This is a genomic window from Thermoplasmata archaeon, from assembly GCA_015063285.1.
GTDB lineage: Archaea > Thermoplasmatota > Thermoplasmata > Methanomassiliicoccales > Methanomethylophilaceae > Methanoprimaticola.
Window position 1 is genome coordinate 1 of the sequence record SUST01000011.1, and the last position, 42,760, is coordinate 42,760.

Annotated in this window: 39 protein-coding genes, 1 tRNA gene and 2 pseudogenes (1 of these 42 cut by a window edge); 29 read left to right on the forward strand and 13 right to left on the reverse strand. The window is 50.0% G+C overall.

What is annotated here, in order from left to right; all coding sequences use genetic code 11:
- Positions 1–156 precede the first annotated feature (156 nt).
- Complete coding sequence (locus E7Z62_06625) at positions 157–840, forward strand: sel1 repeat family protein (protein MBE6522781.1); 684 nt, start codon at positions 157–159, stop codon at positions 838–840.
- Between the two features lie 46 nt (positions 841–886).
- Here E7Z62_06625 and E7Z62_06630 read toward each other — a convergent pair whose 3' ends face one another.
- Positions 887–2,563 carry a formate--tetrahydrofolate ligase gene (locus tag E7Z62_06630; protein ID MBE6522782.1) on the reverse strand — a complete coding sequence of 559 codons (1,677 nt, stop codon included), beginning with the start codon at positions 2,561–2,563 and terminating at the stop codon, positions 887–889.
- Between the two features lie 435 nt (positions 2,564–2,998).
- Between E7Z62_06630 and E7Z62_06635 the strand changes: the two genes are divergently transcribed.
- The 9 genes from E7Z62_06635 (at position 2,999) to E7Z62_06675 (ending at position 10,300) form a co-directional block, all read left to right on the forward strand.
- A complete protein-coding gene (locus E7Z62_06635) occupies positions 2,999–3,280 on the forward strand; it encodes a ferrous iron transport protein A (protein ID MBE6522783.1) in 282 nt (93 codons plus the stop codon).
- 9 nt (positions 3,281–3,289) lie between these two features.
- On the forward strand, positions 3,290–3,511 hold the full coding sequence (locus tag E7Z62_06640; protein ID MBE6522784.1) for a ferrous iron transport protein A: 222 nt from the start codon (positions 3,290–3,292) through the stop codon (positions 3,509–3,511).
- Between the two features lie 19 nt (positions 3,512–3,530).
- Positions 3,531–5,672 (forward strand): ferrous iron transport protein B, encoded by a 2,142-nt coding sequence (gene feoB / locus E7Z62_06645; protein MBE6522785.1) that lies wholly within the window; start codon positions 3,531–3,533, stop codon positions 5,670–5,672.
- Complete coding sequence (locus tag E7Z62_06650; protein ID MBE6522786.1) at positions 5,669–5,851, forward strand: FeoB-associated Cys-rich membrane protein; 183 nt, start codon at positions 5,669–5,671, stop codon at positions 5,849–5,851. The genes feoB (E7Z62_06645) and E7Z62_06650 overlap by 4 nt, the downstream gene beginning before the upstream one ends.
- Positions 5,852–6,062: 211 nt before the next feature.
- Positions 6,063–7,160, forward strand: coding sequence for a transposase (locus E7Z62_06655; GenBank protein ID MBE6522787.1), 1,098 nt, complete (start codon positions 6,063–6,065; stop codon positions 7,158–7,160).
- A gap of 320 nt (positions 7,161–7,480) precedes the next feature.
- The gene (locus E7Z62_06660; protein MBE6522788.1) at positions 7,481–7,702 is read left to right on the forward strand and encodes a ferrous iron transport protein A; all 222 of its coding nucleotides are present in this window, start codon (positions 7,481–7,483) and stop codon (positions 7,700–7,702) included.
- Positions 7,703–7,731: 29 nt separating this feature from the next.
- A complete protein-coding gene (feoB, locus tag E7Z62_06665; GenBank protein ID MBE6522789.1) occupies positions 7,732–9,873 on the forward strand; it encodes a ferrous iron transport protein B in 2,142 nt (713 codons plus the stop codon).
- Positions 9,870–10,070, forward strand: a complete 201-nt coding sequence (locus tag E7Z62_06670; protein MBE6522790.1) for a FeoB-associated Cys-rich membrane protein — start codon at positions 9,870–9,872, stop codon at positions 10,068–10,070. Before feoB (E7Z62_06665) ends, E7Z62_06670 begins: the two co-directional genes overlap by 4 nt.
- A gap of 92 nt (positions 10,071–10,162) precedes the next feature.
- Positions 10,163–10,300: a rubredoxin gene (locus tag E7Z62_06675; GenBank protein MBE6522791.1), complete on the forward strand. Its 138-nt coding sequence runs from the start codon at positions 10,163–10,165 to the stop codon at positions 10,298–10,300.
- Here the strand turns inward: E7Z62_06675 and E7Z62_06680 are convergent, their stop codons facing one another.
- Entirely contained in the window at positions 10,301–11,230 is a 930-nt protein-coding gene (locus E7Z62_06680) for a sel1 repeat family protein (GenBank protein MBE6522792.1), read from the reverse strand.
- 68 nt (positions 11,231–11,298) lie between these two features.
- Here E7Z62_06680 and E7Z62_06685 point away from each other — a divergent pair, with 68 nt between their 5' ends.
- From E7Z62_06685 to E7Z62_06710, 6 genes are all read left to right on the forward strand, one after another.
- The gene (locus E7Z62_06685; protein MBE6522793.1) at positions 11,299–11,496 is read left to right on the forward strand and encodes a hypothetical protein; all 198 of its coding nucleotides are present in this window, start codon (positions 11,299–11,301) and stop codon (positions 11,494–11,496) included.
- A 157-nt stretch (positions 11,497–11,653) separates the two neighbouring features.
- Positions 11,654–13,708, forward strand: a complete 2,055-nt coding sequence (locus E7Z62_06690; GenBank protein ID MBE6522794.1) for a VWA domain-containing protein — start codon at positions 11,654–11,656, stop codon at positions 13,706–13,708.
- Positions 13,709–13,718: 10 nt separating this feature from the next.
- Positions 13,719–16,715 carry a hypothetical protein gene (locus E7Z62_06695; GenBank protein ID MBE6522795.1) on the forward strand — a complete coding sequence of 999 codons (2,997 nt, stop codon included), beginning with the start codon at positions 13,719–13,721 and terminating at the stop codon, positions 16,713–16,715.
- A 1-nt stretch (position 16,716) separates the two neighbouring features.
- Positions 16,717–17,973, forward strand: coding sequence for a zinc ribbon domain-containing protein (locus E7Z62_06700; GenBank protein MBE6522796.1), 1,257 nt, complete (start codon positions 16,717–16,719; stop codon positions 17,971–17,973).
- Positions 17,877–18,833: a nucleotide exchange factor GrpE gene (gene grpE / locus E7Z62_06705; GenBank protein MBE6522797.1), complete on the forward strand. Its 957-nt coding sequence runs from the start codon at positions 17,877–17,879 to the stop codon at positions 18,831–18,833. Before E7Z62_06700 ends, grpE begins: the two co-directional genes overlap by 97 nt.
- A complete protein-coding gene (locus E7Z62_06710) occupies positions 18,830–20,401 on the forward strand; it encodes an Hsp70 family protein (protein MBE6522798.1) in 1,572 nt (523 codons plus the stop codon). Before grpE ends, E7Z62_06710 begins: the two co-directional genes overlap by 4 nt.
- Positions 20,402–20,488: 87 nt before the next feature.
- Here E7Z62_06710 and E7Z62_06715 read toward each other — a convergent pair whose 3' ends face one another.
- Positions 20,489–20,896, reverse strand: coding sequence for a universal stress protein (locus E7Z62_06715; protein ID MBE6522799.1), 408 nt, complete (start codon positions 20,894–20,896; stop codon positions 20,489–20,491).
- Positions 20,897–21,076: 180 nt separating this feature from the next.
- Between E7Z62_06715 and E7Z62_06720 the strand changes: the two genes are divergently transcribed.
- From E7Z62_06720 to E7Z62_06740, 5 genes are all read left to right on the forward strand, one after another.
- Positions 21,077–21,664: a GTPase gene (locus E7Z62_06720; protein MBE6522800.1), complete on the forward strand. Its 588-nt coding sequence runs from the start codon at positions 21,077–21,079 to the stop codon at positions 21,662–21,664.
- Positions 21,661–22,599: a hypothetical protein gene (locus tag E7Z62_06725; protein ID MBE6522801.1), complete on the forward strand. Its 939-nt coding sequence runs from the start codon at positions 21,661–21,663 to the stop codon at positions 22,597–22,599. The genes E7Z62_06720 and E7Z62_06725 overlap by 4 nt, the downstream gene beginning before the upstream one ends.
- A 176-nt stretch (positions 22,600–22,775) precedes the next feature.
- Positions 22,776–25,049 carry a hypothetical protein gene (locus E7Z62_06730; GenBank protein ID MBE6522802.1) on the forward strand — a complete coding sequence of 758 codons (2,274 nt, stop codon included), beginning with the start codon at positions 22,776–22,778 and terminating at the stop codon, positions 25,047–25,049.
- Entirely contained in the window at positions 25,046–25,843 is a 798-nt protein-coding gene (locus E7Z62_06735) for an ABC transporter permease (protein MBE6522803.1), read from the forward strand. Before E7Z62_06730 ends, E7Z62_06735 begins: the two co-directional genes overlap by 4 nt.
- On the forward strand, positions 25,840–26,637 hold the full coding sequence (locus E7Z62_06740) for an ABC transporter ATP-binding protein (protein ID MBE6522804.1): 798 nt from the start codon (positions 25,840–25,842) through the stop codon (positions 26,635–26,637). Before E7Z62_06735 ends, E7Z62_06740 begins: the two co-directional genes overlap by 4 nt.
- A gap of 29 nt (positions 26,638–26,666) precedes the next feature.
- Here E7Z62_06740 and E7Z62_06745 read toward each other — a convergent pair whose 3' ends face one another.
- Positions 26,667–27,140: an aminoacyl-tRNA deacylase gene (locus tag E7Z62_06745; GenBank protein ID MBE6522805.1), complete on the reverse strand. Its 474-nt coding sequence runs from the start codon at positions 27,138–27,140 to the stop codon at positions 26,667–26,669.
- A gap of 103 nt (positions 27,141–27,243) precedes the next feature.
- Here E7Z62_06745 and hypF point away from each other — a divergent pair.
- The 3 genes and pseudogenes from hypF to E7Z62_06760 all read left to right on the forward strand — a co-directional run bounded on the left by hypF (position 27,244) and on the right by E7Z62_06760 (position 31,607).
- A pseudogene (gene hypF, locus E7Z62_06750) lies at positions 27,244–29,400 on the forward strand (carbamoyltransferase HypF).
- Positions 29,401–29,478: 78 nt separating this feature from the next.
- Positions 29,479–30,489, forward strand: a complete 1,011-nt coding sequence (locus E7Z62_06755) for a phosphoglycerate mutase (GenBank protein MBE6522806.1) — start codon at positions 29,479–29,481, stop codon at positions 30,487–30,489.
- 5 nt (positions 30,490–30,494) lie between these two features.
- Positions 30,495–31,607 carry a TIGR00303 family protein gene (locus tag E7Z62_06760; GenBank protein MBE6522807.1) on the forward strand — a complete coding sequence of 371 codons (1,113 nt, stop codon included), beginning with the start codon at positions 30,495–30,497 and terminating at the stop codon, positions 31,605–31,607.
- On the opposite strand, the gene E7Z62_06765 is transcribed toward E7Z62_06760, so the two are convergent.
- The 4 genes from E7Z62_06765 to E7Z62_06780 form a co-directional block, all read right to left on the reverse strand.
- Positions 31,608–32,213, reverse strand: a complete 606-nt coding sequence (locus E7Z62_06765; protein ID MBE6522808.1) for a GTP--adenosylcobinamide-phosphate guanylyltransferase — start codon at positions 32,211–32,213, stop codon at positions 31,608–31,610.
- A gap of 1 nt (position 32,214) precedes the next feature.
- On the reverse strand, positions 32,215–33,048 hold the full coding sequence (locus tag E7Z62_06770; protein MBE6522809.1) for a hypothetical protein: 834 nt from the start codon (positions 33,046–33,048) through the stop codon (positions 32,215–32,217).
- A gap of 62 nt (positions 33,049–33,110) precedes the next feature.
- Positions 33,111–34,121 (reverse strand): cobalamin biosynthesis protein CobD, encoded by a 1,011-nt coding sequence (cobD, locus tag E7Z62_06775; GenBank protein ID MBE6522810.1) that lies wholly within the window; start codon positions 34,119–34,121, stop codon positions 33,111–33,113.
- Positions 34,122–34,125: 4 nt separating this feature from the next.
- Positions 34,126–35,238 carry a histidinol-phosphate aminotransferase family protein gene (locus tag E7Z62_06780; protein MBE6522811.1) on the reverse strand — a complete coding sequence of 371 codons (1,113 nt, stop codon included), beginning with the start codon at positions 35,236–35,238 and terminating at the stop codon, positions 34,126–34,128.
- A 234-nt stretch (positions 35,239–35,472) separates the two neighbouring features.
- Between E7Z62_06780 and E7Z62_06785 the strand changes: the two genes are divergently transcribed.
- A complete protein-coding gene (locus E7Z62_06785; GenBank protein ID MBE6522812.1) occupies positions 35,473–35,601 on the forward strand; it encodes a hypothetical protein in 129 nt (42 codons plus the stop codon).
- A gap of 108 nt (positions 35,602–35,709) precedes the next feature.
- Here the strand turns inward: E7Z62_06785 and E7Z62_06790 are convergent, their stop codons facing one another.
- A complete protein-coding gene (locus E7Z62_06790) occupies positions 35,710–36,906 on the reverse strand; it encodes a tyrosine-protein phosphatase (protein MBE6522813.1) in 1,197 nt (398 codons plus the stop codon).
- Between the two features lie 110 nt (positions 36,907–37,016).
- Here E7Z62_06790 and E7Z62_06795 point away from each other — a divergent pair, with 110 nt between their 5' ends.
- Complete coding sequence (locus E7Z62_06795) at positions 37,017–37,616, forward strand: hypothetical protein (GenBank protein MBE6522814.1); 600 nt, start codon at positions 37,017–37,019, stop codon at positions 37,614–37,616.
- A gap of 145 nt (positions 37,617–37,761) precedes the next feature.
- On the opposite strand, the gene E7Z62_06800 is transcribed toward E7Z62_06795, so the two are convergent.
- Positions 37,762–39,147, reverse strand: coding sequence for an aminotransferase class I/II-fold pyridoxal phosphate-dependent enzyme (locus E7Z62_06800; GenBank protein MBE6522815.1), 1,386 nt, complete (start codon positions 39,145–39,147; stop codon positions 37,762–37,764).
- Positions 39,148–39,307: 160 nt separating this feature from the next.
- On the opposite strand from E7Z62_06800, the gene E7Z62_06805 reads away from it, so the two are divergent.
- Genes E7Z62_06805 through E7Z62_06815 form a run of 3 tightly spaced genes read left to right on the forward strand, consistent with a single transcriptional unit; the run spans position 39,308 to position 41,904 of the window.
- Positions 39,308–40,480, forward strand: a complete 1,173-nt coding sequence (locus E7Z62_06805; GenBank protein MBE6522816.1) for a PLP-dependent transferase — start codon at positions 39,308–39,310, stop codon at positions 40,478–40,480.
- Positions 40,477–41,388, forward strand: coding sequence for a cysteine synthase family protein (locus E7Z62_06810; GenBank protein ID MBE6522817.1), 912 nt, complete (start codon positions 40,477–40,479; stop codon positions 41,386–41,388). Before E7Z62_06805 ends, E7Z62_06810 begins: the two co-directional genes overlap by 4 nt.
- Before the next feature lie 57 nt (positions 41,389–41,445).
- Entirely contained in the window at positions 41,446–41,904 is a 459-nt protein-coding gene (locus E7Z62_06815; protein ID MBE6522818.1) for an Rrf2 family transcriptional regulator, read from the forward strand.
- Between the two features lie 332 nt (positions 41,905–42,236).
- Here the strand turns inward: E7Z62_06815 and E7Z62_06820 are convergent.
- The 3 genes and pseudogenes from E7Z62_06820 to E7Z62_06830 all read right to left on the reverse strand — a co-directional run.
- Positions 42,237–42,310, reverse strand: a tRNA-Arg gene (locus E7Z62_06820).
- Between the two features lie 97 nt (positions 42,311–42,407).
- A complete protein-coding gene (locus E7Z62_06825) occupies positions 42,408–42,593 on the reverse strand; it encodes a 30S ribosomal protein S27ae (protein ID MBE6522819.1) in 186 nt (61 codons plus the stop codon).
- A 5-nt stretch (positions 42,594–42,598) separates the two neighbouring features.
- Positions 42,599–42,760 (reverse strand): annotated as a pseudogene (locus E7Z62_06830) (hypothetical protein); it runs 336 nt beyond the window's last position.

A 42,760-nucleotide genomic window follows, 5' to 3' on the forward strand; every position in this document is an offset into this window, starting at 1 on the left:
ATAAGAAAGGTTGCGATACCATATAGCTGACCGTCTTCCTGTTATTCACGAGCGATATATGACGGTTTTTATCGATGCCACGGATAAGCGATTGTTTCAATAAGGGCTACATGAAAATAGTATGTTATCGGACAAAAGTCTAGAACGCTTTTATCCATGATGCGATATTTCTACAATATGTACTCCGGTTCGGATATGATGGAGCCTCTCGAGAAGGCAAAATTCATCATACGTAACAATACCGAATCGGGCTATTTGGACGCTTATAACATCCTGATGCGCGAGTCCAAGAAGGACAGTGCAGAAGCGGATTACTACCTCGGACTCATGTATGCTCGCGGACAGGGAGTCCCGAAGAATTATGAATCTGCCTGCGCTTGGTTCGAGAAGGGCTTCGAAGGCGGACATCCTGGATGCGCATACTATCTTGGTATGATTTATCTCAAAGGCCTAAGTGTGGATCGCGATTCGCAGAAGGCAAAGGAATACTTCCTTATGGCTGCCGGAAGAGGCGATGTGCGCGCAGAGTATGAACTTGGGCTTCTTCATTTCAAGAATGATGAGATCCCTCGCGACTTGGAAGTATCGGCAAGCTGGATGAAACAGGCCGCGGAACACGGCCATGTGGAAGCACAGTTCGTTCTTGGACAATACTACAAGACCGGAGCCGGGGTCAAAGAGGACATACCTATGGCCGTAAGATGGCTGATGACGGCTGCTCTCAACGGGCATCAAGGGGCTCAGGTGCTTCTCGGTAACATGTACAGGACCGGTGACGGGGTACCTCAGAATAATGACGAGGCTGACCGCTGGTACGACATGGCCGACAGCAACAGATGATTATTACCAAGAAAAGAAGAGGAGGGCCGTACCCTCCTGAATTGTTTCACTTCAGTCCGACGATCTTTCCGTCGTCCTTCAGATCCATTCTCATGGCTGCAGGTACCTTGGGAAGACCGGGCATCAGGGTCAGCGTACCGCATTCGGGAACTATGAATCCTGCTCCAGCGGAGATGTTGATCTCTCTGACATGCAGCTTCCATCCCTTAGGCACACCCTTCAGAGTCGAGACATCAGACAGAGAGGCCTGTGTCTTGGCGATACAGATAGGGAGCTTTCCGAATCCATCCTTCTCGTAGCCTTCTATTCTCTTGTCCACGAGCGGATCGTATGTGACTCCGTCGGCTCCGTAGATGCTCTTCGCAATGATCTCGATCTTGTTTTTGATAGGCTGATCCAGGTCATAGAGGAACTTGAAGTCAGTCTTCGCACTGTCGATGGTATCAACGACAGTCTGGGCGAGAGCCTTGGAGCCCTCTCCTCCCTTCATGAAACCGTCATTGAATGCTACGGGAACACCCAACTTCATGCAGTGATCGCGGATGTAATCCATCTGCTCCTGCGTATCCTGAGCGAAGTGGTTGATTCCTACGACAACAGGCACTCCGTATGAACTCATGTTCTGGATGTGCTTGTCAAGGTTGCACATACCTTTCTCGAGGGCTTCGATGGTGAGTGTCGACTCATCCTCCAAAACTCCTCCTCCGTGAGTCATGAGCGCTTTGACTGTGGCGACTATGACAACGCATGAAGGCCTGAGACCAGATTCCCTGCATACGATGTCCATAAACTTCTCTCCTCCCAGATCGGAAGCGAAACCGGATTCCGTTACAACGTAGTCTGCGAGTTTCAGTGCAGTCTTGGTCGCAATTATGGAGTTATTTCCGTGGGCGATGTTTGCGAACGGGAATCCGTGAACGAAGACGGGTTGTCCTTCCAGTGTCTGAACAAGGTTGGGGTTGATGGCGTCCTTCAAAAGGACCATCATGGCTCCGACGCATTTGAGGTCCTTGACGGTGACAGGTTTGTTGTCATAAGTGTATGCAACGACGATTCTCTCGAGCCTTGCCCTGAGGTCTGCACGATCCTTAGCGAGACAGAGGATGGCAGCTATCTCGGAAGCGGATGTGATGATGAATCCAGATTCATGAGGCACACCTCCTTTGATCTTGTCTTTTCCGAGTCCGGTCACGATGTTCCTCAGTTCACGGACGTTCATGTCGACGGTCTTTCTCCAGACGACGCGGGCGGGATCGATGTTGTATGGGTTGTCCCTGACGAGTTCGTTGTCAACGATAGCGGACAGCAGATTGTGTGCGGCGGCGACGGCATGGATGTCGCCTGTGAAATGGAGATCGATATCCCACATGGGATAGACCTGGGCATATCCTCCTCCGGTCGCTCCTCCCTTGATACCGAAAGTTGGTCCGAGAGAGGGTTCCCTCAACGCACCGACGACATTCTTTCCCAGTGCTCCGAGACCTTCCATGAGTCCGATAGACGTGACGGTCTTTCCCTCACCAGCAGGTGTAGGTGTGATGGCAGTGACCATGATGAGCTTACCGTCCTGTTTGTCCTTGAGCCTCTCAAGGTTCTCGATAGGTACCTTCGCGATGTACTTTCCGTAGGGACTGATGTCATCCTCTGTAAGCCCGAGTTTGGCAGCAATCTCTTTGATAGGTTTCGGATTTGCCTCGTACGCAATCTCGATGTCAGTCAACATGAGTGGTGCCAATCATTGTGCGTAGATAATATTAGTCACTGTTAGGACCCTAATTGATAAAATTCTTAGGAGTGCCTAAATGTTTAAATATAATTTAGTCATTCCTAAATCTGTGAACGAATGATGCAATACATCATCGGTCAGAAACGGAATCGGCGTCAATGCTGATTCCGATAAACTGTTTAGTACCACTATCCGGGGATCGGGGGATCTCCGGACCTTCAAACGTCTTAGGGCATTAGGAAACAAAAGAACCGCCAACCTCTGTAGGATGTAGCCGATAATCAATTGGTTCTGTTGGTTCCTAGTACAAAATTAGTAACCTCGGCCGGAGGCGGTAGGGCGCCTCCGGCAATATTTCCCATACATCTGTTATAAACAACTGCTAACAATTATTAGGCAACCTTAAATACATAGTTTAGGATAGCCTTAAACATGAACATGGAGGTCACACAATCCGCAGGTTTCAACTCTGTTAGTGAAAACACCAGCGGACCTTTGGTTCCTATTTCATTTCTTAAGAGTGGGGAATCGGGGAAGGTTGTGAAGATCTCGGGTAAAAAGGAAGTCAAAAGCTTCCTTGAGGGTCTGGGATTCATTCCTGGAACGCCTGTTAAGATAGTTAATCGTGACAACTCTGGCCGCATACTTGAAATAAGAGGTTCGAGAATAGCTATCGATGACGGTATGGCCATGAAGATCATGGTCACCCAATGAGAGATCGCCATGAAGACCCTCAGTGACATCCCTATAGGCGGAACTGCCAAAGTAAAGAAGCTTTACGGGGAAGGAGCTGTAAGAAGACATATTATGGATATGGGCATCACCAAGGGCGTAAGTATCGAAATAAGAAAAGTTGCCCCTTTGGGAGATCCCATCGAAATAACTGTGCGCGGGTACCAACTCACGCTCAGGAAAGCCGATGCCGAGCTCATCGAAGTCGAGTGACTTTGAATGAGGGCTCTGAATGACACTGACTATCGCACTGGCGGGTAATCCAAACTGCGGAAAAACCACACTTTTCAATGCATTGACAGGGTCATCTCAGCGCGTAGGAAACTGGCCTGGCGTAACGATTGACAGAAAAGTCGGAAAGATCAGAGGGACCGATGCTGAGTTGGTTGACCTTCCCGGGATATACTCTCTATCGCCATATTCACCCGAGGAAATTGTTTCCAGGGATTATATCGTCCATGAAAAACCGGATGCCATCATAAACATCGTCGATGCAACAAACCTTGAGAGGAACCTGTACCTGACCATGCAGATCATAGACATGGGCATACCGATGGTATTGGCCATGAACATGATGGATGAAGTTGAGAAACGGGGCGACCACATCGACGTCAGCTTCATCTCAGATTCGATCGGCATTCCAGTCATCCCTATCTCCGCAGCAAAGAAAGATAACATCGACAAACTTGTTGAGAAGATTATCGAAGTTGCTGAAAAGAGAGAGTGTCCCCCGGAAATCGTATATGACGTTTCTGTGGAAAAAACAGTGAAGGCTGCTGAAAAAGCACTCGAAGGCAAGGTCCCGACAGAGAACATCAGATTCTATGCGTTCAAATTGATCGACGGGGACCCTCTTGTCAATAAGGAATTCCCAGGCGCCAGAGACGAGATCAAAGAGGAAATATGTGCTCTGGAGAAAGAGCATGATGACCTAGCGGATTCCATAATTGCAGACTGCAGATACACCAAAATCGTAGAGATCGTCCACAAGGCGATTACCAAAGCTCCGCGCGACGAACGCGGAACCCTATCCGACCGTATCGACAGAATAGTCACTCATAAAATCGTCGGCATCCCAATTTTCATTGTCATTATCGCTATCGTTTATTTCGTAGCACTCTACGACGGTCCGCTGATGACATCACCAGGTGCTTGGGCCACCGGGGCGTTGAATGACTGGTTCGACTCTTTCAGGGAGGATGTCGCCGACTGGTGTCTGAGCAATGACGTGAGTGAGATTACCACAGGCATACTGACGGACGGAATAATGGCCGGAGTAGGTGCTGTCCTTGGATTCTTGCCACAAATCGCTATCATGTTCACGTGCCTGATCATCTTGGAAGAAATCGGGTATATGGCCCGTGTCGCTTTCGTCATGGACCGTATCTTCAGATACTTCAACCTCTCAGGAAAATCCTTCATCCCTCTTCTTGTTGGTACCGGCTGCGGAGTACCCGGCGTTATGTCCTCTAGGACCATAGAGAGCGAATCGGACCGCCGCATCACCGCTATGACGGTGACATTTATGCCCTGCAGCGCTAAACTCCCCATCATCTCAGCAATCGCAGGAGCCATGGCCGGGAACATGTGGGTGGCAGTCTACGCATACTTCATGGGGATCATGCTTGTGATCCTGTCCGGTATCGTCCTGAAGAAATTCCAAAAACTGTCCGGCAATCCAGCACCGTTCATAATGGAACTCCCGCCATATCATGTACCTAAGCTGTACGGTGTCCTCAAAGGAATCTTTGACAGATGCTGGTCATTCGTGAAGAAGGCATTCACTGTTGTCCTCCTTGCATCCGTTATCGTCTGGTTCCTCTGCCACTTCAACTTCACATTCGATTATCTGGATTCGGACGAATTGATGAATGAATCCATCCTCGCCACCATTGGAAACTACCTTGCATACATCTTCGTTCCGCTAGGATGGGGTGACAACTGGGAGCTCGCAGCATCCACCGTAACCGGACTGATGGCAAAGGAGAACATTGTCGCCACATTAGGAGTGCTTCTTGTAGGCGATTCTGAGGCTTCAGTAACATCCGTGTCAGAGGCGCTTGCGGCCATGCTCGGAAACCAAGCGGCAATCCTCTCATTCTTCAGCTTCAACATATTCTGCGCACCGTGCGTTGCCGCGATAGGCGCCATACACAGAGAACTCGGTACATGGAAGGCCACCGGACTTGGAGTGCTCTATCAATGCACGGTTTCTTATCTTATCGCATTGATTGTCTTTGTGGTATACGGAACGATTCTCGGGGTGGACATCGACTGGTTCTCATACGTATTGGCCGTATTGAGTGTTGTCGCCCTGGTCTACGTTTTGTTGTCCAAGGATCCGTTCAGACAGAGAAGGGAGGTCGATGCATGAACGTATATGAATTGATCATAATCGCAGTGGTAGCGTTATTGGTCATCAACGCCATAGTTTTCTTGATCAGAAGCAGACGCAGGGGAAAGAACGGTTGCAGTTGTGAAAGGTCATGCAGCAACTGCACTGGATGTTCCGGACCCAATGTGACTATAGAGGATGATTCCAAGAAGGAATGATCGATTCTTTATCTTTGCCAGTTTCCTGCATTGAGGAAACCCTCGGTTTAGTGTCAGAATTGATGACTCAACAGAATTATCTAGGAACCTTAGACACAGAACCGAAAGTGGAAGGGAGATGTCTGGGTAGGGGTGTTTTGGATTGCACTTTCGGGGACCCCTGTCTTAACTTAATATAGTAACCATACGGTGTGTTCCATGGAGGCATTCCATGGACAGGACGATGAGGACCTTGGTCGTAAGATTATATCCCAACAGAGAGCAGGAGCGCCAGCTTAACGATTGTCTGGATGTCTGCCATGATCTGTACAACAACCTCCTTGAACACTGCATACAGATTCATAAGGACGGCGGGAAGCATCCGTCCGCCTATGATTTGGAGAAACTTCTGCCTGACATGAAGAAGGCAGATCCGAAGCTGAAGATGGTGTACTCCCAGGTATTATACGATGTCTGTGTCCGTTTGAGCAGGGCGTTCGACGGATTCTTCAGGCGTGTGAAGGAGGATCCCGAGCATGCGGGCTTCCCGAGATTCAAGTCATGGAAGAGGTACGATTCGTTCACCTATCCGCAATTTGGATTCAAGCTGTCTTCGAATCATATCAGGCTGAGTCCATGGAAGACGGATGTGAGGATCAGGGGATACCGCAAGATCGGCGGCACCGTGAAGACGTGCACTGTCATCAGAAAAGGTGCGGGGCCCAAATACCGCTGGGAGGCTGCGCTGACGTTCGAGATGGATTCCAAGGGTGGCGGAACGGCCGTACAGACCCTCATCGAACCGACCAGGCCCATAGGCATAGACCTCGGTCTGAAGAACATGGTGGTGACATCGGATGGTGCAACCTATCCCAACAGGAAGAACTACATACAAGCGGAAAGACAGGTATCGAAGATCCTCAGGAAGATGTCCAAATACGAGAAAGGATCCAAAGAGAGGGAGAGATACCGCCAGAGGCTGTTCCATGCCTTCGAGAGACTGAACAACGTCAACAAGGGATATATCCACGAGGTCGTGAACGGCCTTCTGGAGAATCATGATATGATAGTGACGGAGGACATCCGCATCAAGGACCTTACCGACAAGAGCAGATCCAAAGGGATGAGGAAGTCCTTCAGGGATGCGAACTGGGGGAAGTTCATCTTCACACTTGGATACAAAGCGGCAGAGGCTGGTATCCAGATGGTGAAGGTGGATCCGGCGTACACGTCCCAACAGTGTTCCAAGTGCGGATTGCTTGTGCCCAAGGACCTCTCGGTCCGCAGGCATGTCTGTCCGCATTGCGGTCTGGATGTCGACCGCGACTAGAACGCTGCCTGCAACATCCTCACCTTGGGCATGCAAGGTGTTCAGTCTCCGAGCTGATGGATGGAGAGCAGAGGGATCTGCGATCACATAGAGGAAACCGAGGGTTTCCTCAAAGCCCAGTTACCGATAGTCAATTTTTGTAAATTCTTAGTCTTCCCTAAATTTATAAATATAATTTAGATATACCTAAATATTAAGAATCTGAGCATCTGCGGCTCCCCCCACCTTATTGGCGGCAGATAATGCGCCAGATTGTCTGGCGCGACCTCAGGACATATAGATTGCGGCGTTAAGCGTCTCGATCTAACGGATATGATAGAATGAGCACATTGAAAGATACTGCCGTTGGTTCCACTGTCAAAGTGAAGAAACTTAACGGCGATGGCGTCCTGAAGAGGCACATCATGGATATGGGCATCACCAAAGGTGTCGAGATCTATGTTCGCAAAGTGGCCCCGCTCGGAGATCCCGTTGAGATCACTGTTCGCGGTTATGAACTCAGCCTCAGGAAGGAATATGCGGAGCTGATAGAGCTCGAATGAGCATCTATCGCAACTTTTGGAGGAATGAAATGAGTTTTACAATAGCATTAGCCGGAAACCCGAATTGCGGTAAGACCACCCTGTTCAACGCTTTGACGGGTGCTTCTCAGCGTGTCGGTAACTGGCCTGGTGTAACCATAGACAAGAAAGTGGGAAAGATCAAAGGGACCGATGCGCACTTGGTCGACCTTCCCGGAATCTACTCGCTCTCCCCCTATTCGCCCGAGGAGATCGTGTCAAGGAACTTCATAGTCAATGAGAACCCTGATGCGATCATCAACATCGTGGATGCCACCAACCTTGAGAGGAACCTGTTCCTGACACTACAGCTGATCGACATGGACAGACCTCTGGTCATCGCACTGAACATGATGGACGAGATCGAGAAGCAGAATGACAGTATCGATGTGGAAAAACTATCAGAAGGGTTGGGGGTACCCGTCGTTCCTATTTCCGCCAAGGAGAAGAGGAACATAGACGAGCTCATAAACAAAGTCGAAGAAGCGGCATCACAAAAGAAAGAGCCGAAGATTATCAGATATGATGACAGGATAGAACATGCCGTATCTGAGGCCACAAAGGCCCTCCAATCCAAGATTCCAGTAGATTGCTCGAGATTCTACGCTTTCAAGCTGATCGAAGGGGATTCTGCGATCGAGGAACTCGCTCCAGGATCGAGGCAGTCCATATCATCTGTGATAGAGGACCTTGAAAAGTCGTTTGACGACGATGCCGATTCAATCATTGCAGACAGCAGATATACCAAGATCTCGGAGATCGTAGGTAGTGCCTATACGAAAGCTCCGAGGGACGAGAGGGGAACACTGTCCGACCGTATCGACAGGATAGTTACCAACAGGATCCTCGGTCTGCCAATCTTCATAGGAGTCATCACTTTAGTGTATTTCATCGCCATGTACGACGGTGACCTTGGAACATCACCTGGTGCCTGGGCTACAGGTTGGTTGAATGACTTCATTGGTGAAACAGTCATACCTGCAGTAGAGGAATGGTGCGTAGACAACGGAGTGAGCGATGCCCTTACTGGATTGCTATGTGACGGTATCCTATCCGGAGTTGGAGCCGTTATCGGTTTCCTCCCCCAGATGATAGTCCTTTTCACATGTCTCGTCATCCTTGAGGAGATTGGTTACATGGCCCGTGTCGCTTTCGTCATGGACCGTATCTTCAGATACTTCAACCTCTCAGGAAAATCCTTCATCCCCCTTATCGTCAGTACCGGATGTGGTGTCCCCGGAGTCATGTCCACAAGGACCATTGAATCCGAGGCTGACCGCCGTATCACGGCAATGACGTGTACTTTCATGCCCTGCGGTGCCAAACTGCCTGTCATCTCCGCTATCGCCGGAGCACTTGCAGGAAGTGTCTGGGTGGCAGTTTTCGCCTATGTCATGGGTATCGTACTGGTCATCATCTCCGGTATCATCCTGAGGAAATTCAAGAAAATGGCAGGAACTCCCGCACCGTTCATCATGGAGCTGCCTCCCTACCACGCACCTGGATTCGTAAGCAGCGTCAAAACAATCTTTGACAGAACCTGGGCATTCGTCAAGAAGGCAGGTACGATCATTCTGTTAGCAATGATTCTCGTCTGGTTCCTCAAATCGTTCGACTGGTCGCTTAATCTGCTCGCTGAGGACGAGATGGACAACTCCATCTTGGCAGGAATCGGAGGGGTGCTGAACTACCTGTTCCTTCCCTTAGGATGGGGTGAAAACTGGGAACTGCCGGCCGCATCCCTTACCGGACTCATTGCCAAGGAAGACCTCATAGGAACACTTGAACAGCTCATCGCAGAACCCTTCGATCTGGAGATCTCAGAAGCACTGGCGGCAATGCTGTCGCCAGCAGCCATCCTGTCATTCTTCACATTCAACATGTTCTGTGCACCTTGCTTCGCAGCCATGGGTGCCATACACAGGGAACTCGGCGATTGGAAATCCACTGGATTCGCATTCCTCTATCAGTGCTTGCTCGCATACTTCGTATCGGTCATCGTCTACGTCGTGTACTCTGCAATCAACGGGGATATCGGTAACATCGAGATGTATTCCATAATCTTCGCTGTCATCGACTTTGTGATCCTTGTCTATTTCTTGGTTGTCAAGGATCCGCTAAAGCCGTTCCGCAAGAAAGAGGTGGCAGAATGAGCTCAGGTGACCTGATCGTATTAGCAATCGTCATCGCCTTGGCGGCCGGTGCCGTATTCGTACTATGGAACAACCACCGCAAAGGGAAGAGCAGCTGCGGTTGCAACTGTTCCGGATGTTCGGGTTCGAAGACGTGCGGGTCACCCATAGTTCCTTCCGACGAGGAGAGAACCTGCGATTGCTGCAAAAAGGAATGAAAACTAAAGGGGGAGCAATCCCCCTTTTCCATTATACATTGATTCTCTAACCCTACACTCGCATTTTATAGATTGAATGTGTAACTCAACCTATGAAATACAGATGCCCAATGTGCGGTTATATCTACGATGAAGAGGAGACTGGAGTCAAATTCGCGGACCTTCCCGATGACTGGGAGTGCCCCGTCTGCGGTGAGCCCAAGTCCGAATTTGTTCCTATGGATGACTGATCACAGACCATCTATCTTGATGAATTGGGTGTTCTGCTTCCTGCGAAGATCATCCAGGAACTGTATCGCCAACTGGTTTCCCAGGTTAGCCGAACGCCCGAACCTTTCCATCGCTTTCTCAACATCCTGCTTGACACCTAACCCTTCGAAAAGCATCCTGGCGGTCATGAACAGTGCATCTGCATCCCCGATCTCCGCAAGCTTATCATACAATTCAAAGGCCTTTACGAAATCCTGCTGGACCGCCCTGCCTTCATAATACATGGTACCGAGATTGAACATTGCTGGTTCGAATCCTTGATCGACAGCTTTTTGATACCATTCCAATGCAGCCTTATCTCCTCCGGGGATCTTTCCCTCCTCTATCAATCTGGCGACCCTGAATTGGGCTTCGGGAATGCCTCCTTCAGCAGATTTCTGGAACCATTTGATTGATTCTCCTTCGTTCTTCTGAGCACCGACACCTTCTGACAGCATGTAGCCCATCATGAACATAGATTGTGCATCTCCGCTATCCGCAGAAAGACGGTAATAATGCATAGCTTTCTCCGGATTGGCATCGGTTCCGTACCCGTAGAGATAGATTGCAGCGATCTCAGGATAGGCAAGTTCTATCCCGCAATCTGCGGCCTTTTCGAACCAGATCCTGCATTGTTCTTTATCTTCAGGATAACCGTAGGATCCCGTATACATACTCCCCAGTCTGAACATGGCCGGAGAATTGCCTGCCTCGGCAGACTTCCTGTACAACTCAACAGCTCCTTCGATATCCACGGGTGTCCCCAGGCCGTTGATCTTCATCTCGGCCAATCCGAACCACCCCTCTGGCGACCCTAGCTCGCCTGCACGGGTAAACAACGCCACTGCCCTCTCGGGATTGGATTGATAACAGTTGACCGCCTGCATACAGTATTCTGAAGGGTCTTCCATAGTTACCGTTATCGTTCTTACGAAATAAAGCCAATCGCTATATCTATTTGAAAATCTATCCACACCTCATGATAAAAGGACCTCTGGTCTATGCGGCGGTGATTCTTGCTGCGATCCTCATGGTCGTATCCGCCATAGTCATTCTTGACAGGGACTTGTTTTTGGAAAACACTGAACTGATCATGGCAGTGTCAGGATTGGTCGCTCTAGGCGTCATTATTGTACTGATAATGATGCTGATTCGTATGAGACAAAAGGTAAACTAAGTCCATAAATTGGCCCATTTTCCGGTTCTACGAAATTCGTTGTTTAGGTGATCTCACATTAACAAATTAAGCAGTCACCTTTTATAAGCTACGAATTTCGTAGAACCGAATACTTTATATTTTATAGGTTGAAAATAATCGGCTTTCCGATGGGATTATGAAGGTAGGTATAGACCTCGGAACAACATACTCTGCAGTAGCTAGATATGATAAAGCGTCGAACAAGCCGATCATGCTTAACAACGCATTCGGTAAGGAGATCACACCGTCCGTCATCTGTTTCTTGGATGACGGCGACATCCTTGTCGGCGAAGACGCAAAGGACATGCAGTCGAACGGAACAGGCGTCAACGCAGCAGCCTTCAAGCGCAACATGGGTGACGGATCTATTGTCGTCAGCTTCAACGGAAAGGACTACACTGCTGAAGACCTCTCAGCGATGCTTCTCAAGCACCTCATAGAGGATGCAGAGAAAGCAGCAGGGGAGAAGATAGAGGAGGCAGTCATCACCGTACCTGCCTACTTCGAAGACGCTCAGAGAATAGCGACCAAGCGTGCGGGAGAATCATGCGGAATCAAGGTTCCCAAGATCATCAACGAACCCACCGCAGCAGCTATCTCCTACGGTTACAAACATTCGGCTGATAAGACCCTCTTAGTTTACGACCTCGGAGGAGGGACCTTCGATGTCACCATCGTCAGAATCACTAAGGGAACCATCGAGGTCATCGGTACCAACGGTAACCACATACTCGGAGGAAAGGATTGGGATGCAGCGATAGTCAAATTCGTCTGTGACAGATTCGCCAACGAGTTCGATGTCGACCCCAGAGACGACCTGCCTACCAAGAACGAACTCATCGTGGCTGCAGAAGGCTACAAGAAGACACTCTCTATCGCAGAGAGCGTCACCATCCCTGTGAACTACGAGGGCTGCAGCGAGAAATACACTCTCACAAGGGACGAGTTCGAGTCGATGACCGAACACCTGATGAACGCCACCAAGGATGTTTGTGAGGAACTGATCGACTCCCTTGGCATGCAGTGGACGGATATCGACGAGATCCTCCTGTGCGGGGGATCGACCAGGATGCCCGGTGTCGCCAAGTTCCTCAAGAGTTTCACCGGACGCGAGGTCGTGACCCACGGGGACACTGACCTGGCAGTTGCAAAGGGAGCGGCCATCACAGCAGAGCTCTACAGCAGCAACGCCACCGGAATGAGGGCCACGATGCAGGTCACGGATGTCACTGCACACAGCCTCGGTGCGCTGTCCGTCAGCCAGGACGGAAAGAAATACGTAAACGAGATAATGATCAAGAGGAACTCCAAGGTCCCCAGCACCTGCAAGAAGCAATTCTCCATCAAACCCGGCAACATGACCGACAAGATCGAAGTCTATACACTGCAGGGAGAATCCAGGGTCCCCTTAGACTGTAACGTCCTTGCAAAGGTCGTCATCTCAGGATTCTACAACGACGGAAAAGGAGTCGTCTTCGATATAGAATATAACTATGATGAGAATGGAATCGTGAACATCAGGGCGTTCCAGGGCGAGGAGCCTTTGGACGTGAAGTCTGAGCCCGTCCCCGACGACATCAGATGGATGGGAGGAAACCCCCGCGACAAGCCCTCAGATGTCAAGATCGCCAAGAACATCGCCATCTGCGTCGACCTGTCAAGGAGTATGGAGGGAGAGCCTATAGAAGCCGCAAAGGATTCGATCCGCAGCTTCGTCCGCACCCTTTCAGAACCCAACACAAGATTCGCTCTGATCGGTTTCGGTGACAAAATCAAGGTCGTCCAGGAGCTCACTGAAGACATGGATGTCCTAATCAACTCCATCGAGGACCTTAAGGTCAAGATGCTCGGAAGAGGAACCGACGCAAGCCCACTGGACACAGCAAGGGCAGTCATCGGAGGTCAGCCCGGAGTAGGAATCATCGTTGTACTGACTGACGGAATCTGGGGTAAGAGGGACAATGCGGTGGACCAGGCGCTCGGATGCAGAGCAGACGGAATCACCATCATCGCAGTCGGACTCGGAGAGGCCGACACATCGTTCCTCAGACAGATCGCCACGGTCGACGACGGAGCCTTGTTCACCACCATAGACAAGCTCGGTGACACCTTCGGTACCATCGCGACCGCGATCTCATCTGGTAACATGGGACTTGCAGCCCGCGACAATATGGGTCTTGCATCTCGCTGAAGGAGTTACCATGGCTAACAAGACAGACAACTACTGTCAGTTACTGGGCCTAGATCCCTTCAATGAGAGCAAGTACACGCTTGACAAGATCAACGAAAAGATCGACAAGATGGAAGTCAAGTGGGCCAACGAGTTCAGAAACAAGCAGAACGATACTGGCCAGCGCTTCAAATATCACAAGTTGGTGGATGAGGTCCCCGAGATCAGACGCTGCATGGCAGACCCTCTCCTCAGGAAGAGGGTGTTCGCCGAAGGCAAGAAGAGCCTCGAGGGAAAGGTCCAGAGACTGAAACTGGACTGTATCATCCTCACCGACGGCAGATACATCATACTCCCCGGAGTCCTCGACAACTTCGTCAAGAGGCTCCACTGGGAGGGCGTCGACAAGAAGCAGGTCCTGAAGCTCGCCAACATCTCCGAAGGAGGCGTCCCCAAGATCGTGAACGAGAAGGTCATAAACGCCTTCACCAACCTCACCACCGTGGATGCTTACACCCCTGTGGAAATGCTGAATGTATTGATCAACAACCCAGATCTGGAGATAAGGTGCGAACCCCTTACGGAGGCCAGCTCCCTCACGCAGATCAGGAACGCATTCGACCTTTGCGAGAAGAGGGTGAACAGCGTCAGGCAGGAGATCCTGCCCGACCAGGATTCCTACATATCCGTACTGAGGAGTCTCAAACTCATCATAGACTCCGACAAAGACATGAAGGATCTCATCAACTACGGAAGATGCAGCAAGGCCCTGGCCCCGGTCATGGAGATGATCGAGAAGGAGTACACGGGCCAGCAGATCACCAGGAATTACATAGACGATCTCCTGAACATCTATGTCAGGGGATTGGATCAGGACATGTGCCTGTACATCCTGCAGACCTTCTGCCATAAGAAGAGGATCGCTGCCAACTTCTCCAAGCTTGACAGCAGCATGATCAGATGCCCCGAGTGTAACAACATGGTTCCCGGGGGCAAGAACACCATGTACTGTCCCTTCTGCGGTAAGAACTTCAAGATAGTATGTCCGCAGTGTAACACCGCTCAGCAGTCGAGCAACTCGATCTGTATCAAGTGCGGGTTCAACTTCAAGGACGGCGAGTCCAAGGCACAGAACCTCGCACTAAGTTTCCGCATGGACCTCCAGAAGGGAAACCTCACCAAAGCGGAAAAAGACCTGGTATCGCTGAAGGCGACCTATGCAACGTTCTCAGGCATCGCCGGTATGGAGGTACAGCTCCGCAAGGAGCAGGGTACGATGAATACCCTGAGGAACATGGTCAGCGACAGCCACAGGAACAACAAGTACTATGCTGCCAAGAGCGCTGGCGACACCATAATGAACAGGTATCCAGGAGAGTTGCAGAACTTCCCCGACATCAAACAGAAGTACGAGGAAGCATCCCAACGCGTCCAGCATGCAGATATCTTCGTACAACAGGCTGAGGCGGCTGAGAATAAGGACGAGATGCTCGCACTCTATGTCAGTGCCGCCGAGGAATGTCCTGACCATCCGTCGGCCAAAGGGGTGCTCAAACAGTATCCTCCAGCAGGACCTGTTGACCCGGTCGCACAGATCAAGGAAGGACGTCTGCTGATCAAATACGAACCTCCTGTGGATAACAAGGGTGTGACTTATGCCATCTATAGGGAGAAGAACTCACTGCCTAACGTGACGGAAGAGACCCGTCCGATGGCAGAGATCCCGGGAACGTTCTACACGGACAAGACCTTAGAGCCCGGTGTCGAATACTACTACTCAGTATACTCCAAACGCTGGGGCATCCTTTCCAGAGAAGCGGCCCATTTCGGACCGGTCATATTCCTGGCAGAGGTCGAGAAGGTAACCATCGATCAGATCGATGGAGGACTTCGTCTCATGTACGAGAAGCCCCGCGGAGCCACACGCGTACGCGTATGGAGGGGCGACAGCGTCACAGGGACCAATGTGGAGATTCCGCTCAACGGCGAGACCGTCTATGACGACATAGGCCTTACCGGTGGTCTGAAGTACCACTACCTGTTCGTCGCAGAATACGAGACCCGCAACAAGGTCGAGAGATCTGAGGGAATCATATTCTCGGAGGCGCCTCTGGATGCACCCAAGCCGATTCGCGACATGGGAATCCAGTGGAACAAGAATGACGGAACCTACACCGCCAGATGGAAGTCTAAGAACCCTGTCAAACTCTTCTGTTCAGAGAAGAAGTACGCCATCGCAGGCAACATGGTCAAGATGGAGGACATCAAAGCATGGATGACCGAGATCAAGACCATACAGGACTACGATGACGGGGCCAAGTTCAGCCTTCCCGACGGTACCGTGCAGTACATCTACCCCATAATCCCGCTGGGCACCATGGGTATCAAGGGAACCGAGGTCATGGTGGCCAACCTAAAGCCGTTCAGGGATGTGGAGAAGACAGTCAACAACAAGGACTGCATCCTGACCATGAACTGGCCGGACAACGCGATCGCAGCAAAGATCGTGGTGTCGACATCCGTGGTCAAGGACTACAACGATCCCACTGCCGAGATCATCACAGTCAGCCGCGACGAGTACAACGATGACAAGCTCATCAGGATACCTATGGGCAAATCCCCCAAGAAGTGCATCAACATCTTTGCTACCTACAACATCAACAACGATATCCTGTACTCCAGGGGAATCGTCATAGACGTCTACTCCGCAGAATGCAAGAAGATCCGCTACACACTGGATGCCAGCAAGAAGGAGGCCGTACTCGATATGTCGACTGATACGACCGTGACCAACATACCTCCGCTGGCCATCGTCCGCGTCGATGAGGGTATACCGCTGAGGAAAGAGGATGGAGAGGTGCTCTGGTCAGCCAAAGCATCCATTCCGTTCACATCAGGCAGAAGCACCCTTAGGATCACGCTCGGAGGCCATACGGATGTGGAGCACATGAGGGCGTTCTTCGTCAACGAGGAAGACTACAACCTATACAGATTCATACACCCGCTGTACAACAGGAGGCGTGATTGAAATGGCAAGGAAAGAGGAACCGGTCAAGAAGAGGGATTACGTCTGTCCGTACTGCTTCACCAAAGTGGACATGAACAACATCCACTACGTATGTACCGGACCGACATGCGCCAAGACGTTCGCATCCAACGCGATTAGCACCAGGAACGAGAAGGCGATGATGTTCGTATCCAAGAACGGAGTCAACGAGATCGACCGCGAGAAGAGCCTGGTATTCGGAAAGGATCCGTTCGGACCGGATGCCATCATCGCCAAGCAGCACATCATCAGGAACCCTTCCGGGTTCTGCGACGTATGCAGAAGGCCGGTCTATCTCCGTGTGTGCCCGACCTGTCACAACATGATCCCGCCAGGAGCCGAGGAGGAAGGGAACAAGATCTTCGTCATCCTGGGCCCCAAAGGAGTCGGTAAGAGCCATTACATAGCAGTACTGATCAATCAGCTGAAGAACGTCATATCGACGGAATTCCACGGTGTGCTCAACGCTGCCAATGACAGTACCACCATCAAGTACAGGGATGTGTACTACCACAGACTGTTCGAGGAGAAGAGGAAGCTGCAGCCCACGCTGTCCTTCGGAAGCTCCCCTGATGCCCACGAGCCCCTCATCTTCTTCCTGAGGATACTGAACGGGGATAAGCCGCAGGTCTTCACCTTTGCCTTCTTCGACACGGCGGGAGAGGATCTGGTGAGCACCAACAGGATGATGCAGGTGAACCTCAACGCGTTCATCTCGCTGGCCTCGGGAATAGTGTATCTGGTGGACCCCATGCAGGTCAAGTACATCAACCAGAGGATCCACGTCGATAACAAGCCCAACGTGGGTCCGAGTGCAACGGATATCCTGAACAACATCTGTCAGATCATCCGTAATAACAAGAAGCTCAAAAGCAAGGACAAGATAGACATCCCGATAGCGGTCAGTCTGACCAAGTCGGATGTCCTGATGAAGATCCCTGAGAATGAGGAGGAGAGCAAGGTCCTGTTCGGATTGGGTTCATCCCTCCACATCCCCCGCGAATACGGAAAGTACGACGCGGAGAACTTTGCCCAGATCGATGCCGAACTGGAAGAGTACATCAGGAGGACCGTCGGGCCCGAGTTCTTACAATTGGTACGCAGCTTCAAGGACTATGCGTTCTTCGCAGTCTCTGCACTGGGATGCAACCCCACAGGCAGTACCCTGCCCAGAGGTGTTTCCCCGCAGAGGGTCGAGGATCCGTTCCTATGGCTGCTCAGCAGGGAGGGATTGAGATGAACGAGAGATTCAGCAATTTCCTGTCCGGGAAATTCCAGCAGACCGACCCCCGCCAAGGGGTCAGTGTGAGGGTACCGGACGATTCGGAGATTGAAACACAAAGGACGGAACAGCCCAAGAACGATGAGGTCTCTGTTGCTGTCCCGAAGGACTTCAGCGAGGAATTGAAGGATGACATCGCCTCACTGAAGGCACAGATCGAGGAACTCAAAGCGGAGATATCCGCGATGAGGGCGACTTCTCCGGAAGTCCCGGACCTTTCGTCATTCGTGACATCCAGGGAGATGATCAAGAGCCTTACCAACGCGATCGACAGACAGAACGTCGAGATCACAAACAAGGCTCTTTTGAGCTCCATGGAACAGATTGCGATAATGAGAGAGGACTTCTTCAAACTCTGTGCAGGAATGGAAAAGAAGATCGACACCATGTCCGCCAAGGACGTACTGGCCTCGTTCCAGGCGTATGAAGTGGATATGGAGAATATCCTAACTGATGGAGGGGTGTACATCGGACACTTCCCGTATGAGACACTGAATACGATCCATCAGCGCATCGTGGAGGTAGTACCGACAAACGACCAGGAGAAGAACGGAAAGATAGCCGAGAGGCTGTCTGACGGTTACAAACTTGGTAATAGGGTCCTTCTGAAAGAGAAGGTCACGGTTTACAAGTACGTCGAGAACATGGTGCAGGAAACGCCTACTGAGGAGCCTAAGCGGCCCGAACCGGTACCTGAGGCCAAACCAGCCGAAGAGACCAAGGCAGAAGAAGCTCCAGCAAAACCCGTTAAGAAAACATCTTCGAGAAAGAGAAACTCTACGAAAAAGAACACCAACGTTAAGGAGGAAAAAGAATGACAGAGTATAGCATCGGTATTGACCTCGGTACGACCTACTCGTGCCTTGCATACATTGATGAGGATGGGGACCCGGTAGTTGAGAAGAACTTCGAGCAGGAAGACACAACACCTTCAGTCATCCTCTTCAACGAGAACGGAGAGATCATCGTAGGATCCCCTGCGAAGGACATGTCCGTCATGTACCCCCCAGAGAGGGTCATCACATCGATCAAGAGACAGATGGGAACTGACTACACCGTCAACATCGACGGCGAGACATACAACCCCATCATGCTCTCCGCAGTGATCCTCAGGAAGATGATCAACGACTTCAACGAGAACCACGGATGCGAGGTCAAGAAGGCCGTCATCACCTGTCCCGCATACTTCGGACAGAACGAGAGGGATGCCACAAAGACCGCAGGAACCATCGCGGGACTCGAGGACGTTACAGTCATCAACGAACCCACCGCAGCAGCCATCTCCTTCGGATTCGGTAACGCTGACGGAGGAAAGAAGAGAGTGCTCGTATACGACCTTGGAGGAGGAACATTTGATGTGACCATCCTCGAGATCGACGGCACATCGTTTACTGCAGTCGCCACCGACGGAGAGAGGTTCCTCGGAGGAAAGGACTGGGATGCAGTCATCTCCAACATCATCAAGCAGAAGATCTCCGAGGAGACCGGAATCGACAAGGACGCTCTCGACGAGAACGAGGATGTCAAGCAGGCCCTGGTCAACGACTCAGAGACCATCAAGAAGAGGCTTTCCACCGCGGAATCCACCAAGGGAACCCTGACAGTCGATGGCCAGAAGGTCGTCTTCACCGTCACCAGGGAGGACTTCGAGACTGCTTCCAAGGGACTCATCCAGACCACCATCGAGATCATCGACCGTGTCCTCGAGTCCAAGAACTACACCATGGCAGACATCGATGAGGTCGTCCTCGTTGGAGGATCATCCAGGATGCCCCAGGTAAAGAACAGCATTGCGGAGAAATACCCTGCAGCGAAGATCAACATCTATGACCCTGACCAGTCCGTTGCTAAGGGAGCAGCCATCTTCTCCAAGTCCAACATGGTCATGCCCGATGCCACCAACACTGCAGCGGCAGGAGAGGCGGCGGCCGTCGAGGGAGCCATCAACGTCCACAACGTCCTGTCCAAGACCTTCGGAATCAAGGCAGTCTACGAGGACGGATCCGAGATGATCTCCAACATCATCTTCAGGAACGAGGTCCTGCCCATCGAAGCAGTCAAGACCTACTACCCCGTCGATGACGGTCAGAACACCATCATGGTCGAGATCTATGAGGACGCAGCTTTCAACGACGACCTCGGAAAGAAGACCGAGATCATCGAGGGATCGCCTGTCGGAAACTTTATGATGGAGCTTCCCATGGACGTTACCAAGAACACTCCGATCACCGTCAAGTTCACAGCGACCAACGAGGGTATCCTCATCGCATCCGTGGACTGCATGGAGCAGCACTCCGATTACCAGATCGAGAATGAGATGACCATGTCCGCTGACGAGATCAACAAGTCCATGGGACTCATGGACAAGGTCACCAACGCAAACTGATTTTATTCCCGGAAAGGGGAGGGCATAGCCCCTCCCCATATCCGAATCTTTTGCTCTTTTCAGAATTTGAAATTGTTCAGAAGAGACTTATTCCTCTTCATCGGGAGTGGGAACGATGACCACTGGACATTCGGAATTCTCCACCAGCTTCTGAGAAACACTTCCCATGACCATCCTGTCCAAACGGGATCTATCGGGCCTTCCCACAACGATGGCATCGCATTGGAACCTCTCAGCAACCTCTAGGATGACATCGTCGGGCCTTCCGACCTCAATGATGGTATGCACATCGCATAACCCGCCCTGCATGGCCTTCTGCTGTGCGGCCTGCATATACTCCTGAATCGTTGGATCGATATCCTCGGGATCCATCTGCTCCTTGGTAGCGACGGTGAGAATGTATAGCGGTTCGTTGAGTCCTACGGATAATTTTGTGGCGTAATCCAAAGCTGCCTCCGTGTCAGCCTTGCCATCATACGCTATCAGGATAGACATATCAGGGTATGAATCAATGACTAAGAGTAAAAACTTTAACCTCAATTGAGGGGTTTTTAACCATTTATCAAACCCAGCAGAGATTATGCCTATACCATGGATTCTTCCCTTAAAAGAAGATTGAATTATATAGAAGAACAAACGAACATTCCTTATATCAGTGTACTCTTCTCAACAATTATGTTCGTATACATATTGGGCGGATTCCTAGGAAGTGGAAAGACCACCCTTCTGATGAAACTAGCTTCCATGTACACAAAGCGTGGACTAAAAACCGCTCTCCTGGTCAACGAATCCGGAGAGATCGGTGTGGATGGCGCCACCCTCAAAGCTGAGGGGTATGATGCGATAGAACTCCCTGACGGATGCATCTGCTGCTCCCTTTCCGGAACCCTGCAGAGTGCACTGACGAATATCGAGGAAGATATTGACCCCGATATCATCATCATAGAGCCTACCGGATTAGCGCTTCCCCATAAGGTGAAGGAACTGGTTCGCAGCTCCGGGATCGATTCTGAAGGGACATACATCATAGGAATCTCAGACGTAGAGAGATTCGAGCTCCTTATAAGCAAGAAGGAGGAATTCATAAAGAGACAGATGATGGGTGCGGATTTCGTGCTCATCAACAAGAAGGATCTGGCCAAACCGGGTCAGGTGGAATCCATCACCGGATGGTTCAAGAAAGAGTTCCCGGACAAAAAAGTCATGGTGATCTCTGCCAAGACCGGAGAGAATCTGGATGAAGTTTACGAGATGATGAAATGAGCGGAGAAAAGACATCTTTGGAAGAAGCCGGCGGAGTTGCCACCGGAGTCACCGGAAGGATCGGATGCTGGAATGCCGATTCGGAAGCCAGGCTCTGCAGTGCGATGCTTGTCGTCGGCAAATGGGTACAGTCCGAAGCAGGACAACTGCTCGGCCATATCAAAGCCGCCGTCACTCTGGATGACGGTTCAGGAGTCACACTCAACCTTACAGACTTGAGCAACGGAGTCGAGAAGCATGGGGAACTCCCCCCTCAGGACAAGGTCAACTTCACATTCATGTCCGCTGTTCTCGATGTTGATGAGCACGAGCTCCATCACAAGATGCATGATGCGATCGATGACAGCGGCCTCCTGTATGAGATCGATGAGCACGAATGCCACTGCCATCACCACCACGACCATGGTGATGAATGCCACTGCCACGATCATGATCATCACCATGAGCATGAGCACGGAAAGACAGTAATCGTCAACAACTACTACGGCGATTACTACGCATGCTGTTGCAAATGCTGCTGCGATTGCTGCGAGGATGATGATGAGTGCTGCTGTGAACACGAGCACCACCATCACCACGACCATGATGAGGAATGCCACTGCCACGAACATGAGCATGAGCACCATCACCATGATCACGACCACGAGCATGACGAGTGCTGCAGCGGCCATGAACACCACCATGATCACTGCTGCAAGAGCGAGCACATCCACACCAAGTCAGGCACCGTGATCGTCAACAACTACTACGGGGACTTCCACGAGTGTAAATGCAAGTGCTGTTGCGATGATGATGAGTGCTGCTGTGAACACGAGCACCACCATCACCACGACCATGATGAGGAATGCCACTGCCACGAACATGAGCATGAGCACCATCACCATGATCACGACCACGAGCATGACGAATGCTGCTGCGGTCACCACCACGACTGATTGTCAATCCCCTGCTTATTAAAGCAGGGTTAAACTCCTTCTTTTATCATACATCCAAATACTTTTAGAGACAACAATTATTTAATTGTACAATTAGGAAAAAATTTCCCAATAAGGTTATAAAACAATCATGCCGTGCAATTCATAAAGGAAGTGTAACCATTAGAACAAAACAAATGGTAATCATCGTTGTACTCATTGAGATAATCGCTGCCGGTGCGATTATCGCTCTGGAAAACCAAGATGAACATGAGCACACGAAGGATATATCCAAAGAACTTTCTCTGATCGCCAGAGTGAACACAGATGGCTCGGGGATATATCTATCTGAACAATATGATGCAAGTGATTTTCTAACCGTTTCCTCCAGCGGAAAAGTAACTTTCAATAAGGAAACTTGGGGCGGAAAAGTATTTGGAACGCCTGGGGCAAGTACAATTCAACATGTTCAACTTATGGGAATTGTACAGAATGAGCTCGGGATGAAGTTTGAAAAATACAACGAAGGAGGGAAAAAATCCTCTGATACTGTGTATTATATCGACAACATCCAGAACTACACCCATGCTATAAACAACAGAAGCATTCTAGATGGAGGCATCCTCTGGGAGCCTCAATATCACTACATCACCTCCAGCGATTATTACGATGAAATGGTTACAACAAATATCTTATTCCCTGGCCATACCTGCTGTCTCATTACAGGCTACCAGGATTTCCTAGACAACCACTCTGATGAAACCATTAGATTCCTCGCGGCCTATATCAAAGCAGTAGATTTCGTAAATGAAGCGAAAGAAGACCCCAGCGGTGAAAAGTACAAGCAACTGATTCAGATATGCAAAGATAACATCCCTGGTTTAACTGAGGAAGTCATTATAGAGGCTCTTCACGGGGTTGTGTACACATACAGCGACAAAAAAGGTACTTCAAACCTTTCCGCTCTTGAGTCTGATATCGCATCCTTGACCGAGAACCTGACCAATTTGGGAGGTATCAAAGTTCAGATTTCAGAACTTGGTTTCGACAGCTATGAGGAATTTGCCAAGGCATTCATAGATGACCAATACCTGACTAAAGCTTTGAAATACAAATCTTACTCCGGAACCAAATCGACGGTGAATGTCTCGGCGATCGATGGAGATATTCACCAGATAGCAGTTCAGGTTGCTAGATCACTCGGATACTTCGGAGAATACGGACTTGATGTTAACCTAAGGGCACTAGGAAACGGCGGAGCGGTAGCACAAGATATTCTCAGCGGTCAGTCCGACCTAGGATTCATGGGAGCACCTCCGATCACCAGCGCTACAGTGAATGGAAAGAAAATTATCGCTCATGACACGAGCGAGGTTGTCGTTGTAAAAGATGTTTCGCTAATATCGAGAGTCAACACTGATGGTTCTGGAATCTACATTGCTTCCGAGTACAATGCGGAGGATTTCCTTACCGTATCTGCTGAAGGAAAGATCACATTCAAACCTGAAGCATGGGGAGGGAAGGTCTTCGGTACTCCTGGAGCAAGTACCATCCAACATGTTCAGCTTATGGAAATAGTACAGGATTCCCTTGGATTGAAATTCGAAAAATTCAACTCAGAAAGTACGAAGTCCTCAGATACAGTCTATTTCGTGGATAATATCCAGAACTACACTCATGCTATCAACAACAAATCCATTTTAGATGGAGGCATCCTTTGGGAACCTCAGTATCACTACATAGTGGATAGCGAATACTTCGACGAAATGATCACTACCAACCAATTGTTCCCTGGTCACACTTGCTGTTTGATTGCCGGATATCAGAATTATCTCGACAGCCATTCGGATGAAACGGTCAGATTCCTGAGTGCCTTCGTAGAAGCTGTTGACTACATCAACGAAGCTAAATCAGATAAATCTGGAGAAAAATACGCAGAACTAATCAAGATATGCAAAGATAACATCCCTGGCCTAACCGAAGATGTAATCAAAGAAGCTCTTGACGGAGTTGTTTATACTTATAGTGATACCGCAGGTACTGCTGATCTAGGCGAATTAAAGGTTGACATTGCAACCTTGGCTGAAAACCTGACAAAATTAGGCGGAATCAAAGTAACCTTAAAGGAACTCGGTTTCAAAACCTACAATGAATTGGCTGATGCCTTTGTCGACAACAGTTACCTGAAAAAAGCTATGGAAAAGAAAGCCTACACTGGAAATGCAACATCAACGATCAATATTGCAGCCATTGACGGTGACATTCATCAAATTGCTGTACAGGTAGCCAAGTCTCTAGGAATCTTCGAGAAATATGGCCTCAATGTTAACATAAAGGCATTAGCCAATGGTGGAGCTGTGGCCCAGGATCTTCTCAGTGGTCAGTCCGACCTAGGATTCATGGGGGCACCGCCAATTACCAGCGCCACCATCAACGGTAAGAAGATTATGTTGAAAGAGGTGGAGATCTGATGTTTAAGTACGACGAGAATAACAAATATCACAGGTTCGGAAGAACATGCATGATAGTGTTCCTATCTCTGATTATGTTCGTAGAGATTTGGTGGCTTCTATCCATAATGGCAAACACCAATGTCTTCCCGACTCCTGCCGAAACTTTTGAGGCACTCATTGACTTCTTCAACAACGGCTACTCTCACCAGTCCGCGTGGAGCATCATCTGGTCATCATTAAGCCTGTTCATCGAAGGATTCCTTCTTGCATTAGTCATTGCACTTCCCCTTGGACTGTTCCTCGGCTACTCCAAGATGCTTAACACGTTCGTCACACCCATGATTGAAGTTCTCAGACCAATTGCACCTATCGCATGGGCCCCTGTTTTCATCTATGGTATAAACTATAGTGTCGGACCGATACTTGTCGTATTCATTGGTATCTTCTTCCCGCTTCTCACCAATATCATCTTTGGTGTCAAGAAGATAGACCAGAACCTAGTAGATGCAGCAAAAACTCTTGGGGCCAACAAGACACAAGTCTTTACCAAGGTCATGGTACCAAGTGCCGTACCCTATTTAATGAATGGAGTGAAAATCGGTCTGGGTGTAGGATGGATGTGTATCGTAGCAGCAGAGATGTACTCTCCAGTATCTATTGGAGTGGGCTACTGTCTCCAGAGCATGTGTCAGAATAGTCTCTGGCCCAGTGTATTTGCAATACTGGTAATAATCGCAATACTGGGGATCTTAACAACTAGTGTGTCCGAATATGCTCAGAAAACAATAGCTAAAAGGATGGGGATGGAATGAGCGACTCTATTATTAATGTGAAAGAAGGGGACGAATTCATCGTCATTGATGGCATACGTAAGACATACAGGAAAGACGAAGAAGAAATAGTAGCAATTGATCGCATAGACTTGAAGATCAATAAAGGAGAGCTCGTATCGATCGTAGGACCATCAGGATGCGGTAAAACTACGATCCTACGTATGATTGCAGGTTTGTTGGAACCTACAGAAGGCAAAATCACAATCGCTGGAAAGGAGGTCAACGAACCTGGAGCTGACAGAGGAATGGTCTTCCAGGACTTTGCACTCTTCCCTTGGCGCTCCGTAAGAAGGAATGTCGAATTCGGTATGGAAGTAGCCAAGGTCCCTAAGGAAGAACGTCGTCAGAGAGCGGAGAAATATCTCGAACTAGCAGGCCTTGGAGACTTCAAAAATGCAAAGGTCCATGAACTCTCAGGAGGAATGAAACAACGTGTAGGGATAGCACGTGCTCTTGTTAACCACCCTGATGTCATCCTTATGGACGAACCGTTCGGTGCTCTAGACGCTCAAACAAGAAACATCATGCAGGCTCAATTAGTTGATATTCTGGCCAAGACAGAGCAGACTGTGATATTCATCACACACTCAGTGGATGAGGCTCTCTTCTTGTCAGATCGTGTTGTAATTCTTTCTAAGCGCCCTTCCGTGGTTAAAGAGATAATCACCGTTCCATGGGAAAGACCTCGTGATCGTACAACACCCGAATTTACGGCTTTGAGAAAGAGAATACTTGAAGAATTAGAGAAAGAGAACGTGATGTACAAAAAATGAAACAGGGGAGGGAACCCTCCCCATTTTTTTCAATCCAGACATTTCCGTATGTTAGCAAACTGGAACTTCATCATCTTCGGGAGATCCCCAACATTGACTTTTAGCTGACACCCGACCTTGCCTGCACTGAAATACATGTAGTCGGCATCCTTTGCAGTCTCATCGATCGTGATCGTCACTGGACGTTTGGTACACAAAGGCGAACAACCGCCGTGGACATAGCCCATCAGTGGCAGCAGCTGATCCGATTTGAGCATGGAAACTGACTTCTCACCCACTGCGGCAGCAGCCTTCTTCAGATCCAGTTCGCCAGTTACAGGGACAAGGAAACAATAGTAGCACTTCTCCTTCCCTACTGTCATCAGAGACTTGAATACCCTGTTGGGGTCCTGGCCATTTGCCTCTGCGATCTCCATTCCATTAAGGCCCTGCCCGTCGTAGTATATGGCCTCGTAAGGGATCTTGAGCCTATCCAAATGCCTCATAGGGTTGGTCTTCTCCATAGTCTCACTGAGCGTTTGATTGTCCCTCTTCATAGATAATAGATGGCCTGATCAGTCACGCTCTGCCAAACCTATCTATAATGTGAATTGAGATATGCCGGCCATGAGGATACTAATCCGCGGGACTGTCCAGGGTGTCGGCTTCAGACCGACCGTATACCGTTCGGCCGTAAAGGTCGGAGCCTCTGGCAGCGTTTGGAACAACGGTTCCGATGTCGTCATAGACACTGACCGCGGATAGGAGCTGCTGAAAGCCATCAAGGAAGACCTGCCACCACTGGCCGTTATAGAATCCGTCGATTGTCAGGAATCGGATTACAGAGGCCCCAAGGGTTTCAGCATCAATATGTCCAAACAACTCGGGGAAGGGGCATCCATTCCTGCTGACAGCGCCATCTGCGACGATTGCCTGAAGGAGATGCTGTCTCCCGGAAGACGCAGGAACTACCCTTTTACGACCTGCACAAACTGCGGTCCGCGCTTCACCCTGCTGAAAGGTATGCCCTACGACCGCCCCCTTACGTCGATGGACTCGTTCCCCCTCTGTCCGGACTGCTTGAAGGAATTCAAAGATCCCGTTGACAGAAGATTCCATCATCAGACGATATGCTGTCCGAATTGCGGACCCAGATATCGTTTGGAGAACGACAAGGCACCGATGAATACGGCGGACCCGATCGCATCTCTGGCTAAGAATCTCGACGCAGGCTGCATTGCAGTGGTCAAAGGCTGGGGAGGCATGCATATCTGCTGTACCTTGGACAATCTCGGTAAACTCAGGGAATGGTACGGCAGGAAGGAGAAACCCTTCGCCATTATGGCACGCGACATGGAGTCTCTGAAGAATTATGGAGATCCGACACCGTTCGAAGAGATGCTCCTTGGTTCACCCAACAGGCCTATAGTACTAGTCAAGAAGAAGCCATCGGATCTGACCGAACTTGCATCTCCCGGCCTTGACAACATAGGGATGTTCCTACCATACACAGGGATGCATCACTTGCTTTTCTCAAAACTCAATCATGATGCTCTGGTCATGACATCTGCCAATATCCCTGGAGAACCTATGATCGTCGATGATTCAAGGATTAAGGAACTCGGAGCTGACCTGTACCTGTTGCATGACCAACCTATTCTGAACCGCGCAGACGATACAGTTGTCAGAGCTATGGGGACCAATACGCAGTACATCCGCAGGTCCAGAGGGAACGTTCCATACCACCTCCCGATATCGCCGAAGGGCTGCGCGGTCGGCCTCGGCCCCCAGGAGAATCTTACTGCCGCCGTAGCTCTGGATGGTAACATCTGGCCTACACAGTATATCGGGAACGGAGAGAAGATTGGTGTACCTGAATACCTTGAAGAAGCAGTAAGGACGCAGATAGGATTCCTTAACTGCAAGCCTTTGATCTTCGCCATCGACCTTCACCCAGGATACTCCAATAGACCACTGGGAAAGAGGCTAAGCCAAGAATTCGGAGCGGAACTGATAGAAGTTCAGCATCATTGGGCCCATGCCGCATCACTTATGGTGGATTCGGGAGTCGAATCCTGTGTCGCTCTGACTCTGGACGGTACCGGCCACGGTGACGATGGGACAGCATGGGGCGGAGAGGTCCTGAAAGCCGACTTTAACTCATACAAAAGGGTCGCCCATCTGGAAACGATTCCTTTGCTGGGATCCGAGAGGGCACTTTACGACCTCAGAAGGCTCAAGTTCGCGATAGATGAGATGAACGGAGTCGAGAACAACAGTTTCACGGATAAGGAAGCCTTCATCCTCAGAAAACTTATGGACACCAGTGTCCGCACATCCTCATTCGGGAGGATATTAGACGCTCTTTCCTACTGGCTCGGGATCTGTGAATACAGAACATATGACGGAGAGCCCGCCATGAAGCTCGAACCACTGCTGGCCAGAGGAAAACTGGTCGAAGGTTTCGAGACAGATATCGTCGATGGTTGCGTAAGGACTGCACACCTCTTCCATAAGACCAAGGAGAAGAAGGAGGACGTCGCGTACTCCATCGTGTACAACATCATGGAGAAGCTTGTCCAATCAGCATCGGACGAGGCGGATTCATCGGGAATAGATTACATAGGGATCACCGGAGGAGTCTCCTACAACAGTACGATCACGAATATGTTCAAAGAGCTTGTATCAAGCACCGAACACCAACCCATCCTGCACAACGAAGTACCCAACGGTGACGGCGGAGTTTCTATAGGCCAGGCTGCTATTGCGGCAAACCGTCTTTGAAAAAATCTATTAATAGATGGTGGATACAACCATCCATATGCCTTTATCTCTGGAATACATGTCCAATTCTCAGATAAAATGAGCAATGTGCTATTCGTGCTCCTCGACGGGGCTGAGGACCATCCCAATCCGCTATTGGGCGGAAAGAAGCCTTACGAGGTCGCGGATATGCCTTTCCTCAGATCCAAAGCCTGTCATAGATACACGACGACAGGACGCGGATACACACATCTGTTCCTTAACGAATTCTTCACAGGACATCCCCCGGAGATGTCCAGAGCTGCGATCGAGGCTATGGGCGTAGGACTCTTGGATATCAAAGATCCCAAGAGAACGGCATACAGGCTCAGCCCCGCAGAGATCCATAACAACATGATCCATTGGTCATATCATGCCGAAGAGTTCAAAGAAGAATTGATTTCGACAGTGAACAAGAACCTCCACATATTGGACGAATACGACCCTCAGATAAGGTACTTCATAGGCGGAAGGGCGATCCTGACTATGGAATCGGACTATGTCCCTGAACTGCCAGGACCTCCAGTCGATGCGCCTCTGGTTAGAATTCCTGGCAAGCTCGGAGAGTTCCTCAGGGCCATATGGGACGATATGGGAGGCATTACCGATTATCCCTGGGGATGCGGTAAGTTCGGAAAACAGTATGACATCATCCCGGGAATAAACAATATGAAAGTCGTATCGAACAGCCCTACCGCACTAGGCGTTTGCGCCTCATTGGGATGTGCCTTCCAGCATGTAGAACAGGTGGAGGACAGGTTCCCCGTGGCCAAAGAGGCCTTGGAGCATGGGGATGTATTCCTTCACATAGATGAGGTGGATGAATACGGCCATCAGAAGGATCCGTTCAAGAAGAAAGAGATTCTCGAAAGAACGGACAGGCTCATGTCCGAATACTTCTCGGATGTCGACAATATCATCTATTTCGTGGACCACGGAACTTCGTGTGTCACGGGAGAACATATCTTAATGAATGTACCGCTATGGACCACCATTGACCTGGGCAGAAAGGAAGATGAGATCCTTCCGCTCAATAATCTGGTCAACATGCTGCTGACCAACAAAAGGTGAATCAAATGACAGAATTCGATATACCGCCATCCCTGGGATTGTACGGGGATGAGAAAATCGCAAAAGACATCCTTTCCCGCATCTGGGGAAAGAGAGGAGTATTCACCTGCACGGTGGCCAGTACCATGACGTCCAGCATTCCGGGGGTCTCGGATGCCGGAGACACTCCCGAACTCACCCTATACACTGGTGCTGCAGATGCTGAACTGCTGGTCAACGGAAAGACGACCTGTATCAAGGGCGTCCCGATCAACCCTGGAGGAATCCCGACTCCCGCAACCCTTACCAAGGCGGCACTCGACCTCTCAGGGATGCAATTCTTCATCGTAGACGGAGGATGCTATGTCGAACCGGACATACCACGCTTCTACCTCGGAGGAAAATGCGGCCAGAAGATCACCACAGCCCACGCAGTCGAGAATGTAAGGACCATCTATGAGAAGGGATACAGACTCGGAGAGCAACTGGCCAGGGACAATGCTTTCGTAATTATCAGCGAGAGCTGCGCAGGAGGCACGACCACCGCTCTGGCAGTGATGACTGCCATGGGAGTGCTGAAGGAGAACCTGGTAAGCAGCAGTTCTCCGAAGAACCCCAAGGAGCTCAAGAGCAAACTCGTAAAGGAGGCTCTGGAGACAGCTGGAATCTCTCCCGGAGATTATGCCGACAAACCATTGAAAGCAATAGAATGCTTCGGTGACCCGATGATGCCCGCCAACGTCGGAATCCTCTGCGGTGCAGCCAAGCATGTGCCTGTCATCGTAGGAGGAGGAACTCAGCTTGCGGCAGTCATGGCAACGGCGGTGAAACTGCACCCTGAGATCGTCGGAAACTTCATGCAGGGAACCACCAGATGGCTGATGAACGATCCCAACTCCAACATGAAGAAGATAATGGACTGCATCTCGGACAGGATCCCGATCCTTTACGTCAATGTGGATTACACTGACAGCCCCTACGAAGGGCTCCAAGCCTATGAGTGGGGATATATCAAAGAAGGAACAGGATGCGGAGGATCCTCCGTGGGCGCAATCATAACAAGTGCTGGAAAGATCACTGCTGACGATCTGAGGGACAAGGTCCATGAGATCTACAAAGGAATAATAGAATTCGACTGATCATTCCTTGTGGAAGGAACGGGCCAGATCCAATTCCAACTGCGTGTTGACGTTGACCGATAGTTCGGGCCAGTTGGTCTCATACAAAGTCTCGGTCAAATACTCTCCAGCCAGCGTTTTCTTTCTGTCTATGACGGATACGCCTGAGAGCACCCACTTGTTCCCACGTTCCTCGCGAGTGTACGAGGGTATGATTCCGATGCTGCGAACGACCTCCTCATCGATGACCGCCAGCAGAGAATCCATGATCCCCGGGTTGAAGTAATCGATGATACTATCGAAGATTTCTGAAGTTATCAGCGGAAGGTCTGATGGCGTGGTCAGGACATAATCTCCGCTGAGGCATTCGAGCGCCTGATGCAGATCTCCCATGAAATCATCGCCTGAGGTCCTAACAGTCTCGATCCCGATGCTCTTGAGATACTTCTCCGTCTCCAGCGTGTTATCGCTTACCGATACCAATATCCTGTCGACTTTCTTTGCGCCTTTCAGAGCATCTATCACCCTTTCAACGGTGCATTTGTCGCCGACCTTCATCATCGGTTTCTCAATTCCGCACTTGCCCATACGCGTGCCCTTTCCGCCAGCATGGACAAGAGCCTCCATTTCACATCACCGTTAGGTAGAGCTGGATGAAGAGCATTATGAAGAACACAAGGAATGGTCTGGACACCTCATTGGTCGCTCCGAGGATGTCCCCGTTGACCATTCCGAAGACCCTGTTGGCCGTCCTTGCCATCACGTATCCGACTACCGCCGAGATGACCATCCCGGACACGGCTGTGATGAGCATTACCGGCAGGATTTCATCCCATGGGATCTCCGAATAGATGTTAAGGAACAGCCCTCCCACTGCGAACAGGATAATGAGTGCGAATATACTGACGAACACGCCGAGAACAGCCGAGCGGGACGTTGTCCTCTCGACCTGTCTGGCCGCCATTCCGTTCCCTGGCTTTCCCAGAGATGCAGCTATGACCATCGCATTCTTCACGAAGACCTCTACAGCTGGGAACACCAGTATCATCAAGGCCCTATTACCGAACATGGAATAGAACGCAACGCTGCACAGTACTGTGATCAGCGCCACGCCGATCCCTCCGGCACCGACTAGGGTATCCTTCAGGGCACGTATGTGATCGGACTGCTGTCCAGATACGATCATTCCGTCACCGAAATCCGTGAGACCGTCGAAATGAAGGAATTTGCTTCCCGCATATACTGTCAGAAGCACAAGAACTGCTGTCACGAGACCGTTACCGAAGCCTATGGTCTCCGAGAGCACGAGCATGAATATCGAAACAAGCATCACGAGGAATCCAAATATCAGACCAACAAGAGGTGTAAGATGGAACCTTGTCTCCATATCATCCATGTCCTCCTGCGTGATATTCATGTGGAAGATCGTGTAGAATGATACCAATGCTCTCAGTGCGCCCATTGAAAATCCTCGTCTTAGCTGGATGGATGTTCTGACCAGTACACATCTGATGTGTTTCTCACTTATAAAGGTAATACGGAGAGGATGAGGTCCTCAAAGAACAGTTGAACATGTATCCCCAAGAATGCGTATAACGGGAAACTGATCAGGAGCATGAACAATATAGATGTCAATTCGACCAGCCTCATGCAGCGCTGGACGTCCCTTGTTGTGGGTAGCGGTCCCTTCCCCATGACGTATACGTTCCTCTTCTCCATTGATATGCCCAAAGCTGCCGATACGGCGGTCATCGGCCACCCGCTGTTAGGGCTGGGAGTCTTCGTATGCTCTTCTCTTGCAGCAGGTACTGCCGCCCTCCAATCCATACGTAGGAACAAGGCTGCCAGAGCTACAAAGAATGGCGATACCCTTGATGTGAACCAACCGAGGACATCATCGAATTTGGCAGGGAAGAATCCTAGCCTTCCATATCTGTCATTGAGATACCCCCACATCGCATCCATCAGATTGGAACACCTGAACATGATAGAACCCAGGATACCTAGAAGTCCGAAATAGAATGTGGGGGACAGTATGCTGTCCACAAGATTCTCTGATACGGTCTCACAACAGGATGATGCAATATGCTCCGCATCCATCCCTTTGGTGTTGCGACTGACGATCATCTGGACCTTGGCGGCGGCATCCTCCACCCTTCCAGCATCGAGATCCTCACAGATTGGGTTACAGTGCTTCCTGAATGAGAATATGGCGAACTGAATCTTGAAGATGAATGCGGAAATGATAATCCAAGCGGCTTCTCCCCATACATCATCATAGTCTGAGACCAGCCCATGAATGAGTGCGATCAATAGGATCCCGATCCCACCGAATATGATGAAAACCAGCAGGTACGAGAGAAAACCGATGACGGATGTGGATATCTTGTCCCTGGTCTTGACCCTCTTATCGATCGCATCCAGCAGATTACCCATCCATCTGAGGGGATGGATGGCGTTGGGAACATCCCCTATGAAGCGGTCTATCATTATGGCCAGAACGATTATAGCAAGCGCGTCCAGCCATAATTCCAAGGGATCACCCATTTATTACGGAATCGACTGCCGCCAAGAAACGGCAGTTACGTTCCCTGTCCTTTACGCTATATCTCACATAGGATGAGAATTGAGGTCCGAAGGATGAACAATCCCTCACCATGATGCCGTGGGAGAGCATCTTCTTCTGGAAAACGGCACAATCCATTTCCAGAGAGCTGATGTCGTTGAAATAGAAGAACGAATCCGATACCGGCCCTGCCGGGAAACCGATGCTGTTCAATGAAGAGTTCAATATCTCTGATTCCTCACCCATGACTGCGGCAGCATGATCCACGTAATCGAGATAATCCCTGAGAAGGACATTGGCGACTGTCTGCTCTATCTGGCCGACATTCCAGGTCATCCTCACCTTCTCCATCTCCGATATTATATCCGGATTCGACAGACCGAAACCGATTCTGATTCCAGGGATCGCGAATGATTTCGTCAAGGAAGTGGCGACCACCAGGTTGCTGAATTTATCGACCATTCCCGACAGTGTGATGTCAGCATAACCGGGGACCAGTTCGAGCAATGTTTCATCCAGGAACACCATGATCCCGCGATCCTCGCATTCCCTCACTATGCTCATTATCTTGTCCCTGGGCTCCACCCTTCCGGTGGGATTGTTGGGATTGCATATGTAAAGGGCTTTGCTGCTGTCCCCTACGTTGTACATCAAAGAATCCAAATCGATCCTGAAATCATCCTCAGGTTTCAGTTCGTTCCAAAGTATGTTCGCCCCGACTATCCTGCACTGTTGCGCATATTCGGCGAAACTTGGTCTATTCAGAACTACTGTGTCTCCTGGCTTGAAGAACGTGTTGGGGAAATTCCTTATGATGTCCGATGACCCCGCACCTACCGTAATGCAGTCGACATCGATGTTGAAGACCTTGGAAACGGTCTCCTTCAACTCTGCACAAGAATCATCAGGGTAATGACCGATATCCTTGACCGCTGAAGCTATTATCTCACCTATGTTCTCCGGCGGTCCGAAAGGATTGAGGTTGTGGCTGAAGTCCTCTACACCCTCCAATCTCCATGCCTGTCCTCCGTGGACAGTCTTAGGCAGCTCTGCTAGCTCCTTCCTTGGCAGGATACGGCCCTTCATAATTACGGGATATTACAATTCGATATAATAAAGAATTTAACCAGATGGCGAAGCACGCTCATCGAAGAAACTGGAGTCGCAGTTTAATATTGCAACTCCATAGACCGAAATTCCCGATTTTGAACTACATCATGTTGTCAAGTCTTCGACAGGCAGTTGAGCGGGGTCCTCGACCCCGAAGAGATCGAATATCTATCTCTGACCCTCTTCGTCTTCTCGTTCCCCCAACTCCCGATGGACCCCGTCAGGGAGGGTTATCTGTTCGACGGCTGGTTCACGGAACCCGATGGAGGCAAAGAAGTTACCACCGACACCCAGTTCACATCGGATACCAAACTGTATGCGCATTGGGACAAGGCCTAAGACAAACCGATTTAAATAGGGGGGTCACCCCCTCCCTTACAAATTCAGATCGGGAACATTCTTCGAAACGATCCATCGGACTCTGACCGAAATTTATGATATCGCGTTTCAAATCCCGCCGGTAAGCTTTTCCTTGACCTTTGCGACCTTGTCGGCATCTATTCCGACATAATCCACAAGATACTTGGTGAATACCTCTTCGGGATAGAACTTCTCGAATTCTATTTTGTTCCAATCCACTTTCTCCGGATGTCCTATCAGTTCGGTATGATCATACAGATAGAACACACGTTTCGGATAATACTCCGATATTATTTCGTATTCCTCGCTGCCTTCCTCGATGTTATAGCAGTTGCAGAAAGAGGTCATGAAATCTTTCAGGATCTCATCGTAGGTCGCTCCGGCGAGACCTTCGATGACAGCGCAGTAGAAACCAGTACGGTCCTTGCCGTATGAACAGAAGACCCCCGTCTTCCCTTCTGCTTCGAGGAGGGAATCGATCAGGAATCCGATCTCGTCAGGATACGAATGGACTGCCGCATGGCATAACTGACACGACACCTTGCCTTCCCTGTACAATCTGCTCGCATATGCATCCGGCATCTTCTCCGCATATTCGGCCACTTCATCTTCATCCATGTTCAAACAGATCATGTACTCGATCCCTAGCTCTCTGTAGAATTCATCGGTGATAAGGCTGCGATTGCCGACGTTCCAAGGCGATGCTGAACGGTATATCGAATCAGATAACAGATCGCCTCCGCTGACCTCACGTATATTGGCGAACTTAACCATATCATCATAATCATCGGGATCGTCGCTATGCCCATTCAGATAGTTCGGTAACTTGTCAACGTTCGGATTCCTTCCCTCGCGAGAAAGGGTGAGAACGTCGCCGACCTTGAAATCCAGGGTGACGTGGTTGCAAGTGGCGTATCCTAAGGTGATCTTTCCAGATTCATCGGTGATGTACCCGCCATAAACAGGTACTGCCTTGTATTTCGCATTGGGGGAGAGAAGGAACAGGTTCGCATCGTCATCGGTCTTCACCAGGATATCATCGCCTATCTCTGCCCCGAGACCCTTCAGATCGTCCATACCGATATCCAGAACGATGGTGTTTCCGTGTTGGACCTCGATCACCTCTGCACGCAGCGTAGGTTCCTTATCTTTGAAAACGTCAGAGATCGCTATGGCCCCGACGATGGCCACCGCTGTGATTACGGCTACGATGATGAGCTTCGGCATCCTGTCCATAAATCTTGGTATCCCTTCTGAAGAATAAAAGTTGGTGCACTTAGACATGGATCGAGAGCTTTGACAGATTCGCAATAGTCATTCGCATATGAACGATGATGCCGCTTCCTTGCACCGACAATGATAGCTTATTATTACGTGATCCCACATCTCCAATCATGGGGAAAACCAGGGCGATAACGGTCTCCGTTGCGATCGTCGTCATCATATTGGCAATCGCATACGCCATGCACCTTGATGACGAGAGAGGAAAAGGCGAATTCTTTTTGGATTGGGGCCCCGGCACCACAATGGAGTATCGTATGAGCGGCGGGTACACCGGGAACATCGCGGGATACGACGTCTCGTATATCTTCGATGGCAGCACCCAGCATGATGAGATAATATCATCTTCAGCGACCGAGTTCACTTATGACAGGATAGCGACCATGAGAGTTACCTACATCGATCCGAGAACGGAGGAAACCCATTCAAACACACGGTCCTTGGAAAGAACAGTTACCCAGGACAAAACGGTCAGATTCGATGACTACAAATCATCAACGATGGAAACCAAATGGGGGACCAAGAATGTCCTGATCATCAAATCGATCATAACGGATGAAAACGGCAATAGGATTGATTCGATAGATTACAGGGATGAGAGCACCTTTATCCGCCTCAAGGCCGAACTTTCTTGCGACGATTATAGAACCAAAACGTCCGTAGTGAAGGATTGGCATATGACCTATACACTGACGGATTATGTGTTGAAGTGAACGTGGAACCACATGCCGGAAATCCCGCTCATTCGATCAAAAAATAAGTGAACGGCAAAAGAGAAAATAATTGAGGAGGCTGCCTCGCCCGGGAGGATGAAGATACGGGCGAGGCTGATTTGAGTATCGTGCTTTTTTTGTTACATCACTCCTTCTTTCCAAACAGTCTTCCTAGGAATCCTTTATTCTCAGTCTTTGTCTGTTTAGGTTCTTCGATTCGGATCTTCGCGAATGCCTGCTCCAGATCTGCAAGGATGTCGTCGATATGCTCTGTTCCTATGGACAGCCTAATGGTGGAGGGGGATATTCCCTGTTCCTTGAGTTCTGCCTCGTTTAGCTGAGAGTGCGTGGTCGATGCAGGATGGATCACAAGGGATTTCACATCCGCCACATTCGCCAGCAGTGAGAACAGCTCCAGATTGTCGATGAACTTCTTGGCATCATCTTCAGTTCCCTCTATATCAAATGTGAATATGGATCCGGCACCGTTGGGGAAGTATCTCTTGTAGATCTCATGAGTCGGCTGATCCGGGAAGGAAGGGTGGCTTATGCTCCTTACCTTCTTGTTGTTCTTCAGATAGTCGAGGACCTTGAGGGTGTTCTCCACATGCCTGTCCACACGTAGCGAGAGTGTCTCCAACCCCTGGAGCAGGACGAATGCTGTCACAGGGGAGATGGATGCGCCGGTATCACGGAGGAGGACAGCTCTGATCCTGGTCACGAATGCCGCTGGGCCGAGTGCCTTGTAGAAGCTCACTCCGTGGTAGCTTTCATCAGGCTCGGTCAATCCAGGGAACTTTCCGTTATCCCAATTGAACTTTCCTCCCTCGATGATCAAACCTCCGAGCACGGTTCCGTGGCCGCCGATGAATTTGGTCGCAGATTCCACTACTATGTCTGCCCCGTGTTCAAGGGGCCTGATGAGATAGGGGGTTGCGAATGTGTTGTCAACCACCAACGGGATGCCATGTTTGTGTGCGATCTCGGAGAGTTTCTCGAAATCGGATACATTCGAGTTGGGGTTTCCCAGAGTCTCGGTGAACAGCGCCTTCGTCTTGTCGTCGATAGCTGCATCGATCGCAGCGTAATCATCGGGCTCGACGAATTTGGTCTTGATTCCATATGTGGGGAGGGTGTGCTGGAAGAGGTTGAATGATCCTCCGTAGATGGTCTTTGACGATACGAAGTTGTCACCTGCTGCTGCAAGGTTGAGGATGGTGTACGTGATCGCGGCTGCACCCGAAGCCAAGGCCAAAGCGGCCGAACCTCCCTCCAGGGCTGCGATACGTTTTTCGAGCACGTCTTGGGTGGTGTTCGTGAGACGGCCGTAGATGTTACCTGCATCCCTCAGCCCGAACCTGTCGGCTGCGTGCTGCGAGTTATGGAACACATACGAGGTGGTGAGGTAGATCGGGACGGCTCTCGAGTCGGTGACTGGATCTGGCTGCTCCTGACCTACATGGAGCTGGAGGGTCTCGAATCTCTGATTCTTTGCGTTGTTTGGACCGGTTGGAACGTTGTTGCTTGACATTTTTTTCACTTCCTTTTTGGACGTCATCCTGCCAAAATATTCTGATGCGAATATTTCGGATGCATTTGATGTCGCTTCCGAATATCGCTAACGACTAACTAGTATTTAATTAATTTCCTATATGAAAATAGTAAAATACTACAATGAGATATCACTGGTCATGAATACTACAATAGCAAGCGGGAAATACTCGCTAGAAACGACACTGATCCATGGCGGTAATCAGATTGATGAACGCACGGGTGCAGTCAATGTGCCGATCTATCAGACTTCGACATTCAGACAGGACGGGCTTGGGAAGAACAGGGGATTCGAATACTCACGTACGGGCAATCCTACAAGGAAGGTATTGGAAGATCTAATAGCCGAACTTGAAGGCGGTGTCGCGGGATTTGCCTTCGCATCCGGAATGGCTGCCATTACTACAGTATTATCTCTTTATAAGTCGGGGGACAGGATACTCATCTCACGCAACGTCTACGGAGGAACATTCCGTGTCCTTGATAAGGTCTTCAAGAACTTTGGAATTAATTATACTATATTAGAATCTGAAGACCCTGATGATCTCAGAAAGGCGATCACGCCTGATGTGAAGGCATTGCTGTTAGAGAGCCCGGCCAACCCGCTCATGTCAATCACCGACATCAGGGCATTCTCCGCGGTGGCCCATGAATTGGGAGTGAAAGTGATCGTGGACAACACATTCATGACCCCGTATCTCCAGCGCCCGATAGAACTCGGTGCGGACATCGTCGTACATAGCGGAACGAAGTATCTGGGAGGTCACAGCGACCTCGTCGCAGGACTCGCTGTGGTGAACGACCAGGAGACTGCTGAAAGATTAGCTTTCCTCCAGAATGCCACAGGAGGCGTGCTGCAGCCCTTTGATTCATTCCTCCTGATCCGTGGAATCAAAACGCTTTCGGTCAGGATGGACAGACATGTGGAGAACGCGGTGAAAGTAGCCAAACATCTGGCCTCCAGCGATGATGTGTCCAAGATATTCTATCCGGGACTGAAATCCGATCCAGGATTCGAGATAAACTCCAAACAGGCAAAGAACGGAGGTGCAATGCTCTCCTTCGAGCTGAAGGAAGGACATGACCTCAACAGATTCTTCGAATCACTGGAGCTGATCTCACTCGCAGAGAGTCTCGGGGGCGTTGAATCCTTAGCATGCCATCCTTCGACCATGACTCATGCCTCCATTCCGGAGGAGATCAGGAAGGCCGTAGGTATCACAGATGGGCTGATCCGTCTCTCGATCGGTATTGAAGATGCCGATGACATCATCCGCGACCTTGATAATGCAATCAAGGAGTCCAGATTATGACATTGTATGGTTCCGTCAAAGAACTGATAGGCGAGACGCCACTCGTAGAGCTGAAGCACATGAGCTATCCTGAGGGCATCAGGGTGTTCGCCAAATTGGAGCTTAGTAACCCGGCTGGGAGCGTCAAGGACCGCGTAGGGGCGTACATGATTGCAGATGCGGAAAGGAACGGTATCCTGAAACCTGGATCCACCATCGTAGAGGCCACGGCAGGCAATACTGGGATAGGAATCGCTTTAGCGGCTCTGAACAAGGGATACAGAGTGATATTCACAGTCCCTACGAAATTCTCCGAGGAGAAGCAGAAGATCATGAGGGCTCTAGGCGCAGAAATCGTGAACACACCGAAAGAAAAGGGAATGCTGGGAGCGGTAGCAGAAGCCGAACGCATCATATCCGAGATACCTGGTTCTATATCCCTCAAGCAATTCGATAACATGAGCAATCCACGCTGCCATTTCGAAACGACCGGTCCAGAGATCTATCGCGATCTGGAAGGGAGAATCGACTACGCCGTTATGGGTGCAGGGAGCGGAGGTACGTTCTCCGGTGTCGTAGGCTATCTCAAAAGCAGGAACCCTGGCATCGAAGGTGTTCTTGCCGACCCGGTAGGATCCATAATCGGCGGTGGAGAGAAATCAGAATATGCGATCGAAGGGATCGGCAATGATTTCATAGCCAAAACGATGGATGTATCCTTGATAGATCGCGTCTACAAAGTCAGCGACAGCGAGGCATATGATGTCTGCCGTAAACTGGCGAAGAACGAAGAAATACTTGCAGGACAATCTTCCGGTGCTGCCCTTGCAGCAGTCCAAAAGCTCGCTGAGGATGTCAAGGTAGGGAACATCGTCACGATCCTCCCGGACAGAGGAGACAGATATCTGAGCAAAGGACTGTTCGGATGATTCCCACGTAGCTGAAGGCAACATTAAAGATAATAACGTAAGAGGTGATTTCCAGGCGTGAATGTATCGACAAAAACCCGCTATGCATTGCGCATGCTTGTGGATATCGCGGCCTTCCAGGATTCCGGAAAGGTCAAAATCAAGGACATCTCCGAGAGGCAGGGCATTTCCATCAAATACCTGGAGCAAATCGTAGCCACACTCTCCAAAGCAGATATAGTAAGAGGGGAGAGGGGCCCTCAGGGCGGATACAGGCTGACCCGTCCCGCTTCCGAGATTACCGTCGCACAGGTCGTTATAGAGATCGAGGGGGGAATCGCACCTGTACCTTGCATCAGGGACGGGAACGTGGAATGCGACAGAAAGGACCGCTGTACGACAGTGGACATGTGGATGAAGATAGAGAAGGCCGTCATGGACATCATGAACGAGACTACGATACAGGATCTACTAGACGATGCAAACGCCAAGGGCATCATCAGAATCAAAGACTCCATGCCCGAATACATTATCTGATTGTCAACAGGCCCCTAGGAACTGCTTAAGACCTGTTTAGAAACGTGAGGTTTCTTCTTTCCATCAACCGAAAACTTATCGGAAGAAGTAAGCCCGCTAAGACCACAAGTATAGCGGCACATGCCTGTTAGACATCAATGGCACCAGATTTGTTGACCAGATGTCAGAAGACATAGATGAATACTCATTCACCTTGGATCTGGAGAACTCATGGGTTTCAATCCCATTTTCTTGAGAGGTTTCAGCAATTATTGTACCTTCGTTAGAATCGCTTCATACAATTTTTAATTTTTATTGCCCCTTGAAAAATCGATGCTGGCTGTAAGCTTAAGCGGGCCCGTCGGGATTCGAACCCGAGTCCGGAGCTCCGGAGGCCCCTATGCTATCCAAGCTATACTACGGGCCCATTGGAGAAAGAAAGGGTATTTGCCGGGGTTAGATACTCCCCGGCGATCCTGTGCCTCCTTTTGAGAGGGAGGAGGCGAATGAAGAATTTACCTTTCTCAGTCCTTCTTTGTGAACTCGGTGTATCCGCAGCATCCGCAGGATACACGGTCCTTGTGGACTGCCATAAATGTTCCGGGTCCGCACTTGGGACAGAACTGTTTGGTCCTTGTGACGGTGTTTCCGTCGACCTGATATGCACTTGATTTCTTGATTGCTGCCTTGGGTGCTGCTGCTTTTGCCATTACAATCACTCCTCAGCTGCGGGCTCTGCTGCCTCGGGGGCCTTTGCCTCGATGCCGTTCCTCTTCAGAAGGTACTCCCTGTCGTACTCAAGTGCTGCCTCTTTGGACTCGTAGACCTTTGCGTATCCCTTGGACATGCCCCTTCCGTAGACGGACTCGATGTTGTC

Bases quoted from the DNA above. Each gene is read 5' to 3' on its own strand.
- E7Z62_06625 (MBE6522781.1), top strand. From the start codon at position 157: ATGATGCGATATTTCTACAATATGTACTCCGGTTCGGATATGATGGAG.
- E7Z62_06630 (MBE6522782.1), bottom strand. From the start codon at position 2,563: ATGTTGACTGACATCGAGATTGCGTACGAGGCAAATCCGAAACCTATC.
- E7Z62_06635 (MBE6522783.1), top strand. From the start codon at position 2,999: ATGAACATGGAGGTCACACAATCCGCAGGTTTCAACTCTGTTAGTGAA.
- E7Z62_06640 (MBE6522784.1), top strand. From the start codon at position 3,290: ATGAAGACCCTCAGTGACATCCCTATAGGCGGAACTGCCAAAGTAAAG.
- feoB (MBE6522785.1), top strand. From the start codon at position 3,531: ATGACACTGACTATCGCACTGGCGGGTAATCCAAACTGCGGAAAAACC.
- E7Z62_06650 (MBE6522786.1), top strand. From the start codon at position 5,669: ATGAACGTATATGAATTGATCATAATCGCAGTGGTAGCGTTATTGGTC.
- E7Z62_06655 (MBE6522787.1), top strand. From the start codon at position 6,063: ATGGACAGGACGATGAGGACCTTGGTCGTAAGATTATATCCCAACAGA.
- E7Z62_06660 (MBE6522788.1), top strand. From the start codon at position 7,481: ATGAGCACATTGAAAGATACTGCCGTTGGTTCCACTGTCAAAGTGAAG.
- feoB (MBE6522789.1), top strand. From the start codon at position 7,732: ATGAGTTTTACAATAGCATTAGCCGGAAACCCGAATTGCGGTAAGACC.
- E7Z62_06670 (MBE6522790.1), top strand. From the start codon at position 9,870: ATGAGCTCAGGTGACCTGATCGTATTAGCAATCGTCATCGCCTTGGCG.
- E7Z62_06675 (MBE6522791.1), top strand. From the start codon at position 10,163: ATGAAATACAGATGCCCAATGTGCGGTTATATCTACGATGAAGAGGAG.
- E7Z62_06680 (MBE6522792.1), bottom strand. From the start codon at position 11,230: ATGGAAGACCCTTCAGAATACTGTATGCAGGCGGTCAACTGTTATCAA.
- E7Z62_06685 (MBE6522793.1), top strand. From the start codon at position 11,299: ATGATAAAAGGACCTCTGGTCTATGCGGCGGTGATTCTTGCTGCGATC.
- E7Z62_06690 (MBE6522794.1), top strand. From the start codon at position 11,654: ATGAAGGTAGGTATAGACCTCGGAACAACATACTCTGCAGTAGCTAGA.
- E7Z62_06695 (MBE6522795.1), top strand. From the start codon at position 13,719: ATGGCTAACAAGACAGACAACTACTGTCAGTTACTGGGCCTAGATCCC.
- E7Z62_06700 (MBE6522796.1), top strand. From the start codon at position 16,717: ATGGCAAGGAAAGAGGAACCGGTCAAGAAGAGGGATTACGTCTGTCCG.
- grpE (MBE6522797.1), top strand. From the start codon at position 17,877: ATGCAACCCCACAGGCAGTACCCTGCCCAGAGGTGTTTCCCCGCAGAG.
- E7Z62_06710 (MBE6522798.1), top strand. From the start codon at position 18,830: ATGACAGAGTATAGCATCGGTATTGACCTCGGTACGACCTACTCGTGC.
- E7Z62_06715 (MBE6522799.1), bottom strand. From the start codon at position 20,896: ATGTCTATCCTGATAGCGTATGATGGCAAGGCTGACACGGAGGCAGCT.
- E7Z62_06720 (MBE6522800.1), top strand. From the start codon at position 21,077: ATGTTCGTATACATATTGGGCGGATTCCTAGGAAGTGGAAAGACCACC.
- E7Z62_06725 (MBE6522801.1), top strand. From the start codon at position 21,661: ATGAGCGGAGAAAAGACATCTTTGGAAGAAGCCGGCGGAGTTGCCACC.
- E7Z62_06730 (MBE6522802.1), top strand. From the start codon at position 22,776: ATGGTAATCATCGTTGTACTCATTGAGATAATCGCTGCCGGTGCGATT.
- E7Z62_06740 (MBE6522804.1), top strand. From the start codon at position 25,840: ATGAGCGACTCTATTATTAATGTGAAAGAAGGGGACGAATTCATCGTC.
- E7Z62_06745 (MBE6522805.1), bottom strand. From the start codon at position 27,140: ATGGAGAAGACCAACCCTATGAGGCATTTGGATAGGCTCAAGATCCCT.
- E7Z62_06755 (MBE6522806.1), top strand. From the start codon at position 29,479: ATGAGCAATGTGCTATTCGTGCTCCTCGACGGGGCTGAGGACCATCCC.
- E7Z62_06760 (MBE6522807.1), top strand. From the start codon at position 30,495: ATGACAGAATTCGATATACCGCCATCCCTGGGATTGTACGGGGATGAG.
- E7Z62_06765 (MBE6522808.1), bottom strand. From the start codon at position 32,213: ATGGAGGCTCTTGTCCATGCTGGCGGAAAGGGCACGCGTATGGGCAAG.
- E7Z62_06770 (MBE6522809.1), bottom strand. From the start codon at position 33,048: ATGGGCGCACTGAGAGCATTGGTATCATTCTACACGATCTTCCACATG.
- E7Z62_06780 (MBE6522811.1), bottom strand. From the start codon at position 35,238: ATGAAGGGCCGTATCCTGCCAAGGAAGGAGCTAGCAGAGCTGCCTAAG.
- E7Z62_06785 (MBE6522812.1), top strand. From the start codon at position 35,473: ATGGACCCCGTCAGGGAGGGTTATCTGTTCGACGGCTGGTTCACGGAA.
- E7Z62_06790 (MBE6522813.1), bottom strand. From the start codon at position 36,906: ATGTCTAAGTGCACCAACTTTTATTCTTCAGAAGGGATACCAAGATTT.
- E7Z62_06795 (MBE6522814.1), top strand. From the start codon at position 37,017: ATGGGGAAAACCAGGGCGATAACGGTCTCCGTTGCGATCGTCGTCATC.
- E7Z62_06800 (MBE6522815.1), bottom strand. From the start codon at position 39,147: ATGTCAAGCAACAACGTTCCAACCGGTCCAAACAACGCAAAGAATCAG.
- E7Z62_06805 (MBE6522816.1), top strand. From the start codon at position 39,308: ATGAATACTACAATAGCAAGCGGGAAATACTCGCTAGAAACGACACTG.
- E7Z62_06810 (MBE6522817.1), top strand. From the start codon at position 40,477: ATGACATTGTATGGTTCCGTCAAAGAACTGATAGGCGAGACGCCACTC.
- E7Z62_06825 (MBE6522819.1), bottom strand. From the start codon at position 42,593: ATGGCAAAAGCAGCAGCACCCAAGGCAGCAATCAAGAAATCAAGTGCA.